The organism is Rhodococcus sp. T7 (assembly GCF_009872365.1).
Taxonomy (GTDB): Bacteria; Actinomycetota; Actinomycetes; order Mycobacteriales; family Mycobacteriaceae; genus Rhodococcus_F.
The window spans coordinates 57,672-111,491 of the sequence record NZ_WXYH01000077.1 but is presented as its reverse complement, the minus strand read 5'-3'; the positions used below and the strand labels follow the sequence as shown (position 1 = coordinate 111,491).

The 53,820-nt window shown below is 67.5% G+C and carries 42 protein-coding genes (1 of these 42 cut by a window edge); 21 read left to right on the top strand and 21 right to left on the bottom strand.

The genetic code is table 11. The features are described 5' to 3' along the window. Positions 1 to 251: 251 nt before the first annotated feature. From MLGJGCBP_RS10470 to MLGJGCBP_RS10455, 4 genes are read left to right on the top strand one after another with little or no spacing between them, the layout of a single operon-like run. Positions 252 to 1,733: an aldehyde dehydrogenase gene (locus tag MLGJGCBP_RS10470; protein WP_160095332.1), complete on the top strand. Its 1,482-nt coding sequence runs from the start codon at positions 252 to 254 to the stop codon at positions 1,731 to 1,733. Positions 1,734 to 1,759: 26 nt separating this feature from the next. After that, entirely contained in the window at positions 1,760 to 3,154 is a 1,395-nt protein-coding gene (locus MLGJGCBP_RS10465; protein WP_160095330.1) for an MmgE/PrpD family protein, read from the top strand. A 44-nt stretch (positions 3,155 to 3,198) separates the two neighbouring features. Next, complete coding sequence (locus MLGJGCBP_RS10460) at positions 3,199 to 3,732, top strand: cupin domain-containing protein (RefSeq protein WP_160095328.1); 534 nt, start codon at positions 3,199 to 3,201, stop codon at positions 3,730 to 3,732. 37 nt (positions 3,733 to 3,769) lie between these two features. Next, on the top strand, positions 3,770 to 4,840 hold the full coding sequence (locus MLGJGCBP_RS10455; RefSeq protein ID WP_160095326.1) for a zinc-dependent alcohol dehydrogenase family protein: 1,071 nt from the start codon (positions 3,770 to 3,772) through the stop codon (positions 4,838 to 4,840). A gap of 113 nt (positions 4,841 to 4,953) precedes the next feature. On the opposite strand, the gene MLGJGCBP_RS10450 is transcribed toward MLGJGCBP_RS10455, so the two are convergent. Beyond that, positions 4,954 to 6,300 carry an HNH endonuclease signature motif containing protein gene (locus tag MLGJGCBP_RS10450; protein ID WP_160095324.1) on the bottom strand — a complete coding sequence of 449 codons (1,347 nt, stop codon included), beginning with the start codon at positions 6,298 to 6,300 and terminating at the stop codon, positions 4,954 to 4,956. A 311-nt stretch (positions 6,301 to 6,611) separates the two neighbouring features. On the opposite strand from MLGJGCBP_RS10450, the gene MLGJGCBP_RS10445 reads away from it, so the two are divergent. From MLGJGCBP_RS10445 to MLGJGCBP_RS10425, 5 genes are all read left to right on the top strand, one after another. Beyond that, positions 6,612 to 7,703 (top strand): lactonase family protein, encoded by a 1,092-nt coding sequence (locus tag MLGJGCBP_RS10445; RefSeq protein WP_160095322.1) that lies wholly within the window; start codon positions 6,612 to 6,614, stop codon positions 7,701 to 7,703. Between the two features lie 84 nt (positions 7,704 to 7,787). Continuing rightward, the gene (locus MLGJGCBP_RS10440) at positions 7,788 to 8,702 is read left to right on the top strand and encodes a mycofactocin-coupled SDR family oxidoreductase (protein ID WP_160095320.1); all 915 of its coding nucleotides are present in this window, start codon (positions 7,788 to 7,790) and stop codon (positions 8,700 to 8,702) included. 165 nt (positions 8,703 to 8,867) lie between these two features. Continuing rightward, positions 8,868 to 10,463 carry a sigma-54-dependent Fis family transcriptional regulator gene (locus MLGJGCBP_RS10435; RefSeq protein WP_160095318.1) on the top strand — a complete coding sequence of 532 codons (1,596 nt, stop codon included), beginning with the start codon at positions 8,868 to 8,870 and terminating at the stop codon, positions 10,461 to 10,463. Between the two features lie 225 nt (positions 10,464 to 10,688). Then, entirely contained in the window at positions 10,689 to 11,813 is a 1,125-nt protein-coding gene (locus MLGJGCBP_RS10430) for an NDMA-dependent alcohol dehydrogenase (protein ID WP_160095352.1), read from the top strand. A 62-nt stretch (positions 11,814 to 11,875) separates the two neighbouring features. After that, entirely contained in the window at positions 11,876 to 13,306 is a 1,431-nt protein-coding gene (locus tag MLGJGCBP_RS10425; protein WP_160095316.1) for an aldehyde dehydrogenase, read from the top strand. A 43-nt stretch (positions 13,307 to 13,349) separates the two neighbouring features. On the opposite strand, the gene MLGJGCBP_RS10420 is transcribed toward MLGJGCBP_RS10425, so the two are convergent. Together MLGJGCBP_RS10420 and MLGJGCBP_RS10415 are read right to left on the bottom strand one after the other, a co-directional pair. Then, positions 13,350 to 14,426, bottom strand: coding sequence for a LuxR C-terminal-related transcriptional regulator (locus MLGJGCBP_RS10420; protein WP_160095314.1), 1,077 nt, complete (start codon positions 14,424 to 14,426; stop codon positions 13,350 to 13,352). 79 nt (positions 14,427 to 14,505) lie between these two features. Beyond that, positions 14,506 to 14,877 carry a nuclear transport factor 2 family protein gene (locus MLGJGCBP_RS10415; protein WP_160095312.1) on the bottom strand — a complete coding sequence of 124 codons (372 nt, stop codon included), beginning with the start codon at positions 14,875 to 14,877 and terminating at the stop codon, positions 14,506 to 14,508. A gap of 273 nt (positions 14,878 to 15,150) precedes the next feature. Here MLGJGCBP_RS10415 and MLGJGCBP_RS10410 point away from each other — a divergent pair, with 273 nt between their 5' ends. The 5 genes from MLGJGCBP_RS10410 (at position 15,151) to MLGJGCBP_RS10390 (ending at position 22,120) form a co-directional block, all read left to right on the top strand. After that, on the top strand, positions 15,151 to 16,170 hold the full coding sequence (locus MLGJGCBP_RS10410; protein WP_160095310.1) for an ABC transporter permease: 1,020 nt from the start codon (positions 15,151 to 15,153) through the stop codon (positions 16,168 to 16,170). Between the two features lie 62 nt (positions 16,171 to 16,232). Further along, positions 16,233 to 17,306, top strand: a complete 1,074-nt coding sequence (locus MLGJGCBP_RS10405) for a sugar ABC transporter substrate-binding protein (RefSeq protein WP_160095308.1) — start codon at positions 16,233 to 16,235, stop codon at positions 17,304 to 17,306. A gap of 13 nt (positions 17,307 to 17,319) precedes the next feature. Continuing rightward, complete coding sequence (locus tag MLGJGCBP_RS10400) at positions 17,320 to 19,512, top strand: ABC transporter permease (RefSeq protein WP_160095306.1); 2,193 nt, start codon at positions 17,320 to 17,322, stop codon at positions 19,510 to 19,512. After that, entirely contained in the window at positions 19,509 to 20,594 is a 1,086-nt protein-coding gene (locus tag MLGJGCBP_RS10395; RefSeq protein WP_160095304.1) for a hypothetical protein, read from the top strand. The genes MLGJGCBP_RS10400 and MLGJGCBP_RS10395 overlap by 4 nt, the downstream gene beginning before the upstream one ends. 11 nt (positions 20,595 to 20,605) lie before the next feature. After that, positions 20,606 to 22,120: a sugar ABC transporter ATP-binding protein gene (locus MLGJGCBP_RS10390; RefSeq protein ID WP_160095302.1), complete on the top strand. Its 1,515-nt coding sequence runs from the start codon at positions 20,606 to 20,608 to the stop codon at positions 22,118 to 22,120. 34 nt (positions 22,121 to 22,154) lie between these two features. Here the strand turns inward: MLGJGCBP_RS10390 and MLGJGCBP_RS10385 are convergent, their stop codons facing one another. The 7 genes from MLGJGCBP_RS10385 to MLGJGCBP_RS10355 are packed head-to-tail and all read right to left on the bottom strand — an operon-like array spanning position 22,155 to position 30,301. Further along, positions 22,155 to 23,501, bottom strand: a complete 1,347-nt coding sequence (locus MLGJGCBP_RS10385; RefSeq protein WP_160095300.1) for a phenylacetate--CoA ligase family protein — start codon at positions 23,499 to 23,501, stop codon at positions 22,155 to 22,157. Positions 23,502 to 23,517: 16 nt separating this feature from the next. Continuing rightward, positions 23,518 to 24,672 (bottom strand): CaiB/BaiF CoA transferase family protein, encoded by a 1,155-nt coding sequence (locus MLGJGCBP_RS10380; protein ID WP_160095298.1) that lies wholly within the window; start codon positions 24,670 to 24,672, stop codon positions 23,518 to 23,520. Continuing rightward, the gene (locus MLGJGCBP_RS10375) at positions 24,669 to 25,463 is read right to left on the bottom strand and encodes an enoyl-CoA hydratase/isomerase family protein (RefSeq protein WP_236581020.1); all 795 of its coding nucleotides are present in this window, start codon (positions 25,461 to 25,463) and stop codon (positions 24,669 to 24,671) included. Before MLGJGCBP_RS10375 ends, MLGJGCBP_RS10380 begins: the two co-directional genes overlap by 4 nt. Positions 25,464 to 25,512: 49 nt before the next feature. After that, complete coding sequence (locus tag MLGJGCBP_RS10370; protein ID WP_160095296.1) at positions 25,513 to 26,634, bottom strand: CaiB/BaiF CoA transferase family protein; 1,122 nt, start codon at positions 26,632 to 26,634, stop codon at positions 25,513 to 25,515. Between the two features lie 24 nt (positions 26,635 to 26,658). After that, a complete protein-coding gene (locus MLGJGCBP_RS10365; RefSeq protein ID WP_087559347.1) occupies positions 26,659 to 27,825 on the bottom strand; it encodes an acyl-CoA dehydrogenase family protein in 1,167 nt (388 codons plus the stop codon). A gap of 10 nt (positions 27,826 to 27,835) precedes the next feature. Further along, positions 27,836 to 29,785, bottom strand: a complete 1,950-nt coding sequence (locus MLGJGCBP_RS10360) for an AMP-binding protein (protein WP_160095294.1) — start codon at positions 29,783 to 29,785, stop codon at positions 27,836 to 27,838. Between the two features lie 51 nt (positions 29,786 to 29,836). Next, on the bottom strand, positions 29,837 to 30,301 hold the full coding sequence (locus MLGJGCBP_RS10355; protein WP_160095292.1) for a MaoC family dehydratase: 465 nt from the start codon (positions 30,299 to 30,301) through the stop codon (positions 29,837 to 29,839). A 215-nt stretch (positions 30,302 to 30,516) separates the two neighbouring features. On the opposite strand from MLGJGCBP_RS10355, the gene MLGJGCBP_RS10350 reads away from it, so the two are divergent. Both MLGJGCBP_RS10350 and MLGJGCBP_RS10345 read left to right on the top strand, forming a co-directional pair. After that, positions 30,517 to 31,848 carry an MFS transporter gene (locus tag MLGJGCBP_RS10350; protein ID WP_236581019.1) on the top strand — a complete coding sequence of 444 codons (1,332 nt, stop codon included), beginning with the start codon at positions 30,517 to 30,519 and terminating at the stop codon, positions 31,846 to 31,848. Between the two features lie 165 nt (positions 31,849 to 32,013). Further along, positions 32,014 to 32,292 carry a WhiB family transcriptional regulator gene (locus MLGJGCBP_RS10345; RefSeq protein WP_160095290.1) on the top strand — a complete coding sequence of 93 codons (279 nt, stop codon included), beginning with the start codon at positions 32,014 to 32,016 and terminating at the stop codon, positions 32,290 to 32,292. Positions 32,293 to 32,379: 87 nt separating this feature from the next. On the opposite strand, the gene MLGJGCBP_RS10340 is transcribed toward MLGJGCBP_RS10345, so the two are convergent. From MLGJGCBP_RS10340 to MLGJGCBP_RS10305, 8 genes are all read right to left on the bottom strand, one after another. Continuing rightward, positions 32,380 to 33,807, bottom strand: a complete 1,428-nt coding sequence (locus tag MLGJGCBP_RS10340) for an MmgE/PrpD family protein (protein ID WP_160095288.1) — start codon at positions 33,805 to 33,807, stop codon at positions 32,380 to 32,382. 34 nt (positions 33,808 to 33,841) lie between these two features. Further along, positions 33,842 to 35,305 (bottom strand): aldehyde dehydrogenase family protein, encoded by a 1,464-nt coding sequence (locus MLGJGCBP_RS10335; protein ID WP_160095286.1) that lies wholly within the window; start codon positions 35,303 to 35,305, stop codon positions 33,842 to 33,844. 106 nt (positions 35,306 to 35,411) lie between these two features. Further along, positions 35,412 to 36,176 carry an SDR family NAD(P)-dependent oxidoreductase gene (locus MLGJGCBP_RS10330; protein WP_160095285.1) on the bottom strand — a complete coding sequence of 255 codons (765 nt, stop codon included), beginning with the start codon at positions 36,174 to 36,176 and terminating at the stop codon, positions 35,412 to 35,414. A 37-nt stretch (positions 36,177 to 36,213) separates the two neighbouring features. Continuing rightward, positions 36,214 to 36,474 carry a hypothetical protein gene (locus MLGJGCBP_RS10325; RefSeq protein ID WP_160095283.1) on the bottom strand — a complete coding sequence of 87 codons (261 nt, stop codon included), beginning with the start codon at positions 36,472 to 36,474 and terminating at the stop codon, positions 36,214 to 36,216. Between the two features lie 13 nt (positions 36,475 to 36,487). Further along, positions 36,488 to 38,407 (bottom strand): hydantoinase B/oxoprolinase family protein, encoded by a 1,920-nt coding sequence (locus tag MLGJGCBP_RS10320; protein ID WP_160095281.1) that lies wholly within the window; start codon positions 38,405 to 38,407, stop codon positions 36,488 to 36,490. A gap of 10 nt (positions 38,408 to 38,417) precedes the next feature. Continuing rightward, positions 38,418 to 40,484: a hydantoinase/oxoprolinase family protein gene (locus MLGJGCBP_RS10315; RefSeq protein WP_160095279.1), complete on the bottom strand. Its 2,067-nt coding sequence runs from the start codon at positions 40,482 to 40,484 to the stop codon at positions 38,418 to 38,420. Between the two features lie 140 nt (positions 40,485 to 40,624). After that, positions 40,625 to 41,734: a response regulator transcription factor gene (locus MLGJGCBP_RS10310; RefSeq protein WP_160095278.1), complete on the bottom strand. Its 1,110-nt coding sequence runs from the start codon at positions 41,732 to 41,734 to the stop codon at positions 40,625 to 40,627. Between the two features lie 19 nt (positions 41,735 to 41,753). Beyond that, positions 41,754 to 43,121, bottom strand: coding sequence for an MFS transporter (locus MLGJGCBP_RS10305; protein ID WP_160095346.1), 1,368 nt, complete (start codon positions 43,119 to 43,121; stop codon positions 41,754 to 41,756). Between the two features lie 180 nt (positions 43,122 to 43,301). On the opposite strand from MLGJGCBP_RS10305, the gene MLGJGCBP_RS10300 reads away from it, so the two are divergent. Next, on the top strand, positions 43,302 to 44,069 hold the full coding sequence (locus MLGJGCBP_RS10300) for a hypothetical protein (protein WP_160095276.1): 768 nt from the start codon (positions 43,302 to 43,304) through the stop codon (positions 44,067 to 44,069). A gap of 59 nt (positions 44,070 to 44,128) precedes the next feature. Here the strand turns inward: MLGJGCBP_RS10300 and MLGJGCBP_RS10295 are convergent, their stop codons facing one another. The 3 genes from MLGJGCBP_RS10295 to hppD all read right to left on the bottom strand — a co-directional run bounded on the left by MLGJGCBP_RS10295 (position 44,129) and on the right by hppD (position 49,340). Next, complete coding sequence (locus MLGJGCBP_RS10295; RefSeq protein WP_160095274.1) at positions 44,129 to 46,504, bottom strand: FdhF/YdeP family oxidoreductase; 2,376 nt, start codon at positions 46,502 to 46,504, stop codon at positions 44,129 to 44,131. A gap of 14 nt (positions 46,505 to 46,518) precedes the next feature. Beyond that, positions 46,519 to 48,066 carry an FAD-dependent oxidoreductase gene (locus MLGJGCBP_RS10290; RefSeq protein ID WP_160095272.1) on the bottom strand — a complete coding sequence of 516 codons (1,548 nt, stop codon included), beginning with the start codon at positions 48,064 to 48,066 and terminating at the stop codon, positions 46,519 to 46,521. A gap of 68 nt (positions 48,067 to 48,134) precedes the next feature. Continuing rightward, positions 48,135 to 49,340 (bottom strand): 4-hydroxyphenylpyruvate dioxygenase, encoded by a 1,206-nt coding sequence (gene hppD / locus MLGJGCBP_RS10285; protein ID WP_160095270.1) that lies wholly within the window; start codon positions 49,338 to 49,340, stop codon positions 48,135 to 48,137. A gap of 181 nt (positions 49,341 to 49,521) precedes the next feature. On the opposite strand from hppD, the gene MLGJGCBP_RS10280 reads away from it, so the two are divergent. From MLGJGCBP_RS10280 to MLGJGCBP_RS10265, 4 genes are all read left to right on the top strand, one after another. After that, positions 49,522 to 50,049 (top strand): Lrp/AsnC family transcriptional regulator, encoded by a 528-nt coding sequence (locus MLGJGCBP_RS10280; RefSeq protein ID WP_160095268.1) that lies wholly within the window; start codon positions 49,522 to 49,524, stop codon positions 50,047 to 50,049. A gap of 205 nt (positions 50,050 to 50,254) precedes the next feature. After that, the gene (locus MLGJGCBP_RS10275) at positions 50,255 to 51,481 is read left to right on the top strand and encodes a Glu/Leu/Phe/Val dehydrogenase dimerization domain-containing protein (RefSeq protein ID WP_160095266.1); all 1,227 of its coding nucleotides are present in this window, start codon (positions 50,255 to 50,257) and stop codon (positions 51,479 to 51,481) included. Between the two features lie 16 nt (positions 51,482 to 51,497). Further along, positions 51,498 to 52,919 carry an amino acid permease gene (locus MLGJGCBP_RS10270; RefSeq protein WP_160095264.1) on the top strand — a complete coding sequence of 474 codons (1,422 nt, stop codon included), beginning with the start codon at positions 51,498 to 51,500 and terminating at the stop codon, positions 52,917 to 52,919. Between the two features lie 137 nt (positions 52,920 to 53,056). After that, a protein-coding gene (locus MLGJGCBP_RS10265) for an NADH:flavin oxidoreductase (RefSeq protein ID WP_160095262.1) crosses the window boundary here: on the top strand, positions 53,057 to 53,820 show its 5' portion. It continues 406 nt past the right edge of the window; the window shows 764 of its 1,170 coding nt (coding positions 1–764); the start codon lies at positions 53,057 to 53,059; the stop codon falls past the right edge of the window.

Sequence of the window (53,820 nt, the reverse complement as noted above, 5' to 3'; positions counted from 1 at the left end):
TCGTCTCAGCAAAATATTATATATCGTTTACAGTGGGGTCAAGCCCCGCCGGATCGGGGTACCCCATCGAGGCGACTCCCAGTCGGGTGGATCACGGCAAGGCACTTCCATGGAGCTATGGAACATTATATACTTTGCATGGTGCAGCTCACATATCGAGCAGAAGGCTCCGCCCACCAAGCCGGACACTTCGGTCCCGCCTGCGATCCGGACCACTTCCACCCCTTATCGACAGAAGAAGGAGCAGCACCGTGAGTGTGCAGACAGAAATTTGGCAGGGACAGTACGACAAGCTGTTCATCGGCGGACGGTGGGTGCAGCCGGCATCGGAGCGCACCTTCGACGTGATCTCGCCGGCAACCGAGGAGCTCGTCGCGCGCGTCCCGGAGGGCGTCGAAGAAGACATCGACGCGGCGGTCAACGCGGCTCGCGAGGCGTTCGACAAGGGGCCCTGGCCCCGGATGGCACTCGAAGAGCGGATCGCGGTCCTCCGGAAGCTCAGCGCGGAACTCGCCGCGCGCGAGGCCGACGCCGCCAGACTCGTCAGCGCCGAGATGGGATGCCCGATCACCCTGTCCACGAAGATGCAGTCCATCGGACCGCGCCTGCTCCTGGACTCCTTCCTGGACCTCGCCCCCGTCTACCCGTGGGCCGACACACGGTCGTCCGCGACCGGCAGCGCGCTGGTGACCCGGGAGCCGGTCGGGGTCGTCGCCGGCATCGTGCCGTGGAACGCCCCGCTGCTCATCACCATGATCAAGCTCGCCCCGGCGCTGCTGGCGGGCTGCACCATGGTCATCAAGCCCTCCCCCGAGACCCCGCTCGACGCGTACCTGCTCGCCGCCATGCTCGACGAGATCGGCCTCCCCGCCGGCGTCGTGAACATCGTCCCCGCGCAGCGCGAGGCCAGCGAATACCTCGTGCGGCACCGCGGCATCGACAAGGTCTCCTTCACCGGATCGACGGCCGCGGGCCGGCGGATCGCGTCACTCTGCGGCCAGGATCTGCGCCGCGTGACCCTGGAACTGGGCGGCAAGTCCGCGGCGGTCCTGCTCGACGACGCCGACCTCGACGCCGCGGTCGCCGCCATCCGCGCGGTCTCGCTCCGCAACAGCGGCCAGGTGTGCAGCAACAAGACCCGAATCGTGGTGGCGCGCTCGAGGCGTGACGAACTCCACGACCGGCTGGTGGACCTGATCAAGTCGATGCCCGTCGGCGACCCGTTCGACCCCGCCACCGAGATCGGGCCGATGGTCAGCGCCAACCAGCGGTCCCGGGTCGAGGGCTACATCGACGACGCGAAGGGATCCGGCGCCTCTCTGCTGGTGGGCGGCGGACGTCCCGACGGTCTCGACCGCGGCTGGTACGTCGAGCCCACGATCTTCACCGACGTCGACCCTGCCGCGAAGATCGCGCAGGAAGAGATCTTCGGCCCCGTTCTCACGGTGCACACGTTCGACACCGAGGCCGAGGCGATCGACATCGCCAACAACTCGGAGTACGGCCTCAACGGATCGGTGTTCGCCGCCGACCCCGAGCACGCGCTGGCAGTGGCACGCCACATCCGCACCGGCACAATCGAAGTCAACGGAAACCCGGCGGGCTTCAGCGCCCCGATGGGCGGTTTCAAGAACAGCGGCATCGGCCGCGAGGCGGGCCTCGAGGGCTTCGACGCCTACGTCGAGCTCAAGTCCTACGGAATCCCGGGCGGCCTGCTCGGTTCGCTCTCCTGACCCCGACCTACCGAAAGGCAACACACATGGGCACCATCCCCCCCGTCGAAGAAGCTGCCGCCCGGCTCGTCACGGATCTGACCTTCGACTCCATCCCCGCCGACGCGCTCGCCGGTGCGCGCCGCCTGATGCAGGACCAGCTCGCCCTTCAGGTCGGAAGCGCCTCGCTGCCCTGGAGCAAGGCACTGCTCGAGCTGACCCGCGCGGCGCACGTTCCGGGCAAGGCACACGTCGCCGCGATAGGCGACGAGATGAGCGCCGCGGACGCGGCATTCGTCAACGCCTCCTTCGGCCACGGCTTCGAATACGACGACGCCCACCGGGCCAGCTCCTCACACCCGGGCAGCTGCGTCGTATCGGCCGCACTGGCGGTCGGTGAGGAACTCGGCGCCACCATGCGCGAGGTGATCACCGGCATCGTCGCCGGCTACGAGGTCTACACCCGCATCGGCAACCTGGCCGCGCCCCAACTGCTCGAGCGCGGCTTCCACCCGCACGGGTTGCTGTCGAACTTCGGTGCGGCCGCCGTCGTCGCGAAGATGCGCGGCTTCGACGTCGAGACGACCGTGCATGCGCTCGCCATCGCCCTCAGTCACGCCTCGGGCACCACCGAGTACACGTCGTCCGGTGGCTCGATCAAACGCATCCACTCCGGCATCGGCACCCGTAACGGGATCCGCGCCGCCGAAATGGCCGCCGCGGGAATCACCGGTCCGACGACGTTCCTCACCGGCGGGAAGGGCTTCTACCGCACGTTCGTCGGACGCCCCGTCGCCGACGACGCCGCGGCCACGTTCGGCCTCGACAAGACGTTCGAGATCACTCGCGTGTGGGTCAAGCCCTACTGCTGCTGCGGCATCAACCACGCCTACATCGACGGTGCCCGCCAACTCGCGGCCCGCGCCGCGGACGTCGACTCGGTGCTGCTGGGCATCCAGACCGGCGGCGACGTGGTGATCGGCAACAAGAACGCCAACGCCTACGCACCGAAGATCATCGAGCACCTGCAGTACAGCCTGCCGTTCCAGTTCTCGCTGTCGCTGCTCGGCAAGGGCAACGGCTTCCGCACCCACAACGAGTACATGGCCGGCCGCCTCGACCTCGGCGCCGGCAGCGACGTCGCAACCCTCGCACAGAAGGTGAAGATCGAGGTCAAACCCGAACTGGACACCACCTACCCCGGCCGATGGGTCGGCGACATCACCGTCAACTACACGGACGGCACCAGCGAGAGCCTGTTCGTCGACAACCCCACCGGCACCGCCGAGAACCCGATGTCGCAGGAGGACCTGGACGCGAAGTTCCGGGACCTGACGGTGACCGCGATGGGCACCGAGTCCAGCGAAGCCCTGCTGCAGGCCATCCAGGGCGGCGATCTCGACCAGCCCGCGTCCGACTTCGCGGCCCTGCTGCACGTCTGACCCTCGGACGACACCCACACCAGCCCCACCACAAGGAGTGAACGATGAGCGGAGAACACCTCAACGCCCAGGCCCGCGTCGTGCTGACCGGCCTCGACGCCGACGGTAAGTCGACCTTCATCTCGGACGGCAACACCACCACCCGCACCGCCCAGCCGGGCTTCACCGTCATGGACGTCTGGCAGTTCGACAGTCTGCCCGTCGACGTGCTGGCCCCGTCGACCCTGGGCGCCGACCCCGTCATCGACCCGCCGAAGAACGGCCTCGTTGTCCGCCTCGCCAGCTTCCCGCCGGACTCGGAGTTCGACGCCGAGGGCTACAAGGAGTCGCTCGACGCATTCCACGGCGCCGACTCGCACGACGGCGACGCCAGTACCGACGGCGGAGTGTGGCATCTGACCGACACGATCGACGTCGTCACCGTCCTCACCGGTGAACTGTGGGCCGTCACCGAGACCGGTGAAACCCTGCTGAAGCCGGGCGACACGGTCGTCAATCGCGGCATCAAGCATATCTGGAGCAACCGGACCAGCGAACCGGTCCTGATCATCGCCACCATGATGGCGGGCACCCGATGAGCGCCGTACCGGCCATCGACCGGATGGAGACCTCCTGATGCGCGGTGTAGTTTTTCGCGGCAACCGCGAACTCGAAGTCCTCGACTTCCCCGATCCCACACCGGGACCGGGCGAGGTGGTCGTCGAAATCAAGGCGTCGGGCCTGTGCGGCAGCGACCTGAAGTTCTACCGTGACCCACCGGAGGCGGCGCTCAAAGCGCTCGGGTTCAAGGACTTCGCGTCACGGGGCCTCGGTGAGAATCCGGCGATCATCGCCGGTCACGAACCGTGCGGCGTCGTCGCCGAGATCGGACCGAACGTGGACCCGCGCGCGTTCACCGTCGGTGACCGCGTCATGGTGTTCCACTACAAGGGCTGCGGATTCTGCGACCTCTGCCGCACCGGCTGGACCCAGATGTGCACCCACGGCGCCACGATCTACGGTGCCACCGCGCACGGCGGTCACGCCACCTACATGGTGGTCCCGGCGGAGACCCTGGTGCCGATGCCCGAAGAGATCAGCTTCTCGGCTGGCGCCGCAATCGCTTGCGGCACAGGAACTGCCTTCGGCGCGCTCAGGCGAGCGGACGTCACCGGGCGGGATACGGTCGCTGTGTTCGGACTCGGCCCCATCGGCCAATCCGCGATCCAGTTCGCCTCCGCTCTCGGCGCCGAGGTGATCGCCGTCGACATCGCTGCGGACCGCCTCGCGCGGGCCGGGGAACTCGGTGCGCACCACGTCGTGAACTCCAGCAGCACCGATGCGGTGGAAGCGATCCGGGAGATCACCGGCGGTCGCGGTGCGACCGTGTCGATCGAGAGTTCCGGCGCCCCCTCCGCACGCGTCGCGGGCACCCGGTGCCTCGGCCCGTGGGGCCGCATCGCCCTGGTCGGCCTCGGCGGGAACATCGAACTCGATGTGTCGCCCGACATCGTGATCAAGCAGATCTCGATCATCGGTTCCTACACGTTCTCGAACGTCGGGATGGGCGAATGCGCGCGCTTCGTCGCGCAGCACGGCATCGACGTCGACGCTCTGTTCACCGACCGCTGGAAGATCGAGGACGCGGAAACCGCGTACAAGGAGTTCGACCAGCAGGTGCGCGGTAAGGCCGTCATCGAATTCTAACGGCGGCTGTTTGGCATGGCGGGTGCCCCGCATCCGAGGGGGGAGCTCGGATGCGGGGCGTCTGTGGGTGATGGAGTTGCGTTGCGGCGCTGTGCCGGTCAGGCCGCGGCCGGTCAGGCCGCGGCTGGTCCGGCCCGCCGGTTGTGGGAGGGCAGTGGTTGCCGGAAGGGGTCGACGCTCGGTGGGGGAATGAACCACGGGTGCCGGTCGGCGCCGATCTGCACCTCCCACCCGTCGTGATGGATGAGCCGGTGGTGGAAACCGCACAGCAGGACGAGGTTGTCCATGTCGGTGAGGCCGCCGTCGACCCAATGGACCGCGTGGTGCGCCTCGCACCACGAGGCCGGCGCTCCGCACCCGGGGAATGCGCACCCACCGTCGCGCACGGCCAACGCCCGACGCTGCTTTCTGGTGGCCGTCCTGCTGGTCAACCCGACATCCAGGGGTGCGCCGTGATCGTCCAGAATCACCGTGCTCACCTGCGCATCACACGCCAGATGCCGGGCAGCGGTGATCGTCAGCGGTCCCATCCAGGCCGCCCACGCCACTCCCGTTTCCGCCAGCACCGCCGCCCAGTCCTCCGCAGATGCGGGCCCGTCACCACTAGGGGATGAAGTGTGCGCGCTGGTGCCGCCGCTGCGGTCGGTGCCGCGGGCGTAGGCGAGGTCTCGCGCCCGCACTTGCACGCTGATGTGGGGGCGTTCGCCGGCTTCGGTGCCGTTCAATCCTGCTGCGAGATAGCGGCGCAGCAGTTCGGCGAACGCGTCGGCACGACGCCGCCCCGGGGTGCGTTCGTCTCTGGCACCGTCTGCCGCCGGCCGGGGTGCGGCCAGCTTCGACAATGCGGTCAGCAGCATCTCGCCGGTCACCGCATCCAGGTCACCTTTGACCGACACCCGTCCGTTCAGGGTTTTCGACGCGTGCAGTTCGTTGCGGTCGAGGTCTTCGCTCGCGGGGTGCTCGTCGCTTTCGAAGATTCGCTCCACCTTCGCGATGCCCTCGCGGATCAGGTCGGTGCGGGCCTGTGGTCCGTCCGCTGCGGTCAGAAACGCGTCCAGTACCGGACCCAGCGCGCTCAGTGGCATTCCTTTCGGCGGTCGTTCGCAGAACCGCAGAATCAGCCCCGCGTGATCCGCGGAGATCCTGCAGCCGTAAAACTTTCCGGCGACCTCGGGTTGCGCCCGCAGCCCTCGCGCCAGGTTCACGATCCGTCCCGCCGCCCCTGGTTCGAGCATCGTGTGCGCCGCCAGCCACGCCTTCGCATTGGGATGGCCCAGCACGTCGACCCGGCAGCGCGAATCCACGTCCATCAGTCTCACCCGAATCGCCTCGAGGCGGGTGATCTCCGCCGACACCGCCAACGCCGTCTCGAGCAACTGCGCCTCGGTCAACCGCAGCGTGTCGAAATCGGCCGGATCACCGTCCGGCAACGCCCCCTGAGTTCTCTCCCCGTCCCCCATGCATCAAGACTAGATCGAACACCAGTTCGAGTCAAGAGTTTTCCAGTAATTCTCCTGTGCCGAAACGCATTCGGCACGGCGCAACCCAACCGCTAACTGGATGTACAGCAGAGTGTCCAGATAATTGGACACTTCTGCCCCCTCTTCCCGGTCTACGTTCAGCATGGCGAAGCGACAGTCCCCGCGCGATCAGGTGCCACTCACCGATACGAGGAACCACGGAGGTTGCATTGACGACTCGGAACCCACAGGCGACCGGACGAATACCGTCGGCCCGGGAGATGCTGCGAGTGCGAATACGTACGACCGTAATGGCGACCGGACTTGCCGCGGCCCTGTCCATCGGCGCTGTCACCACTTCGACAGCAGGCGCGGCTCCGGCGGAGTCGAGCTATCTTCTGGTCGGCGGCACGGGTTCGTCGAACATCGGAGTGTTGCGCGAATCGAACGGCCGGCTGACGCCCGTCGGGCAGCCGGTGCCCACCGATACGGGCACTCTGTCGGTCGCGGTCACGCCGAACGGCCGATTCGCGTATGTCGCGCACACCGTTTCGGGATCACTGCAGGGATTCCGCGTCGGCGACGACGGCGCCCTCGCGCGTCTGGAGAACGCACGGCTGTCCCCGGGGCAGCCGATCGTGGGTGCGGTCGTGAGCCCGGACGGGAAGTGGCTGTTCGCGACCGTCGGCTCGATCACCAACGAGGTGCAGACGTATGCCATCGCGTCGTCCGGAGCATTGTCGCTGGTCGATTCGGTGACCATTCCGGGTGCGACGAGCGGTCTGTCCATTCCGGTGGTCTCGCCCGATGGTCGATTCCTGTTCGCGCCGAGCTTCATCGGCGCGACGATGGATTCCTACGCCATCGGATCCGACGGGAGGCTGACGCCGGCGGGACCGCAGGTGCCGACGGGCGACCGTCCGGCGCTGCCGTCCGTGACGCCGAACGGCAAGTACCTGTACATCACCAACGAGGGAACCAACGACGTCTCCGGTTACCGCATCGCCCCCGACGGTGCCCTGACACCGATCGGACGCTTTCCGACCAAGGCGATTCCGCACGGCATGGCGATCACCCCGGACGGCAGATTCCTCTACCTGCCCCAGACCGGCGGCCCCGGTGTGAACGGATTCGAGATTCGAGATGACGGTGCGCTGGTTCCCCTCCCGGGTGCCGACGCACCCGCCGCACCGGGACACTTCCCCGGCCGCGTCGTGCTGAGCCCGGACGCACAGCGGCTCTACGCCATCGACACGCTCACGACGACCGGAACCGCGAAGGTGTTCACGTACCGGGTGCAGCCGAACGGCGCACTCGAGGCCACGGGAGAACCGCCCGTCGACACGGGCGTGACGTTCTCCGACGGCGCCACCGGAGTCTTCGCCTCTTTCGATACTGCGTGAACACCCCTACCTAGCTGTTTTGCGCCGCGGCGGACGCCACGGCGCGTGATCACCCGGCGAACCGCCGGCAGGAAGGACATCGACATGGGACTACTGGACGGCAAGGTCGTCTTCATCACGGGCGCCGCACGCGGGCAGGGTCGAGCGCACGCGGTGACCGCGGCCAAGGAAGGGGCTGATGTCATCATCACCGACATCTGCTCGCCCGTCGACGGAATACGCTACGAACTGGCGAGCAAGGACGATCTCGCCAAGACTCAGGCGCTCGTCGAGCAGACCGGCCGGCGTGCGGTCAGCGCCATTGCCGACGTCCGCGACCAGAGCGCACTCGACGCGGCCGTCGCACTCGGACTCGACACGTTCGGCCGACTCGACGCAGTCATCGCGAATGCCGGACTGTGGGACCTCGGACCCAAGGCCTGGGACATCACCGAGCAGATGTGGACGACGGTCACCGACGTCGTCCTCGGCGGGACGTTCCGGACCATCAAGGCCACCGCGCCGCACCTCGTCGAGCAACGCAACGGTGCGATCGTATGTATTGCCTCGGTGGGCGGCCTCGAGGCTACCGCCGGCTACACCCACTACATCACCGCGAAGCACGGCGTTCTGGGCCTGATGAAGAACACCGCCCTGGAGATCGCGGATTACAACGTGCGATGCAACGCCGTCTGCCCCGGTGCGGTGGACGCGAAGATCTGGGACAACCCGATGGGCCACCAGTTGTTCGTCGCGCCGGGCGAGGAGGCCGACCGCAGTGTGGCGATCGCCGCGACCTACGGCTACGCACCGCTGGCCGGCAGGCCCGCACTTCCGCCAAACGCCACGAGCAACGCCGCGTGCTGGCTGCTCTCCGACTACGCCGAGCACATCACCGGTGTCGCGTTGCCCGTCGACGCGGGCCACCTCCTCCTGCCCGGTGTGAACTTCGCGCCGCAGACCGAGGGGCCGGAAGCCGACCGCTACCGTTCGCCGGCCCAGTCACCCGACGACCTGTGACGTTCTGACGACATCGGGCCCCGACCGCACTCGGTCGGGGCCCGGTGTCTGTGCGTCTCCCCTCGCACGCCCCTTGCCTCCGAGCTGACATATATTATATTGTGTTCTCGCTCACATGTGATGCGAGTTCGTCGTCATCGCAGCTGGTCAAAAGGTGGTGTCGGAGTGCCCGGTAGGTCAGCGCATTCCACGGTCGACGCTCGGCCGGAGATCGCGTCGTCATGGATGCGTTCGCAACTGTGTGGCGTCGACGGCGATACGACGCCGAAGCTGGACAGGATCGACGTCGCATCGGACGGGTGCCTCGGACGCGCCGCGACGCCCGTTCTTGATCGCGTCTGCCTCGAGTTCGACGATGCGCCGCTGGTGTTCGTCCTCGCCGACCACGACGCCCGGATCCTGGATATCCGGCACACCCATCCCACTGTTCGAAATGCCCTCGACTGGACGGGCATCGAGCGCGGCATCCGGCTGGCCGAGGACGAGGTGGGAACCAACGCGGTCGGGACCGTCCTGGAATCCCGGCAACCACTACTCGTTCACGGCCCCGAGCACTTCATGTCCGCGTTCCACGAATTCAGTTGCTTCGGCCACCCGATCATCCATCCGATCACGCGACGACTCGAAGGTGTCCTCAACGTCGGAGGCGGGGCCGGCGAGGACCACCGGTACTTCGCCCCGATCGCCCGACGGGTGGTCCGGGACATCGAGGAGCGCATGGCGCTCGACACTCCTGTTGCGCAACGGAAACTGCTGGCCGAGTTCCATTCCGCGGCCCGGCGGAAGGACCGCTCGGTGATGGTGGTCGGCGAGGGCATGGTTCTTGCCACGCCTGCTGCGCTGGCCCTCCTCGATCCCGCTGACCATGCCACGGTCCGCGCCGCCGCCGACGCAGCCCACAAGTCGACCGCCACCCACCGCCTGACGCTCGAATCCGGACGCGACGTCGACGTCACCTGCACTCCCGTCGACGGCGGCAACGGTGTGCTGGTCGAATTCGCCACGGCGAGAGCGGATCGGAAACCCCCAGCCCCCATGGTCGAGGACTGGCCGCTTCTGGTCGTCGGAGAGACCGGCACCGGTCGGACCACCGAGGCGGTGCGTGCGGCCCGGGCGGGATCGACGATCGTCGACGCCGCGGATGTCGTGCAGAGCGGCGAGCAGGCGTGGGCAGTCGCGCTCGGCCGGGAACTCCAAGGGGACGGTGCGGTGGTGGTCATCGAAAATGTGCATCTGCTCACCGATTCGATGGCCACCCTGGTTGCCCGGCTCGTCCGGGGTACTCGACGGAAGACCGTCCTGACGTCGACGAGTTCGACTGACGTTTCGGGGATTCACCCGTCTCTGCTCGCCGTCTGCGCCGCACGGCGTGACCTGGTTCCGCTTCGTCGGCGCCGCCACGAGATTCCGCGGTTGGCGCGTCAGATGCTGACGGAGGAGGCCGCGACGTCCGGCGTGCGACTCACCACCGCGACGCTGCAAGTCCTTGCGGCGCACGAGTGGCCGGGCAACCTCGCCGAGCTTCGGCGGGTGATCCGCAGCGTGGCCCTGGCGCGTTCCGCCGGCGACGTCATCCCGACCGACCTTCCCGCGCCGTACCGGGCAGTCGGTGCCCCGCTGTCACCCATTCGCCATGCCGAACGGGAAGTCATCGTCGCGGCGATCGAGGCTGCGGGCGGAAACAAGCTCAAGGCCGCGCAGTCACTCGGGGTGAGCCGGTCCACCCTGTACAACCGGCTCCGGGTCCTCAAGATCGCGTGACCCTCCAACCAGTACATCGAGCGAAGTAATTCAATCGTCTTTTGGTCGTAGCGGAATACGACCGGCGGCAGATTCCCGGACAACGCGTCGGCAACCACACTGGAGCCCAGTATGGCAACCGTCGCATCCATCGACCGCATGATCCGCACCGGGATCGTGCCGATCCAGGAGTCAGCAGATGACACTCATCAGAACCAGCACGTCCGTCTTACCGGGGGTGCGCGCATGAAGACGCGAGGGGCCGTTCTGCTCGACGTCCCGGGACGGTACGAGATCGTCGAACTCGATCTCGACGAGCTGCGGCAGAACGAGGTTCGTGTCCAGATGGTCGCTGCCGGCCTCTGCCATTCGGACGATCACTTCGCCACCGGTGACCAGATGCCCGGGATACTTCCCATCGCCGGCGGTCACGAGGGCGCGGGCATCGTGGAGGCCGTGGGCCCCAACACTCCCGGTTACGAGGTCGGCGACCACGTCGTCTTCTCCTTCCTGCCGGTGTGCGGTCGATGCAAGTGGTGTGCCCGCGGGCTGCAGAATCTCTGCGATCTGGGGGCACTCCTGACGACGGGCTGCCGTTTCGACGATCCCGGTACGTACCGGCTCTCCCTCGACGGCAAGCCCGTCGGACAGCTGGCCGGGCTCGGAACGTTCTGCGAACGCATCATCGTCTCGACCGCGTCTGCGGTGAAGATCGACAAGGCACTCCCCCTCGAGGTCGCGTGCCTCACCGGGTGCGGTGTCGGAACGGGCTGGGGTGCCGCGGTCAACTCCGCCGATGTGCGCGTCGGCGACGTCGTCATCATCATCGGGATCGGCGGGATCGGCATCAACGCCGTCCAGGGTGCTGCCCATGCCGGCGCCAGTGCCGTCATCGCGGTCGATCCCGTTGCATTCAAACGGGATTCCGCACTGAAGTTCGGTGCCACGCACGCGGTCGCGACGATCGACGAGGCGAACGCAATCGCATCCCCGCTGACCAACGGCCAGGGCGCCGACTCGGCAATCGTCACCGTGGGCGTGATCACCGGAAAGATCGTCGGTGAAGCACTCGCTGCCGTCCGCAAGGGCGGGACGTGCGTCCCGGTCGGGATCGGCGATACCTTCACCAAGGACGGGGACATCAATCTGCACGACCTCACGCTGAGCCAGAAGCGCCTGCAGGGTTCGCTCTTCGGTGCGAGTCGGCCGACGTCCGACATTCCCGCGCAACTCGAACTCTATCGCCAGGGGAATCTGCTGCTCGACGAACTCGTGACGAACCGGTACACGCTCGAGGACATCAATCAGGGATACGAAGACATGAAAGCGGGCAAGAACATCCGGGGAATCGTGGTCTTCGATCACGGATGACCGGCCGCGAACACGCGCCGATGCGTTTCGAACTCGACATTTCGCCGATTCCAGGAGTCCTCATGACATTCGATCACGATCACCACTTCATCAACGGGCGGCGGGAACGCGCCCACTCGGCGGACCGTATCCCCGTGATCAATCCGGCCACCGAGGAGCAGTTCGCGTCCATCGCCGACGGCGACGCGTCCGACATCGACGCCGCGGTGACTGCTGCGGCGGATGCCGGTGAGAAATGGGCGGCGCGCACACCCGCCGAGCGCGCCGGCTACCTGCGCAGCATCGCCGCCGCCTTCGAAGCGCGCAGCGATGAGATGTCGGCGCTGGTCACGCGTCAGAACGGAACGCCGATCAGCATCTCCCGCGCCATGCAGAGCCAGGTTCCGGTCGCGTACCGGTACTTCGCGTCGTTGGCCGACGGCCTCGACACCGAGCAACTCGTCGAGACCGCCAGTGGTGACGCAGTGCTGCGTCGCGACCCTGTCGGCGTGGTGGGCGCCATCACCCCGTGGAACGGGCCCCAGCCGTTGATCGCCTGGAAACTGGGTCCTGCGTTGGCCGCCGGGTGCACCGCCGTGATCAAGCCCGCACCGGAGACCTCCCTCGACGCCCTGGTCTTCGCGGAGATCCTCGAGGCCGCAGGCATCCCCGAGGGTGTGGTCAACATCGTCACCGGCGGCCGGGAGACCGGCGCTGCCCTCGTCGCGCACCCCGGGGTGCAGAAGGTGGCATTCACCGGATCGACGGTCGCGGGCAAGGCGATCGCGGCCGAATGCGGCAGGCAACTCAAGCACGTCACACTCGAACTCGGCGGAAAGTCGGCGGGAATCCTGCTCGACGACGTCGACCTGGACTCCTTCACGCCCCTGGTGATGTCCGCGTGCGCGCCGAATACCGGCCAGACGTGCCGTGCGCTGACCCGGGTGCTGGCGCCTTCGTCGCGGTACGACGAGATCGTCGAGATGCTCAGCACGACACTGAGCGCCATCCCGCAGGGTGATCCGACGGACCCGGCCAACTTTTTCGGGCCGCTCGTGAGCGCGACCCAGCGCGACCGGGTCGAGTCGTATCTCGAACTCGGCCGCTCGGAGGGCGCCGAGGTCGTTATCGGCGGCGGGCGGTCCGCGAGATTCGACCGCGGCTTCTACGTGGAACCAACGATCTTCCAAAATGTGAATAACGGCATGCGCATTGCGCGCGAGGAGATCTTCGGCCCAGTGCTCGTCGTGATTCCCTACAACACCATCGACGAGGCGATCGCCATCGCAAACGACTCCGATTACGGACTGGGCGGCGGGGTGTTCTCGCCCGATCTCGACCGGGCGACAGAGGTCGCCCGGCGGATCGTGACCGGCAGTGTCGGGGTGAACACGTCGACTCTCCCGATCGAAACGCCGTTCGGGGGTCTGAAGAACAGCGGCATCGGGCGCGAACTCGGCCCCCAGAGCCTGGACGCCTACCTGGAGTACAAAACCATATTCCGCAACAGGTGACGAGAAGACCGCAGAGCGAACCCGGCGCTCGCTCTGCGGCACGTCACCGACGAAGCCAGTAGGCTACTGCTTCAGCACGATTCGATGCATCGAGCTTGCGCAGGATATGCGTGATGTGCGTCTTGACGGTTCCTTCGGAGATCGACAGCTTCCGTGCGATCGATCGATTGGCATCGCCTGCCGCCATCAGCTCGATGACGTCCACCTCACGGGTCGACAACACGGGATGGCGTGCGTCGTTCTTCGCGATCTCCGGCGTGGCAGCAATTTTCACGTCGCTCATCAACCGGGCCATCCCTTGACTGAGCGAGTTGAGCCCCTCCATGACCGAGACTCGCGCCAGCGTGTGACTCAACCCCTCGGCATAGAGGTTGAGCACCGCGCGGTCGGTGACATCGACGTCGCGGACCGGATAGCGATCGGCGTGGACGAGTCCGACAACCTTGCCGTGCGACCGCAACGGCGCCACGATGTACGAGGTACACCCGGACATCGACACCAATTGGCGATTCACCCGTGGATTGCTCTGGACGTCGAACACCAGGCCCGATCGGGCCCGGTCGACCACGTCCGACTCGATGATCGAGCCGTCGAGTTTCGGTGGATTGCCGCGGCCGGCCGCGACCATGTCCTGGGCCAGCCGGGGATCCCGCTCGATGACCATCGAATGCAGGTCCCACGTCGCATCACCGATGGTGGAGACGAGCCCGCGCTCGAACCCCATGGTGCACGCCTCCGCCGCGGCCTGCGACAGCAACTCGTTCGCGGTCGGCAGCGCCTGGAGGCGGCCGAGTGCGCGGCGTATCCGTCGCATCGTCTCGACGCCCTCGGCGACGCGGACGTCCTCGACCAGCGACTCCAGCTCGCGGACTCGGCCGAGGAGACCGGTCAGCTCCGCCAGACGAGGCGGCGTGGGGCACGCCCCGAGCCGATTCATCTCCGAGACCGCGCTGTCCCACACCTGCGTCAGAAGCCGCTTCGCGGACGATACGCGCGAGCACTCGGCGACGGGAATGCTGCAGTCCAGGACGTCACCGGCAGCGATTCCCAGCTCGCGAACCTGCGCGGTGACGTCGGCGTCCAGCATCACATCACTCTGCCGTCGATCAAGAGAACTCATACTCATCTCCACCACTCCCAGAAAGCGGACCTACATCATATACAAATATGATGTAGGCCACACCCCCTGCTTCCCGATGTCAGGGCTGGATGCCCATCTCCGGACCGATGTACTCCCGGACGCTCACCGCCTTCCCGTCGCGCGCCTCGACGATCTGCACGAGATGCAACTTGACCTGCTCGCCGCCCATCTCCAGTTCGACGGACGCCTCGTTGAAGAAGCCCTTTTCCGTGAAAGTGATTCCCTCGGGGCGGAAGTCCGGAACGGGGCCGTCCCCGGCGCGCTCGTACACGGCGGCGACGGCCTCGGACACCGAGACCCACTTGTCGTCGGCGCTGTGCCACACGGGACAGTCCTCGACGCAGATCTCGAGGAACAGGTCGATGTTCGCCAGGGCTTTGACCCAATTCTCCGAGAGTTCGATCGTTGCCTGGTCTGGGGTGCTGCTCATGTGGTCGGACCTTTCCTGTCGGATTCGCTGCAGGTGATCTGCGTCACCCATGCTGCCCGCACGTGAACCGATCGAGTGTCCAGATATCTGGACACCACCCGAATGCCGGGGATCGTCCATAAGTCGTAGTGGGAATCCGACCGCGGGCAGATGCAGGCGCACTGCACCATTCGCCACACTGACTCGACCCCTATGACACAGGTCACTCACTCGATCTGTTCACCTCCGCCTCGCTGCGGTCGACACCCATATCCGAATCCACACAGGAGTCCCATGACTACGGCAACAGTGGCGGCCGACCCGGGCCGGGTAACGCTCCGCGGCCGCCTGGGCCGCTTCGACCAGGCGTTCCTGGTCCTCGGCATCACGGTGCTACTGGCACTGGTCGGCGGCGCGACGACAACGAACTTCCTGACCACCGGAAACCTCACCAGCATCCTGAGCCTGTCCGCAGCATTCGGCATCCTCGCCGTCGGCGAGGCGATCGTGATCCTGGGCAAGGGTTTGGATCTGTCCGTTGCCGGTATCGGCCTCGGCTGCGCGCAGGCCACATTGGCGCTGATGAGCACCGGCATGCCCGAGTGGCGGGCGATCGGCCTGATGGTCGCCCTGGCCGTGGTCATCGGCCTCGTCAACGGCGTGATCATCGCGTTCCTCAACGTGCCCGCACTGTTCGTGACACTCGCTACCGGCATGCTGGTGATCGGCGGCATCGACATCCTCGTCCTCACCCAGAACGTCTACAGCGTTCCCGGCTCGTCGTTTCTCGCAGCGATCGGCAACGGTTCGGTGCTCGGGGTCCCGCGCCCCGTGATCATCGCGGGGTCGGCCTTCCTGGCCGCCTGGCTGTTCATTTCGTACACGTCCCCGGGACGCCTGATCCGCGCGATGGGAGACAACTTCGACACCGCCCGGGCCTCGGGTGCCCCGGTCCGGCCGCTGCAGATCCTCACCTACGTGATCTCGGCACTGCTGGCCGCGCTGGCCGGCTACGTCACGATGTCCATCCAGGGAAGCGTGCAGACGACAATCACGTCCTTCGACCCGATCCTGTTCACCGCGCTCACGGTGGTGGTGATCGGCGGAGTGTCGCTGTCCGGCGGCCGGGGAACCGTCCTCGGCGTCCTCGCCGGAGCGATGTTCGTCGGAATTCTCAACAACCTGTTGGTACTTCACGGTCTGAGCACCGCCGTCCAGGACCTCGTCCGGGGAGCGGTACTCATCTCGGCTATCGCGTTCGACGCATGGCTGCACCCGCGGAACGAGGAGACCGAGAAATCCGGCGAACTATGACACCCGTTCGGAAAGACCCGACTCACACACGATTTTCCGGCCATCAGAAGGAATCGAGAACCATGAAGACGATGAAGAAGATCGCCGCGTGCATCATGGCGGTGGCGGCCACCGTCACCGTCGCGGGGTGCACGGTCAACAGCGGCGCTGCCGCAACCCAGTCCGAGGGAGGCGAAAAGGCGTTCGGTACCAACGTCGAACTGCTCCCGGCTCGACAGACGGCACTCGACGCGATGCAGGGCAAGAAGATCGCTTTCGTACCGATCCTCTACAAGGGCTACCAGTTGACCGAGAACTGGGGCACGACGATGCAGCGCACGTTCGACAACCTGGGAGCGGAGTTCACGGTCTACGACTCGAACTTCAGCAGCGACCGCATGCTCAGCACCATCAACGATCTGATCGCCCGCAAGGCGGCCGACGTGCTGATCCTCCAGAATCAGGATCAGGGGCTACTCGACAGCGTCATCGACCAGGCGGCGAAGGCGGGCATCTACACGGTGGTGCTCAACATGATGTCCAACCGGCTCGGTGACGCGTTCGTCGGAGTCGATGTCTACGGTGCCGCGCAGTCGATCGCGGGTCGTGCCGTCGAGGACTGCGAAAAGCGCAACGCCCCCAAAACTATCTCGATCATCGACGGTCCCGGCAACGACCCGGCGTCGATCCTCTGGAATCAGGGCATCAAGGACGTGGTGGAACCGCTGGGCTACAAGGTTCTCGTCAACCACTCGCAGTTCCAGAATGCGCAGGCGCAGGCGGCCGCGGAGTCGGTGATCCAGCAGCAGCAGGGCGAGGTGTGCGGCTTCATGGTGACGTTCGACCTCAATTCGATCACTGTCGGGCAGACGGTCAAGGCAGCGGAGGCGCGAGGACAGGTGCAGCCGGGATCGATCGGCGTCTACACCCTCGACGCGGACAGCAACTGGTGCGATGCGCTGAGGCAGGGACTGGTCACCGCGTCGGCGGCCTACGACGTCCAGGGCATCGGTGCCGGAGGCGCCGCGGCAGCCCAGAACTTGATCTTCGGCGGCGCACAACCCGGCGCCGGCAACTCGGTCGCGTACGTGTCGAGCACCGTGGTCGACCGAAGCAACGTCGACCAGACCACCATCGCCTGCTACACGAGCCGGTAGGGACCGATATCCGATGACGACATCGACGACATTGCGCCGCAGCGGCTTCGGCCCGTTCCGCCGCGGAATCGACGCCTTCCCCCTGACCGGGGGCAGGCCGTCCGAACGAATCCCGCGGTTCCGCACGATCTCGGATCTGTTCGAGAAGCGGTGGATGGAGGGCGCCGTCCCGCTCGTGCTGGCACTCGCACTGTGCGCGTACGTCCTGGCGACGACGAACGTCGGCGCGGCCAACGCGCCGCTCATTCTCGACGAGGTGTCCGAGTACGGCTTGCTCGCGCTCGGCCTGACCGTCGTCCTCGTCGGCGGCGGCATCGACCTGTCCGTCGGGTCGATGGTGGGCGTCTGCGCGCTCGGGGCGATGGTCGCCGACCGGGTGTGGATGTGGCCGACCGCGGTCGTCGTCCCGGCGGCCGTCGTGCTCGGGGCGCTACTCGGATCGGTCAACGGGTACCTCATCGCCTATCGGCGGATGCGCCCGTTCATCACCACCCTCGTCACACTCATCGCGTTCGGTGGAGCGGCAGCAGCCCTGCAGAACGCATACAGCACGAAGATCGGCATCGGCAAGCCCTCCCTCGTGTGGGACTTCTTCAGCAACGGCACGATCCTCGGGATACCCACGGAGTGGTTCATCTTCGCGGTGGCTCTGATCGTCGTGCACCTGGCACTGACGCGCTCTCGGTGGGGCTGGTGGGTGACGGCCACCGGATCCGACCGGCGCTCGGCACGCCGAAACGGCATTCCGGTCACCGCCGTGACGTTCTGGACGTATGCCCTGTCCGGCGCGTTGGCCGGCACCGCTGCGATCCTGACGTCGGCGCGCCTCAGTCGGACCGACCCCAACATCGGAAGGGGTTGGGAGATCATCGTGCTGACCGCGGTCGTCCTCGGTGGGGTGAGCCTGAAGGGCGGGCGCGGTTCGGTACTCCGCGCCACGGTCGGCGTGATCGTGGTTGCCATCATCCAGCAGGCCACCGTCGCCGAAGGAGCCCAGGGCTCCTATTACACGGTCATTCTCGCGGCCGTGCTGCTGGTGTTCACGATCCTCGATCTGCAGTGGGGAAAGTACCGGCAGCGGGCGGTCGAGAAGCTGAAGATCGACCCGGCCCGCCTGTCCCTCGGCCCGTTGGTCGACGTCACCGAACCGGGCACCGTCTGGTCCCTGAACCGGCGTCTCACCGATGCGCCGCCGGTCGGCCTCGGCAGGATCCGGGGAGCGGAGGACTGCGCCGTCGACTCGGACGGCAACGTGTACTGTGGCGACCAGCGCGGCTGGGTGTGGCGGTTCCGCGGTCAGGACGACACCGAGGGGGAGATCTTCTCCCGCACCGGCGGATTCCCGTGCGGACACGTGTGGGATGCGGAAGGACGCCTGGTCGTCGCGGTGGGCGGCATGGGCATCTACCGCATCGGGACCGACGGCGCACCGGAACTCGTCGCCAACAAGGTGGGGCGCAGTCGCCTGTCACTGATCGACGATTCAGGCCTGCGCGCCGTCGACGATCTCGACATCGCTCCCGACGGCTCGATCTACGCATCCGACTTCTCCACACGGACCAACACCGCGGACTTCCTGCTCGAACTCGTCGAGTTCCGGCCCAACGGCCGGGTCATCCGCGTCACTCCCGACGGCAGGACCGAGGTGGTCGTGTCCAACTACGTCTTCCCCAACGGCATCTGCACCTCTCACGACGGCGAATCGATCCTCATCGCGAGTACCGGCCTGTGCCGCGTCGATCGGCTCTGGATCTCCGGACCGAAGACGGGGCAACTCGAACCGGTGCTCGAGAACCTGCCCGGCTACCCGGACAACATCAACCGGTCTTCTGATGGGCACTATTGGATGCCTTTGTGCGCCATGCGTACCCAGATGTCCGATCTTCTCGGCAAATATCCTGCGGTCCGTCGCCGCATGACCCGCGAGGTGTCCGTGGACAACTGGGTGGTGCCGCAGCTCAACGTCTCGTGCGTGATCAAGTTCAGTGACCACGGTGAGATCCTGTCGGTGCTCTGGGACGAGACGATGGAGAATTATCCGATGGTCACCGCAGCGAAGGAACGCGACGGTGCGCTCTACCTGTGCGGCGTCAGCAACAACCGTATCGGCCGGCTGGAACTCGACCCGAGTGAAGTCGGCACCGTCGACCCCTCGGCGGTGCCGGGGACCGCTCGCGCGCGCACTCCCGAGGAGGTGACCCGATGAGTTCGACCCTGCGCACCATCGGAGAATGGATCAACCCGAACCGGGGCAGGCACCGCACAGTGCCACCGATGGACACCGGATTGCGACCCAACCTCCGGCTGGACGAGGCACGAGAGCTCCTGCCTCCCGGGCGGTACGAGCCCGACGACGTGGTGATCACCCGTTCCGGCGCTGCGGTTTTCAGCAGCGGCAGCCTCGTGTTCGACTTCCGCGACGGTGAGGCCGTCCTCCGCGCCGAGTTCTCCGGGAGGGTGGCGGCCCTCGCGGACGTCGGCGACGACGTCGTCGCCGCGGTCGAGGGTCGCGGGCTCTGTGCGATCTCACCGTCCGGTGCGGTCTCGGAGATCTGCACGGACCCGTCGGTCACGTCGTGTGTGACCGCGCTGACGGCGACCCCCGACGGCGCTCTGCTCGTCGCCGTCGGCTCGACCGCCGGACCGTCGGCGGAGTGGGCACGTTCTCTCGTCACGGGCGATCGGTCCGGACGGATCGTGCGGGTGGACGGCGCCCGGGCACGGGTGGTCGCCGAAGGTCTGGCATGGCCGTCGGGGATCGGCATGGCCTCCGACCGCGACGTGCTCGTCTCGATCAGCCTCGAGCACCGAGTCGAACTGCGCGAACTCGCGGCGCTCGGGCACCGGGGGCGCACCGTGACGGCGAACCTACCGATCTACCCCGGTCGAATGAGCGCCGACGACGACGGCTACTGGTTCGCCGCACCGTATGTGCGCAACCGGGTCACCGAGATGCTGCTCGACGAACCCGAGGTGCTCGCCGAGATGGTCGGAACGATCAGCCGCGACGAATGGTTCGTCCCCCGCCTGCACAGCGGGGACCCCTTCACCGAGACGATGCAGATGGGACAGCTGCGGGTGCTCGGGATAGTGAAGAGCTGGGCGCCTGCCCGCTCCTGCGGACTCGTGTTCCGTATGGACCGCATGGGGCGGGTGGTCGAGAGTGCCCACGCCCGCGTCGACAGCAACCGTCACGGCGTCACCGGAGTCGCCGTTCGGGACGGACAGGTGATCGCCGCGGCACGCGGGTACGGAAATCTGCTGAAACTACAGGCGCACAACAGATGAGGACGGCAACGATGTCAGAGGTAGCAGACGGCTCATCCGCCGCACCGGTGATCCGGTTGACGAACGTCGGCAAGAGCTACAACGGAACCCACGCGCTCGCCGGGGTCGACTTCGATGTCCGCTCGGGCGAGGTCCACGCCGTGCTGGGTGAGAACGGTGCCGGGAAGTCGACGATGGTGAAGATCATCTCGGGCGCGGTCGCGCACGACACCGGCACCCTGGAGATCTCCGGGCGGGAGCGAACGTTCGCGACACCGCGCGAATCGGTGGAAGCCGGTGTGGCGATGGTGTATCAGGAAGGGTCGCTCGTCGAGTCGATGACGGTCGCCCAGAATCTGTTCATGGGCGACGAGAAGGTGTTCAACAATCTCGGTCACCTCAATGTCGTTGCCCGGGAACTACTCGAATCGCACAACTTCCACATCCGCCCCGACGTGGCGGCCGGTTCACTCGGTGTCGGCCAGAAGCAGATGGTGGAGATTGCCCGCGCGGTCCACCGGAATGCGAGCCTGGTGATCCTCGACGAACCGACCGCATCGGTGACACCCGAGGAACGGCTGCAGTTGTTCATGTCGATGCAGAGTCTCGCACGGCGCGGGATCGGCGTCATCTTCATCACCCACATGCTCGACGAGGCGTTCGAGCAGGCGGATCGCATCACCGTGCTGCGCGACGGCGTGGTCCAGGGGACCCTGACGAAACCGGAGTTCACCCACGACCGGGTGGTCAAGATGATGGTGGGCCGCACCGTCGAGATGGGGCGCGTGCCACCGGGCCGCACGCCGGAACCGACGCCGACACTGCAGGTCGAGGACCTGACGCTGCTGCCCGCGGTGCGCAACATGGCGTTCTCCGCCTATGCGGGTGAGATCGTCGGCCTGTACGGGCTGGTCGGTGCGGGGCGCAGCGAGGTCGCGATGATCATCAGCGGCATCACGAAGCGTCGTCGCCTCCGCGGTGGCACGGTGCAGCTCAACGGAAAACCGGTTCGCTTCCGGACACCGCGACACGCCCGCCGGGCCGGCATCGTCTACATCACGGAGGACCGCAAGGCCTCCGGCTTCTTCAGTCATCTGACCATCGCGGACAACATCTACCTCGGCCACCTGTGCAGTGCCCTCCGACTGCCGTTCCTGTTCCGTCCCCGGGTCCGGAAGACGATGGCGCAGCGGTTCGTCGATCAGTTCGAGGTCCGCACACTCGCGCCGGACAAGGCCACCCTCGAGGAGTTGAGCGGCGGAAATCAGCAGAAGGTCGTGCTCGCCAAGGGATTGACCCGCAAGCCGCTGGTCGCGATCATCGACGAGCCGACCCGCGGTGTGGATCTGGGCACGATCCCCGAGATCCACGCGATGATTCGCGCTCTCGCCGACGACGGAGTCGCGGTGGTGGTCATCTCGTCCTACCTGCCCGAGATCCAGGCACTGTCCGATCGGGTCCTGGTGGCACGCGCGGGCAGCATCGCAGCCGAGTTCTCACCGGACGAAGCCGACGAGGAGAGCCTCATGTTCGCGGCGGTGCACTGACGGGCGGCGCCGCGGCCCCCCGTCAGAACACCCGTCAGGGCAGCCGTTCGATGAGGTTCACCTTGACGTGGTCCGGTCGCGCGAGGGTGAGTTCGGGCACGAGTTCGACCACCGCCTTGACGCCCAGCGCCGACCGGACCCGCTGCTCGATCGACGACCGCAGTTCGTCCTGTTGCTCGGCGCGTTGTCCGTCGGCGTATTCCACGACGAGCACGAGCGGCTTCTGGGTGGAATGCCCCTCGAAGTCGGCGCGGATGCGCATCTCGCCGGTGGTGGCCGGCGCCAGCTCCGACACCAATTGTTTGACGGCGGAGGGGAAGAGGTTGATGCCGCGCACGATCAGCATGTCGTCGGTCCGGCCGACGCACCGCACCTTGTACCCGGTGCGGCCGCATGCGCAGTCGGTGCCGGTGACCACCACGTGGTCGCGGGTGCGGAACCTCAGCAACGGCGACGCCTGGCGGCGCAGGGCCGTGTACACCAACTCGCCCTGCGCGCCCGCCACCGGCGCGACGATGTCACCCGTCGACGGGTCGATCAGTTCGGCGACCATCAGGTCCGGGGAGAGGAAGTGCATGCCGTCGCCCTCCTCGCACTCGCCCCAGTAGATGCACGCGATGTCGGTGCCGCCGAGCATCTCCCGCGACGTCGCTCCCCACAACGACTCGAGCTTGCCGCGGACCGCGGGCAGACCGCCGCCGGGCTCGCCGCCCACGCTGATCGCCCGCACACCCAGATCGCGGGCGGCCACGCCGAGGATCGCCGGAGCCTGCTCGGCCAGATACGCCAGGAAGTTCGGCGTCCCGATCAACGCGTCGGGCCCCTGATCGGCCTGTACCCGCAGGAGTCGCTCCGCGCCCGCCTCCGCGCCGATCGGGATGTCCACGATGCCCATGTACTGCGCCATCTGCACGACGGGGATTCCGCCGACGAAGCCCTTGCTCATCCCGAATCCGTGCAGCAGCCGGTCACCGGGCCGGAAACCGTTGGCGTACAGGGCTCGCGCCCCGAGCTCGGACCAGACGTCGATGTCGCTCCGGGTCAATCCGACGTAGGACGGGCTGCCGGTGGTGCCCGACGAGGCCTGGATCTGCACGATGTCGGCGCGATCGGCGGCGACGTGGCTGCCGAGCGGCGGCGTCGCCGCGAGACTGTCCCGCAATTCCTGCTTCTCGGTGAACGGCAGCCCGGCGAGGTCCGCGACCGTCCGCACTCGGGTGACGTCGACGGAATGCTCGGCGAACTTCTTCCGGTAGAAGCCGCTGCGGGCCGCGAGATACTCGAGTTGCTCACGCAGACGAGTGTTCTGCAGCTCCGCAGCGTCGCCGGGCGCGAGCGACTCGGCCTCGCTCCAATGCCGTGCCGAATGGGGAACAGCCATAGCACTCACCGTCCTTCTACTCGAATTCGGCGCGAATGGCGTCGGTGTGCGCGCCCAGTGCGGGCACCGAACCGCTGCGCACGGGCCACCCGTCCGCCACCGCGGGCGGCAGCAGCGCGGGCACCGGGCCGGACGGGGTACCCACGTCGCGCCACCGTCCGCGCTCGACCAGTTGCGGGTGCTCGGCCAGGTCGCGCACGCTGTTGAGCCGCGCGTTGCCGATGCCCGCGGAGTCCGCCGTCTTCTGGATCTCCGCCAGCGTGTGCTCCGCGCACCACGCGGCCACGACGGCGTCCAGTTCGTCACGCGCCGCCACGCGAGTGTCGTTGTGCGCGAACCGCGGTTCGTCGGCGAGTTCGGGCCGGCCGATCATCTCGGCCAGGCGCCGCCACTCGCGGTCGTTGGTCGTCCCGAGCACCGCAGTCTGGCCGTCGGAGGTGGGATACGCGCCGTAGGGCGCGATCATCGGCGAGCCCATACCGACGGGCACCGGCTCGGTACCGGCGTGGATCACCTGGTTCAGGGCGAACCCCATCATCTCGGCGACGGTGTCGAGCATGGCGATCGGGATGACCGCTCCCCGCCCGGTCCGCTCCCGGTCGTAGAGTGCGGCCAGGACCGCGGAGTACGCGTACAGCGCCGTGCCGACGTCGGCCACCGGGATACCCGGTTTGGCCGGCTGTCCCGGCGCGCCGGTGATGCTGCAGGAGCCACCCTCCGACTGGATGAGCAGGTCGTAGGCCCGCTTGTGGTCGAGGGGACCACCCTTCCCGTATCCGGAGATGTCGACGACGATCAGCCGCGGGTAGTTCCGCGACAGTTCACCGGTGCCGATCCCCAGCCGATCGAGGGCGCCGGGCGCGAGGTTGCTGACGACGACGTCGGCGGTGGCGAGGATGTTCCGGAAGATGCCCATGTCGGCTGCCGACTTGAGGTCCAGCGCCGCCGACTCCTTGCCGTGGTTCAGCCACGTAAAGTGCGCCGACATCCCGCCGACGACGGAGTCGTAGGCGCGCGTCGAGTCGCCGTAGCCCGGGGCCTCCACCTTGATCACCCGGGCCCCGAGGTCCGCGAGGTGGCGCGTGCACAGCGGTGCCGAGATCGCCTGCTCCAGCCCGACCACGGTGATGCCGGCGAGCGGGCCCTGCGTTCGTTGTTCGGTTGCGGTCACGAGAACTTCGGCTCCCTCTTCTCGCGGAACGAGGACACACCCTCGGCCACGTCGGGACCACCGAAGCCGAAGAACTCCAGCCCCAGCGAGGCGTCGAAGATCGGCATGGCCTGGCGGTACCACCCGTTGAGCGCCATCTTGGTGCCCTGGATCCCGGCCCGCGAGCCGGCGGCCAGCTTCCGCGCGATCTCCATCGCCCGGTCCTGCACGTCGTCGTCGTCGACGCACAGCGACACCATGCCGATCCGCTCGGCCTCCTCGCCGGTGAGCACCTCGTTGGTCAGCAGGTGGTACTTGGCCTTCGCCATGCTCGTCAGCAGCGGCCAGCAGATTGCCGCGTGGTCGCCGGCGGCGACACCCAACCGGACGTGACCGTCGACGATCTTCGCGCGGCGGCCCGCGACGGAGATGTCGGCCAGCAGCGCGGCCACCAGACCGGCGCCGGCGGCAGGTCCGTTGATCGCGGAGATGATCGGCTGCGGGACCTCGATGATGTTGCGCACCAGGTCGCGGGCCTCACGCATCACCCGCGATCGTGACGCGTAGTCGCCGATCATGTCTTCGACGAGGTCGAAGCTGCCGCCCGCCGAGAACGCCCGATCACCTGCTCCGCGAATGACCACGGCGCGCACCGACTGGTCGAGTCCGATCACCGGCCAGATGTCGGCCAGTTCGCGGTGCGCGTCCGGGCCCACCGCGTTGAGGTTCGGCCCGTCGAGCACGATGCGGAGAATGCCGTCTTCGGGGCGGTCGACCTTCAGTGAGGTGAAGGCCTCGTAGCTGGTCACCATTACTTCCTTCCTGGAATTTCTCGGTTCGAGCGGGGCAACGGCGGCCTTGTCAGTCGCCGACGCCCCACCGAGACGCGACGTCCGCGGGCGCGACGGTGCCGACCCGCGGCGTCGCGGGTTCGCGCGCCGGGGTGCCGCTGAAACGCGGCGCGGGCATCGGATGCAGGACGCCGCCGACGGTCCGGTACACGCCCCGCTGGGTGTTGTGTGGATCCACCGCAGCCTCGTCGAACGTGAGCACCGGGGTGACGCAGGCATCGGTACCGGCGAACACCTTCTCCCATTCGTCGCGGGTGCGGCGCTCGACGGCGTCGCCGATGAGCTTGCGCAGGTGCGGCCACGATTCGCGATCGTTCTGGTCGGGCCAGTCGGCGGTGTCGGGGCCGAGACGCGACGTGAATTCCCGATAGAAGTCGGGTTCGAGCGCTCCGACGGCGATGTACCCGCCGTCGGCGCACCGGTAGGTGTCGTAGAACGGTGCCCCGGAGTCGAGGAAGTTCGTCCCCGGATCGTCCGAGTAGAGGCCGGCCGCGCGCAAACCCTGCAGCTTGGCGGTCAGGGCCGCGACACCGTCGACCATGGCGGCGTCGATCACCTGGCCTCGCCCCGTGCGGGCGGCGGAGACGAGGGCGCACGCGATGCCGTACGCCCCCATGGCACCGCCTGCCGCGTAATCGCCGAGCAGGTTGATCGGCGGGCGGGGCGCACTGTCCGACCGTGCCATGGCATGCAACGCGCCGGACTGCGCCACGTAGTTGATGTCGTGTCCGGCGTCCCGTGACCGGGGACCGGTCTGTCCGTAGCCGGTCAGCCGCACGTAGACGAGACGCTCGTTGCGGGCCATCACGTCGTCCGGTCCGAGACCGAGCCGCTCGGTCACTCCGGGGCGGTAGCCCTCGATGAAGATGTCCGCGAAAGCGGCCAGGCGCAGCACACTCTCACGCCCGGCCGGGTCCTTGAGGTCGACGGCCACCGCGTCGACGCCGCGGTTGACGACGTCGACTTCCTCGGTCAGACCGTCCGTCTGGCTGAGCGCGCGCGCCGACCGGTTGGGCGGCCGCACCACCCGCACCACGTCGGCTCCCATGTCGGCGAGCAGCATCGAGACGTACGGCACCGGGCCCATTCCCGCGAGCACCAGTGCCCGGACTCCAGCCAGCGGACCGGTCATCGTCACACTCCTTCGTCGGTGGGCTCAGTACGACCGCGGCAGGCCGAGCACCTGCTGCGAGACGTAGTTGCGCACCATCTCCTGCGAGAACGGCGCGTTGCGCAGCAGTCGCACCTCACGCCACAGCCGCTCGATGTGGTACTCCTTCGCGTACGCGTACCCACCCAGCGTCGAGAACACGCGGTCGCATGCTTCGAATCCGGCCTCGGCGCCGAGGTATTTCGCCGCGGCGGCCTCGTGACCGCACTCCTGCTTGTCGTCGAACAGTTTCGCGGCGTGCATCGCCATGCGCTCGGCCGCCTCGAGACGGATCCACGAGTCGGCGAGCGGATGGGCGACGGCCTGGTTCTGGCCGATCGGACGATCGAAGACCACGCGGTTCTTCGCGTACTCGGTGCCGATCTCGAGGGCCGCGCGGCCGAGGCCGATGCCCTCCATCGCGACCACGATGCGTTCCGGGTTGAGCCCGTCGATGATGTAGTAGAAGCCCTTGTCGACCTCGCCGACCACGTCCTCGTCGGACACGAACAGGTTGTCGATGAACAACTCGTTGGTGTCGATGGCCGCGCGGCCCAGCTTGTCGATCTCGCGGATGGTGACGTGCTTACGGTCGAGTTCGGCGAAGAAGATCGTCATTCCGTGCAGCGGCTTGTCGTCGCGCCGCGGCGACGTGCGGGCCAGCAGCAGGATGCGGTGCGCATTCTGGGCGTTGGTGATGAACACCTTCTGGCCGTTGATGACCCAGCCGCCGTCGACCTTGGTCGCCTTGGTCTTGATGCGCGACGTATCCACGCCCGCAGTCGGTTCGGTGATGCCGAACGCCGTGAGCATCTCACCCGACGCCAGCTTCGGGAGGTACTTCTTCTTCATCTCCTCCGAGCCGTACCGGACGATCGGCGCCGGCGGGAAGACGTAGAAGTGGATCGCCGAGCCACCGCTCATACCGCCGCCGGAGGACGCGATCTCGCCCATCATCACCGCGGCCTCCTGGAGGCCCAGGCCGATTCCGCCGTACTCCTCCGGGATCATCGCGCCGAGCCAGCCGCCGTCCGCGAACGCCTTGATGAAATCCCAGGGGTATTCGTGCTTGCGGTCCTTGTCCAGCCAGTAGTCGTTGTCGAACTTCCGCGCCAGCTCGCGAGTCGCCTTGCGGACGATCTCGATGTTGCTCTCGGTATCGAAGTCTGCCATCTCAACTCTCCTAGTCTTCGCCCGCGTACACGGGGATGTCCTCGAGCGGCGTCGCCGGATCCAGCGACGACATGTCGCCGATCGGGGCACCGATGAACCGCGACCGAATGGCGCGGCGCATGATCTTTCCGTTCTTCGTCTTCGGCAGCGTCGACACCGCATACACCTCGGGTGCAAAGGATTTGCCCGCGTTGGCCAGCGCCGTCGCCTGCAGGTCGTCGTTGTCGACGCCGTCGGCGCGCAGCACCGCGAACGCCACCGCCCGCTGACCGCGCATCTCGTCCGGCACGCCGATCACCGCGACCTCCGTGATCCGGTTGTCCCGCAACAGAGCGGCCTCGATCTCGGCCGGCCCCACGCGGCGTCCGGACAACTTGATGGTGTCGTCCGAGCGGCCGTGGATCCGCCACATGCCGGCAGTGTCGATGCTCGCCAGGTCGCCGTGTACCCAGATGCCGTCCCAGCGGCTCCAGTAGGTGTCCAGGTAGCGGTCCCGGTCCTGCCAGAACGCGTGCGTCATCCCGGGGAACGTGTTGAGCACCGCCAGTTCGCCGATCTGACCGACCACCGGTTTGCCGTCGTCGTCGAGCACCGCGGCGTCGACACCGGGCAGCGGTCCGGTGAAGGCCGCGGGCGCGGCGGGCAGGAACGGGTAGCCGACGAGGATGCCGCCGCCGACCTCGGTGCCGCCGCTGTAGTTGACGATCGCGCGCTCTCGCCGGCCGACCTCCTCGAACAGCCAGAACCACGTCGGCTCGTCCCAGGCTTCACCGGTCGAGACGAACGTCTTCAGGGTCGGCGTCTCCGGGGCGGTGCCGTCGCCCGCCGCCTTCAGTGCGCGTGCCGCCGTCGGCGCGATGCCCTGCACGGTGACGCCGTTGCGGTTCACGATCTCCCACATACGATTCGGTGCAGGATGGGTGGGAAGACCCTCGATCATCACGATGGTCGCGCCGAGCTGCAGCGGGCCGGTCATGAGCATCGGGCCGACGAGCCACCCGAGGTCGGTGATCCAGGAGACCACGTCGTCGGCGTGCACGTCGAAGCCGTAGGCGAAGTCGACCGCCGTCTTGGCCGCGAAACCGCCGTGCGAGTGCACGATTCCCTTCGGCCTGCCCGTGGTGCCGGACGTGTAGACGATCGTCAGCGGGTCGTTCGACTCGGTGTCCGCCACGTCGACAGGGTCCGGATCGGCGGGTAGTTCGTCGTAGTAGACGTCGCGGCCGGCCTGCATCGGCACGTCGGTGCCCAGGTGCCGGATCACCACGACGGAGCGGACCGACGGCGCCTGGGCCAGCGCGGCGTCCGCGGTCGCCTTCATCTCGACGACCTTGCCGCGACGCGTCGTGCCGTCGGCGGTCACGAGGAGCACGGCGTCCGAATCCTGCAGTCGCGTGGCCAGGGCGTCGGGCGCGTAACCACTGAACGTGGGTACCGCGACAGCGCCGATCATGGCGACGGCGAGGAAGGCCACGGCCGCCTCGGGCACGACCGGCATGAACAGCACCACGCGATCGCCGCGGTGCACGCCCAGCCCCGCGAGGTGCGCCGCGAACCGGCTCACCTCAGCCGCGAGTTCCGCGAAGGTCAGCGTGCGCCGCTGTCCCCCGTCGCCCTCGTAGACCACCGCGGTCTTGCCCGCGAGATCGCCGCGGGCATGCCGGAGGGCCGCCAGTTCGGCGACGTTGATCCGGCCGCCCGGGAACCATTTCGGGAACTCCCGGCCCTCGGACTCGTCGAGCACCCGGTCGAACGGCGCCGAGAACGCGACGTCCAGGTCGGCCAGCGCCTCGCGCCAGAACCACTCGGGGTCGGCGACGGCGCGACGGCCCAGTTCGGCGACAGCGGTGGCATCGTCGCCGAAGCCCCAGCTCTTCATCGCCGCGAGCAGCCTCGCGCGCTCGCGCACCGCGGGGCCGGGAACCCAGGCCATCTCCTCGGGCTGGCTACTGATGCCCATTTCCGTGTTCTCCTCGTCTGGGGCTGTCGGTCGTCGGGTCGGTGTGAGCGGTCAGGCCTGCTCGCCGGCCGACTTCTTGAGCATCAGGCCGACGCGCGTTGCATCGCACACGATCTCGTCGCGCTGGTTGAGTCCGTAGTGACGGAACGTGACGATTCCGGAGTCGTTGCGGCTCTTGGACTCCCGGGCCGACACGATCTCGGTGCGCACGTGGATGGTGTCACCGTGGAACACCGGCTTCGGGAACTTGATCGAGTCGAAGCCCAGATTGCCGAGGGTGGTGCCGTACGTGGTGTCGTGCATGGAGATGCCGGAGACGAGGCCCAGGAGGAACAGGCTGTTGACCAGGCGCTGCCCGTGGATGGAGTCCTTGCTGTATTCCGCGTCCAGGTGGAGCGGTGCCATGTTCAGGGTCATCGTGCTGAACAGGACGTTGTCGGTCTCGGTCACGGTCCGTCGAACCTCGTGATCGATGACCATTCCCGGTACGAATTCCTCGAAGTACAGACCCGGCATGTGACGTCCTTTCTCTCGAGCGACGACGAGTCCGATGCTCGGTCGCTGCAGTACGTGAGCCTCACTCTAGAATAAATATATTATGCATGCAAGGGATCGCATTTGATGTCTGATGCATTCCGGCACCTCTGGACGTAGTGAAAAGATAGTATATGATGCATGCCACACTGTGTTGATGGTGTGATCTCGCGGACAAGACCGAAGGACGCCCTTACGTGAACAAGACAGACGAACAGCGCATCGACCTCGCGTCCACGCCGGTCTCCCGGTCGGGACCGGTAACAGAACCTCGCAAGCTCACTGCCTGGGGCCTCACCGGAATGCTCGTGGTGCTGTACCTCATGAACGCGTCCGACAAGGCGGTGTTCGGGCTCATCGCCCAACCGCTCAGCGAGGACCTCGGGCTCAGCGCCTCCCAGATCGGCTTCACCGGCAGTATGTTCTTCCTCGCCTTCAGCTTCGGCGGCTTCTTCGCCGGGCCGATCAACAAAGTTCTCGCGCTCCGCTGGTCCATCGCGATCATCGCCGTGCTGTGGGGCGTCGTCATGCTCCCGCTCGTCGTGTGGTCGACGTTCGCGGTGCTGCTCGCGAGCCGGATGCTTCTCGGCCTCGCAGAGGGGCCGACGTCCGCATTGCTGCACACCGCCGCGTACTCGTGGCACGCGCCCGCGAAGCGGGGCCTGCCGAGCGCGCTCATCATCAGCGGAAGCATGCTGGCCAAGATGGCCGTCGTCCCGATCCTCGCGCTCGTGGTTGCCGAGTACGGATGGCGGGCGGCCATCATGGTGCTCGCGTTCGCAACCACGCTCTGGTGCATCCCGTGGCTCCTGACCTGGCGGCCCGGCCCCTACACCGTGGGTGGCAAGCACACGTCCGCTGTCGACGACGCCGACAGCGAGCCGGCAGTCAGCTGGAAGCGCCTGCTCACCTCGAAGACTTTCGTGTCCGCCGTCCTCGTCGCGATGAGCGCATACGCGCTGATGACCGTCGTGCTCACCTGGCTGCCCTCGTACTTCGAGCAGGGCCTCGGGTACTCGCGCCTCGAATCGGGCACGCTGTTCGCGGCGCCGAGCTTCGTCGGGCTCGCGACACTCGTCGGCGGTTCCTGGCTGAGCGACCGCGGGATCAGCCGCGGCCTGTCCATCCGCCTGGTCCGCGTCGTCGTGCCCTGCGTCGGCGTCATCGTCGCCGGGGTGTTGCTGCTGAGCCTGCCCGCCCTCGGATCTCCGATTTTCGCGGTCTGCGCGGTGTCCGTGGCGTACGGACTGGTGGTCGCGGTGTTCCCGCTGCTCAATGCCGCGGTGATCGCGACGTGCCCGCCGCGCCAGACAGCCGGCGTCATCGGCGCCTTCTTCGCGATCCAGGCAATCGGCGGAATCGTCGGACCGTGGTCCATGGGGATCGTCGTCGACGCCTCGGCGACCAAGATCGACGGGTACCAGGCGGCGTTCCAATGCCTGGGCATCGTGGGCGCCGTCGTCGCGATCGCCGCACTCGTCCTCGCCGACCCGGCGCGCGACCGCGAACGCCTCCGCGTCTCCCGGTGATGCACCGGTAGCGCCTGGCCGCTCCGGCTTGTGCCCGGTACTTCTGTCGACCGTCAGAAGTACCGGGCACACACGTCTGTCGACGAAGCATCCGAGCTTGGTTGCCCCTTCCCGACTTAAGATATATTATGTTTGAACCCTCGTCGAGCGATCGGAGCGTGTTCCGTGAGTGCACCGCACGCCGCACCGGAAGTCACCCCGGAAGAATGGCGATTGCGCGCGCGCTGCCGCGGTATGGACATCGCCGTCTTCTACCTCGACGAGGACGAAAGAAGATCCCAGCCTCAGCGCGAACGCATCGCGAAGGACATCTGCCGGCGCTGCCCGGTGATCAGCGAATGCCGCCAGTACGCCATCCAGTTCGGCGAACAACACGGCGTGTGGGGTGGATTGACACCGAGAGAACTCGGCGCCGCCCGCAAGTGGAGTCGCTGGCAAAGATAGCCGCACCGGGTCTGCACACCACCGAGCGTCCACACACCACCGCCCTCGCCGTCGAAACGGCGAGGGCGGCATTGTGGTTCGTCCCGATCAGGCAGTGGGGTCGGGCGCCAGCCGGTTCAGCAGTGTCGAGATGTCGTCGACGTTCTCGAGGTCGTACACGGCCTCGACGACGGCGGCCGCGTCTGCGTCGCTCACGACACCCTCGACGTTGTGCCGGAATTTCGCGATCAGTTCCTCGTCGGTCATGTACGTGACCGGGTCGGGGGACGGACTGCCCTTGGGATAGCCGCGTTCACCGGAGAACGTGGTGCCCCGGGCGTGGACCTCGACGCGCGAGCGACGCGCGGCCGGGTTGCTCGCCAGCGCCGCCGTGTAGTCGGGGTGCTCCTGGAAGGTCGTCTTCGTGGTGAGCGCAAGGACGGACGGATCGAGGACCGCTTCCGGTGTCTGCCAGTCCTTTCCAGGAGGAATACGGTGGGCGGCGAGGGCCAGGCCGTGGGTCATGCTGAACTGGGCGTCGCGCGGATTGCGGATGGTCTCGTTGACCCACACGGGCTGCATCACGAAGCTCTCACCCCAGGCGTCGATGGCGTCGATCTCGCCGGGCGCGAGGTCGTTGGCCTCGACGATCTCGGTGAGGGCGTCGAACAGCGCGTGCATCACCCGGCAGTGAGGGTAGGGCTTGAACGACTGGAACGGGGTGAAGGTCCACTCCGTCCCCAAGCCTGCCGTGATCGGCGCCGGCTCCCACCGCGAGGTCCCGATGAACCGGGGGAAGCCGTACTCGCGGTCGTCGAGCATCTGGCGGTCGCCGGTGTGCCCGAGTTCGGCCAGGTTCGCGGCCGTCACCGCGGAGAGGGCCATACCCCCCGCGAGCTGGTATTTGATGGTGGTCGACGGTGCGTGCATCATCCACGCGCGCTGGGTGTTGGTGGGCATCGTCGAGCCTATGATGCCGAGCGCATCGGCCAGCGTGTCGCCGGAGAACCCCTTGACGACGCCGATCGCGGCAGCGGCACCGAACAGCGTGCTGCTGTAGCCGATGACCTTGGGGATCGTGACCACACCGTCTTTGATGTCGCGCAGGTAGTCGGTGGCTTTGCCGATGCGGTACGACATCTCGTGCGCCACCGCTATCGCCGTGAGCAGCCGCTCACCCGAGGAGTGCAGGGCCTCGGCGGTCGCCAGCGCACCGGGGACGACGTACGGCGTCACGTGACCGGGCGGCAGCACCGCGTCTTGGTCGAGCGCGTTGATCAGTTCGGCGTTGGCGAACGCCGCACCCGGCACCGACGTTTTCGTGCCCGTCCCGAGGATCGACGCCGAGCCACCCGAACCGCCCAGGATCCGGCCGTACTCGACCCCTCGTTGCGCACCCGCGTCGCCGAGCGATGCCACCGCGCAGCCGAGGGTGTCCAGCAGAATGCGCTTGGACTCGGAAACCACGTCCTCGGGGAGTGACCGCCCGTCGGCGCCGGCGGCGAAATCCGCGAGGTGTTCGACAATTGTTGGCATCAGGTTCGTCCTCTTTTTTGTTTCTGTGATGGGGTTACAGGGGCCACTGGAGGTGTTTGACTTCGAAGAACTCGCGGAGGCCTTCCTCGCCGCCCTCGCGGCCGATGCCGCTGTGCCCGGGCCCGCCCCAGGGGGCGTCGGCCCGCATCCCGCCGCCGCCGTTGATGGTGACGGTCCCCGACCGCAGCCGACGGGCGAACGCCAACGCCTCCGCGGTCGGTCCCCACACGTTGGCGTTGAGGGCGTACCGGACACCATTGGCCATCCGCACCGCCTCGTCCAGATCGGTGTACGGCATCACCACCGCGACCGGGGCGAACAGTTCCTCCTGCGCGATCTCCGCCTCGTTCGTCACCCCGGTCACCAGGGTCGGCTCCAGGAAGAACCCGTCATCGAGACCGGCCGGTCTGCCGCCCCCGACCGGCACTCGGGCACCGTGCTCCACGGCCCGCGCCAGGAACCCCTCCACGTTCACCCGATGCTCGTCGGTGATCAACGGCCCCAGCACCGTGCCCGGCTGGTGCGGGTCACCGACCGTCAGGCCCTGCAGGAACTCCGCCGACCGCTCGACGTACTCGTCGAAAGCGGCTCGAGGTACCAGGGTGCGGGTCGTCGCCCCACACGCCTGACCGCTGTTGCGGGTGAATCGCAACGCCGACGCGGGCACCGCCGCCGCGAGGTCGGTGCCCGGCAGCACGATGTTCGGGGACTTGCCGCCGAGTTCGAGAACGACCTTCTTCAGCGTCGGTGCGGCAAGGGTGAGGATCTTGGTTCCGACGGCGGCGGAACCGGTGAACGTCACCAGGTCGACCTCCGGGGCGGCGACCACCTGCGCGGTCACGTCCGGCGGCCCGAACACCAGGTTGACCGCGCCCGGCGGGAATCCCGCCTCCTCGATCAGCCGCACGATCGCGGCGGTCAGCAGCACGGCCTTCGGTGAGGTGACCAGCACGGTCGAGCACCCCGACGCCAGCGCGGGTCCGAGTTTGTACGCGCACATCATCACCGGGACGTTGTAGGCGACGATCGCGGCGACCACCCCGGCCGGATCCCGCACCAGCATGCTGCTCGAGGTGATCGGGTCGTGATGCAGCGGCAGCGGCTGCTCGTACCCGTCCCGGGGCCCGCGGGCGGCGGCGTCGGCGAACCACCGGAAGAACCGCACCGGCAGATCCACGTGCAACGTCGCGGCGCTGCTGACCGGGGTGCCGATCTCGGTGGCGGCGAGGTCGACGATCCGGTCCCGGTCCCGCTCGAGCAGATCCGCCAGCCGGTGCAACAGAACGCCGCGTTCACCCGGCGTCAGGCGACTCCACGCGCCGCCGTCGAACGCCTCCCTGGCCGCGGACACCGCCGCCGCGACCTGCCCGCTGCTCGTCGCCGGGGTCAGCGCAAGCTGCCTGCCGGTCGTCGGGTTGACCGAGGCGAACGGCTCCCCCTCACCGACGAGCCACCGCCCGCCGATATGGCATTCGGCCTCGACTATCGCTGCGGTCATGACAATGAACCTCTGTCTCTCGATCTCGCACGGCGCCTGCACGGCTCGACGCCGGACAAGGACACACCATACTCAATATATTATGTTCTTACTGGTCTTTGCGCGGCTATCCCGCCATGTATCCGCCGTCGACGACGAACGACCCGCCGGTTGCATAGCCGGCGCGATCGGAGAGGAGCCAGCACGCCATCTCGGCGATGTCGTCGGGTTGAGCGAGGGCGCCGAAGGGAATTCGGGCCATGATGGTGGCTCCGCTGCGGCGCTTGGCGTCCTTCATCAGATCGGTGTCGGTGTAGCCCGGGCACACCGCGTTGATCCGGATCGTCGGCGCGTATTCGATTGCGGCAGTTTTGGTCAGCCCGACGACGCCGTGTTTGGCCGCCGCGTACCCGGCTGTGGTCTTGAATCCGGTGAGACCCGCGAGCGACGCCGTGTTCACGATGGCACCGCCGCCCTGCGCCACCATCTGCTTCAACTGCGCGCGCATACAGAGCCACACGCCCTTGAGGTTCACCGCGACCGCGCGGTCGAATGCGTCCTCGTCCCACTCGGCAACGGATCTGCCTCCCTGGCCGATCTGCCCGCCGCTCACCCCGGCGTTGTTGAACGCGCCGTCCAGGCGGCCGTAATGGTCCACGGCCGCGGCGACCATCGCGTCCACCGAGGCTCCGACCGTGAGGTCGGCGGGAAGCGCGATGGCCTCGCCGCCGGCCGCGCGCACGAGTTCTGCTGTCGCCCCGACGCCTTCCTCGGACACGTCGGTCGCCGCGACCTGGGCGCCTTCCTTCGCCGCCAGCAGGGACGTCGCGCGCCCGATCCCTCCCGCAGCACCGGTGACGAGTACTACTTTCCCGTCGAGTAATCCTGACATTTTCGTCCTTCTTCCGAGCAGATGATGGGGCGGTGATCTATCCGACGCGGGATGCCGGCCAGTCGCGTGCCGGCGAACGCCACGCGGGCCAGTTGTCCTCCGGCTCCGGACGTGTCACCGACACGTGGTGAAAGCACTCCTGACACTTGACGACCATGCGGGGGCCGAGATGGTTCGCGACGGGATAGCGGGCGAGACTCGTTGCGCCACAGGACGGGCATTCACCGTCGACGGCGGTGCGTTCGACGTAGACACGGTCGGTCTCGGGGCGGGGGAACAGTAGCCGGTCGACAGCCATGGGGTTTCCTTTCTCAGAGATTCCAGTTGCGGGGGTTGGCCACCGGCACGCTCCAGCGGCCCTGTTCGCGTTCGGCGGCCAGTTGTGCGCGTCGTGCGGTGGTGGCGTCGTCGTCGATGTCACCGTTCGCGATCACGACACCGTGGGCGTCGGCCGCGAACTCGGGGCTCACGAGTCCGCTACGGACGTCCTGCAGCACCTTCTCCGGGACGCGTTCCAGGGGATCGCCCCAACCGCCGCCACCGCCGATGACGAAGCGGAGCGCGTCGCCTGCCTTGAGGATCAGCCCGGAGAACTTGCCGGTCTGATAACGCGCACCGCGCCCGAACTCGCCGTTGTTCGGGTCCGGTCTGCCCTGTTCGTCGAACATGCCGAACAGCGGTTCGGCCCCGCGCAGGTCGAGGGGGTCGCCGTGCTCGGCGAGGTCGAAATTTTCGATGTACCAGCCGAAGGCTGGCGAGCCTGCGCCACCTCCGTTCGAACCCGGGGCACCGAGGCGGACCCGGTCGGCGGTGATGGTGACCATCGTGTCGGACTCGGCGAAGATCGAGTACACCGAGCCGAGGCCACCACGGAACTCGCCTGCCCCGGCGGTGTCGATCACCATCTCGTGCTGGACGATGACGAGCGGGCTCTCGATCTCGACGTGCTCCTGCACCGACGTCCGGCAGTTGCCGATCGGAATCACGCAGAAGGAGACTCCGTCGTCCTTCCAGGTGCCGCCCCAACCGCCGCCCGCGAGCGCGAACGCACCCCACGGCGTGCCTTCGTGGCCGGGCCGGGTGTCGATGCCGCCGAGGCTGACGACGACGGCAGTGCCTGTGTCACAGGCGAATGCCTCGTCCATCGCCTGGCTCAGCGCCTGGGTCACGACGTTGATGCCCCGCGCGCCGATGTCGGCGTGGTTGGAGCAACTCGACGGCGGCAGCACCTGCACCACGCTGCCCGACGGCAGCAGGGTCTCGATCGGCCGCAGCGTGCCGCTGTTGACCGGGGTAGACGGGTCGACCATCAGCTTGACCGCCTCGATGCAGCGGGAAGCCTCGCACCAGGCGGTGCCGCAGTTGCCCAGCGGCTGCCGACCCGACCCGGAGAAATCGATCTCCATGGAATCGCCGCGCACCTTCACGGTCACGTTGACCGGAATCGGCTCGTCGGTGACGCCGTCCTCGTCGAGGAAGTCCTCGGCGGTGTAGTCGCCGTCCGGGATGCTCGCGATGCCACGCCGCATGCTGGCCTCGGTGGCTTCGATGGCGTAACGACCGGCCGCGCGCACCTTCTCCAGTCCGCCGCGGGCGATCAGCGCCTGGAGTTGGCGCTCACCGACCACCAGGCAGCCGTGCAGGGCCCGCAGGTCCCCGAGCACGAGTTGCGGCACCCGGTTGTTCTCCAGGATGAAGTTGAACAGTGGCCGCACAGGAACGTCGTTGGCGTACAGCAGTGTCGGCGGCAGCTTCAGTTGCTCCTCGAAATGCGTCTGGGTGCCGTTGGAGAAGCCACCCGGGATCGCCCCGCCGAGGTCGACGAGGTGAGATGTCGAGTGCAGCAGGAATTCCACCCGGCCGTCGACGAATACGGGCCGGAGCAGATTGACGTCCGACTGGTGGATGGTGCCGCGCCACGGGTCGTTGACGAAGATGACGTCGCCGGGCTGCATGCTGTCGACGTCCCAGTCGTCCATCACGAAATTCGCGATGTGCGGGGCGGTGAACGCGTGTTGCATGCAGCCCTCCCACAGCGCGACGGTTTCCCAGCCGTCGTCGGTGCGCATGTGAATGGCGCTGGTGCAGTCCAGGATGTCGCGGCAGACCGGGGAGAAGGCGCTGCGCATCAGCGAGTCGAGCATCTCCCGGGCGACCTCGGTGAGGCCGTACCGGAGGATGTCGAGTTCGACGTCGACCGCGGGGCCTGCGTCGGGGGTGGTGATCGTCATGGTCTGCTCCTCAGCTCTGCGGCTCGATGATGAGATTCAGGTCGCCGTCCACGTAGGCCGTCCGGCCCGGAAGGACGAGGGTGGTCGCGAATTTCTCGGCGACGAGGGCGGGGCCCTGCACCCGCTGGAAGGGTTCGAGGCGCTCCCGGACGTAAATGGCGACCTCGACCTGCTCGGTCGTGCCCGGCAGCGTGATCTCCGCCGTGCGGAGGAACGCCTCCCCGTCGTCGGGGGTGAGATCGGACTTGTGCTGCTCGCGCGGGATGATGGCCGTCACCTCCACCGTCGAGATCACCACGGGAATCTCCGTCGCCGCGAAACCGTAGGATTCCCGGTAGAACTCGTGGAACTGCGGCACCAGACCGGCCACACTGTCGGCGGTGAGAGTTCTCGCGTGGATGGGCATCCGGTTGTCCCACGTCTGCCCGCGGTACATCGCGAAAACCGCTCGCTCGAACCGGATTCGATCCACGTCGGCACCCTGGCCGGCGAGTTCGCCGCGGATCCGATCCTGCAAGGCGACGAACGCGGCCTCGATCGCCTCGGCACTCTCCGGTGCGAGCGGGGTCATGATCGACTGCGCCCGGGTGACCATCAGGTCGCTGCGCAGCAGTCCCAGAGCCGAGAACTGGCCCGGGTTGCGCGGCACGATCACCTTGTCCAGGCCGAGGATCTGCCCGACGCGGTCGGCGAGCATCGGGCCCGCCGAACCGGAGGGCTGCAGGGCGAACTCGCGGACGTCGAGACCCCGGTAGACCGAGATCGTGCGGACCTTCGCGGCGATGTCCTCACAGGCCACCTCGTAGGCGGCCGACGCGAGTTCGAGGGCCGTCATGCCCCACTGCTCGCCGGTCTTCCGCAGCGCCTCGAGCGACGCGTCGACGTCGAGCCGGATGGAGCCGTTGGCGAACAGGTCCGGCTGCAGGACCCCGAGCGCCGCACACGCGTCGGTGAGGGTGGGCTCGACACCGCCGCGCTGGTAACACACCGGTCCGGGATTCGATCCGGCCGATGCCGGACCGACCGCCACGTTGCCGAGCGTGTTGGGCCGGATCAGGCTACCGGCGCCCGAGCCGACACTCTCGACGTCGACGAGCGGCATCGTCAGTGTGAGTCCGGTTTCCAGTGTCCACAGATCGGTGAGCGGCGTCTTGCCGTGCACGATCGCCGCCACGTCCGTGCTCGTGCCGCCGACATCGATGGTCAGCAGGTTCGGCGAGCCGCTCTCGTTGGCGAGCTTGACGCTGCCACTCACGCCGCCGACCGGACCGGAGACCAGCTGGAACACCGGGGCGCGGCCCGCGTCGGCGAACGTCGCGACACCGCCGTTCATCATCATGATCCACAGCGTCCCGGCGTAATTGCGCTCGGACAGCTCATTCATCAGACGGTCGAGGTAGCCGACCACCGCCGGGCCCACGTAGGCGTCGAGGGCCACCGTGGTGGTGCGCTCGTGCTCCTTGGTCACCGGGTAGAGCGCCGAGGTCTGAATGTAGGCGTCCGGCAACTCTTCTGCGACGATCTCGGCTGCTCGCCGCTCGTGGGCGGGGTTCGTGTATGAGTTCATCAGGCACACGGCCACCGACTTCGCACCCTGGCCCGCGAGAGCACGTGCGGCCTCGCGAACGGCGTTCTCGTCCAACGGCAACAACTCGGAACCGTCGTACCGCAGTCGCTCCGGGATCCCGAATCGGGATTCGCGCTGCACGATCGGGCGTTCCTGGTGCGGTCGCAGCCAGGTGGGGTCGTAGAACCGGTCACCGAACTCGCGGTGCATGCGACCGATGTCGAGCAGATCCCGGTGACCGCGGGTCGCGATCAGGCCGGTGCGCTCGCCGGTCCGGCTGAGCAGGGCGTTGATACCCACCGTGTGCCCGTGCACGATCTCGGCGACGTCCGGGATCTCGACGCCGATCGTCTCGATGCTCAGCAGCACCCCCTCCTCCTGCTGGAGGGTCGACAGCACCTTGCCGTCGCGGGTCTCACCCGTCTTGCGGTTGAGCGCAATGATATCGGTGAAGGTGCCCCCGACATCGATGCCGACTATCCAGTCGGCTGCCCGCTCACTCTGCGTCATATCCCGGCCTCCGTGCTGTGTGCTTCAGTGACGTGCGCAGTGCGTCTGCGCCACTCGTTTGTGTCGTGAGTCACTCTTCCGCACGGAGGGTGCGGGAACATCTGACGGAGGTCGTAGTTTCGTACGACTTTCGGCTGGTGTCAGCCTTGCGGTGCAGTGCGCGTGACGTCGGCGTTGCGCAGCCAGATCGACACGGCCTCGGCCCGATTGGATGCGCCCAGTTTGCGCAGGATCCGGGTGATGTGGGTTTTGACGGTCCCCTCGGAGATGACCAGCCTGCGGGCGATCCTGCCGTTGGAGTCCCCGTCCGCCATGAGTCGGACGATCTGCACCTCACGGCGGGTGAGGACGGAATCGTCGTCGCGGCCGAGCGCGACGGACTTCGCCACCCCCGGTCCGGTGGCCTTGTTCCAGCGCCCGAGCCCGTCCAGTTGTGTACGCACGGCCGTAAGCCCCTCGAGCACAGTGACTCTCGACAGGTTCTGACTCATTCCCTCCGCGAACGTCGACAACAGCGCCTGATCGACGGCCGTGAGATTGCGTTGCTGGTGATAGCAGTCGCCGTGAACCAGGCCGACGACGTCGCCGTCGACCACCAGCGGCGCGATGCCGTACGACGAAGATCTGGTGATCTCGGCGAGTGGGCGGTTGACGCGCGGGTTGTCCTGCACCTCGTGGACGAGCGTCGCGCGGGCGCCGGTCACCGTGTCGTTCTCGACGAGCGTGCGGTCGAGCACCGGCGGATTCTCCCTGCCCACCGCCACGATCTCCTCCGCCCAGCGCGGGTCCCGGACGACATGCATCGAGTGCAGCCGCCACGCCCCGTCCACCGTCGACAGCAGCGCCCGGTCGAAGCCGAGGCTGCACACCGCCTCGGGCGCTCGGGCCAGCAGCGCGTCGACGGTCTGCGCGTCGCCGACCCCCGCCAGCGCCGACTGCACCCTGGCAAGCACTTCCGCGGGGTCGGTCGGCCCCCGCCGTGCCACCGCCGCCTCCGCCTCGCGTATGCGGCCGAGCATCTCCGTCAGGGATGTGAGGACCTCCGACGACGAGCAGCGATCGCCGATCGCGCGCAGCATCTCCGCGGTCACGAGGTCCCACAGCCGACCCAGCACCTGCCGGTCGGAGCATGCGCCCGCCGGCCGCGGACCGCTGAGATCACGGTCCAGCAGCAAGCCCACGTCATGGGTGATCTCGGCGACCGCATCCTGCACCGCGGCACCGTCCTGCCGGCTCGACGAGTTGCGCATTTCCTACTTCCTCGGTGGCCTACGCTCGCTGTGCATCCTGGCGAGCCGCGTCCAGGGCCTCCGCCGGTCCGTTCGCGTCACGTGTCAGCCGGCGGGACTGATCGAACAGGCCGCCGCCGATCACCAGCGCCGCGCACCCGATGATCAGCAGCGATACACCCCACGTCGAGTGCGTGGGCGACACGGTGACCATGGTCAGCGCGAGGATCGGGGCGAGGCCGCCCGCGGCGGCGCCGCTGACCTCCCGGCCCGTGCCGATACCCGACGCGCGCAACTCGGTGGGGAACTGGCGGGCCATGTACGGGCTCGCCGCGACCATGATCATCGGCGCCAGGACACCCGTGGTCACGACCATGACACCCCAGATGAGCGGGGAGCGGCCCGTGTCGAACAGCCAGAACGCCGGGAAGGCCATCAGGGCGACTCCGATCGCACCGCCGATCATGACCCTGCGGATGTCCACGCGGTCGGACAGCCGCCCGATGAGCGGGCACGCGGCAATCGCCGCGATGCTCGCGAACGTCACCCCGAGGGCGCCGACGTTCTTCGCCACGCCCTGAAATTCTGCGAGGTAGGACAGCGAGAACGTCTTGAAGGTGTACGAGATGGCGGAGTACCCGCCGTACACGGCCGCAACCACGAGAAGGCCACGCCAGTTGCCGCGCAACAGATCTCGCAGGACGTCGAGGCCCTTGCGTTGCCGCGCCTCGGTTGCCATGCGTTCGAATTCCTCCGACTCGGGCATGGTGCGGCGAATCCAGTAGCCCACGATCACGATCGCGAAGCTCGCAATGAACGGCACCCGCCATCCCCAGGTGTACAGGGCTTCGTCGTCGAGGCTCGTGATCGCCGCGACCGAGAGCGACGCCGCGAGCAGGCCGATCTGTGCGCCCATCACCGGGTACGCGGCATACTTGCCCTTGGTCTTCTCGTCGGCATGCTCGTACACCGCGGTGATCGCGCTGCCCAGTTCGGCGCTCGCACCGAAGCCCTGCAGGATACGCAGGATGATCAGCAACGCCGGCGCCGCCACACCGATCGCCGCATACGAGGGCACGAGTCCGATGAGCCCCGACGCGATACCCATGATCAGCAGGCTGATCGACAACACCGCCTTGCGACCGATGCGGTCACCCAGAATTCCGAACAGGACGCCGCCCAACGGCCGGGCCAGGAATCCGACCGCGAACGTGGAGAACGCCGCGAGCGTGCTGGCCGACGAGTTCGCCGACGGGAAGAACACTTTGCCGAACACCAGTGCCGCCATCGATGCGTACAGGTAGAAGTCGAACCACTCCAGTGTGGTTCCGACGACGACGGCCGCTCCGACCTTCCTCGCACTCCTGGGGGATCCCTGCCGAACGGGTAACTCGCGTTTCTGCGCCACAGTCAAGCCCTCTCCATCGCCACCCTGTCGCGCAAAACTATTATGTATTATCTTTAAAATCAAGTGGCGGGGGTCACGAACAGGTCCGAGTGAGACTCGGGACACCCGGCCATGGGATCGTTCGTCCGGGATCCTGCCGACACGCTCCGGCGGCGTGTCCGACGCTTTACGCTGAATGGCATGGCCGCTCTTCGCGCGGAGTGGATCAGAATCTGGCGCAACCCGGCAGACACGCTCGCGACCGTTGTGTTCAATGCCGTCCTGATGATCGGGGCCTGGTTCCTGCTGCCGCGGAGCTGGTTGTTCGAGTGGACCGGGCCATCGGGTTTCGCGCTGGCCCTGGCCGGCTGGATGTACGCCGACGTCACCGCCACCAACGTGCTGGCGCCGGACCGTGAGCGGGTCCTCGCCGCACTCGACGACCGGGACGCGCTGGGTGCGATGCTCGGCGCCAAGGCGGTGGCGCTGTGGATGCTGATCGCCCCGATCTGCGCGACCATCGCGATCGCGGTGGGTTTCGCCGACCAGGACTGGCTGTTCACCGCGGTCGTGGTGGTCGCGGTGGCGCTGTGCCCGTTCGGTGCGCTCGCCGCGTCCAGCCTGGTCGGGGTGTATTTTCCGTATCACCAGCGGCCGCTGCGGTGGCGGTGGGAACAACGTGCCCGGTGGCGCACCGTCGTCGTCCGGTGGCTGATCCTGCTGGTGGTGCCGTACGGGGTGTTCCCCGCGTTCTCGGGGGCGATCGCCGTCGTCCCGGTCGTGCTGTGGCACCTGGTGCGTCCGGACGACGTGCACACGCGGATGGGCACCGCGGACTTCGCGTTGTGCGTCGTCGTCGCCGTCGTCATCTCCGCGCTGATGTGGGTGGTGGCACGGCGAATCGCCCTGTCACGCATACAGCGCCATGCACCGTTGGCGGCCTATCTGCGTGACCGGGACAGGGGCTGAGCCGGACCTCCTGCGCACGTGAGTGGGAAAGCGTGCCGGGGCACACTTTGCCACTCACGTCAGGAGAGGTGCTCCGGCTGGGGGTGCGACTTGTGGACCTGGTCCGATCCGACCTCGTCCTGGCTCGCCCCGGGTGGGCATTCGGCGCTGTACTTGCCTGCATGTTCCAGGGAGACGACGACGGACTTCGACGTGGGACAGTTGCTGCCGGTCGCCGTGGAATCGAGCGGCACCAGCGGATTGGTCTCCGGGTAGTAGGCGGCGGCCGACCCCCGGGGCGTGTCGTATTCGACGATCCGGAAGTCGTGGGCGCAGCGGACGCGGTCGTCGCCGTCCCAGTGGGTGAAGAGGTCGACCATGTCGCCGTCGTCGAAGCCGAGGGCCGCGATGTCGTCGCGGTGCAGGAAGATCACGCGGCGCCCGCCCTCGATGCCGCGGTACCGATCGCTGAGCCCGTAGATCGTGGTGTTGAACTGGTCGTGGCTGCGGATCGTCTGCAGGATCACGTGCCGCGGGGGCACCTGCAGCACGTCGATCGGGGACACCGCGAATTCGGCGCGCCCCGAGTGCGTGGGGAACGTTCGGGAGTCGCGCGGCGGGTGCGGCAGGACGAACCCGCCCGGTTTGCGGACGTTCACCTCGTACCCTTCGCATCCGGGCACCACCCGCGAGATGTGCAGGCGGATGTTCGCGTAGTCGTCCCGCATCTTCTTCCACTCGATGCCGTAGCGGTCGCCGATCGTCGCCTCGGCGATGCGCGTGACGATACCCACCTCCGAATCAAGATGGGGGCTGGCAGGTTTCAGCGGACCCCGGGAGGCATGGACCGAGCACACCGAGTCCTCGACGGAGATGAACTGCGGCCCACCGGCCTGGACGTCCTGCTCGGTGCGTCCGCGCGTCGGCAGGATCAGGGCCGTGTCACCGCACACGAGATGCGAGCGGTTGATCTTCGTCGAGACGTGGACGGTCATCCGGGTCTTGCGCAGTGCGGCGGCGGTGACGTCGGTATCCGGGGCCGCCTGGACGAAGTTGCCGCCCAGCCCGAGAAAGAAGTGCGCCTTGCCGTCGCGCATAGCCCGGATGGAATCGACGGTGTCGTATCCGTTCTCTCGGGGCGGGTCGAAGTCGAACTCCTTCGCGAGCGCGTCCAGGAAATGCCGCGGCGGACGCTCCCAGATCCCCATCGTGCGGTCTCCCTGCACGTTCGAGTGCCCGCGCACCGGCAGCAGCCCGGCGCCGGGTTTCCCGATGTTGCCCTGCGCGAATGCGATATTGGCGACTTCCTTGATGATCGCCACCGAGTTGTGGTGCTGGGTGAGCCCCATCGCCCAGCAGAACACGGTGGCATCGGAATCCCGCAGCAGCCGGGCCGCGTCGGTGATCTGTTCCCGCGACAGTCCGGTCGTCCGGGTGACGACGTCCCAGTCGAGGTCGGTGACGTGCTGCTTCCACAACTCGAACCCGATCGTGTGCCGGTCGATGAATTCGTGGTCGAGCGCGTCCCACTCGACGAGCAGTGAGCCGAACGCCTGGAGCAGGGCGAGGTCGCCGTTGAGTGCGATGGGCAGATGCATGTCGGACAGGTCGGTGCCGGGGCCCACCATGCCGCGGGGCGTCTGCGGATTCTTGAAGTTGACCAGACCCGCCTCGCGCAGCGGGTTGATCGACAGGATCTTCGCGCCGTTCTGCTTGGCCTTCTCCAGCGCCGACAGCATCCGCGGATGGTTGGTACCCGGGTTCTGACCCTGCAGGACAATCAGTTTCGCCTGATACACGTCGTCCATCGTGACGCTGGCCTTGCCGATGCCGATCGACTCCTGCAGCGCGATACTCGTCGATTCGTGGCACATGTTGGAACAGTCGGGCAGATTGTTCGTCCCGAACGCCCGGACGAACAGCTGGTACGCGAACGCGGCCTCGTTGGACGCCCGGCCGGAGGTGTAGAAGATCGCCTCGTCCGGACTGTCCAGCGCGTTCAACTGGTCGCCGATCAGCGCGAAGGCCTCGTCCCATTCGATGGGCTCGTAGTGGGTTCCGCCGGGCCGCTTCACCATCGGATGGGTGATCCGGCCCTGCTGCCCCAGCCAGTGCTCGCTGTGGCAGTCGAGTTCGGCGATACTGTGGCGGGCGAAGAATTCGGGGGTCGCCCGGTCCCGCGTCGCCTCCTCCGCCACCGCCTTGGCGCCGTTCTCACAGAACTCCGCGGCGTGGCGGTGCCCCGGGTCGGGGTCGGGCCACGCGCAACTCATGCAGTCGAAGCCCTCGGCCTGGTTCAGCCGCAGCAACGTCTCGGCCGTGCGGACCAGGCCCATGTGGTCGAGCGAACGTTTCATCGACACCGCGACAGCGGTCGGCCCGGCCGCATGGTCCTTCGGGTGCCCGACCTCCAGGTCGGCCTCGTCGTAGTCGAGTTCCTCGTCCTTGTGTCGCATCGTTCAGCCTCTCGTCACGATCTCCCCACCAGGCAGCCGAGGTAGTCGATGACGTCGTCGGTCGCGGTGGCCGGGGCGGTGAGCGCCACGTAACCGTCGGGGCGCACCACCACCAGCGTGCCACCGTGTGCCCCGTATGCGCTGCGCGCCAAACCGCGGTCGTCGACGACGTCCACGCCGGGGCCGCGGGAATCGCCCACCACCACGTATTTCACGTCGTCGGGTGCGTCTTCGGCCAGGGTCTGCAGGGCGTGCCGGGGCCCGCCGTCGAACCCGAGCACCGTGAAATGAGTGCCGCGGAAGACGTCGAACAGTCGCAGCGGGGTGCCGTCCGGGCTCAGGCATGGCGCGTCGGGCGCGCGGTCACCGGCGCGGACGCCCGTCGTCACGTCCCCGTCCCGGGACAGCGAACTCCACGGGTAGCCGAAACCGAGTTGCTGACCGTCCTCGGTGACCGCGACGCCCAGGCCCTGCGAGTCCTCCTGCCCGAGGCTCGCAGCCACCTTCTGCAGGCCCTCGCTGCTCACCCCGAGCGTCCAGCGGGCGAGCGGCAACCGCTCCTCCTGATACGTGTCGAGGAGCGACGGATCCGCGGACCCGGCAAGGACGAGCGCGAGTTTCCACCCGAGGTTGTAGGCGTCCTGGATTCCGGTGTTCATCCCGAGCCCGCCGGCGGGCGGATGAACGTGCGCGGCGTCCCCGGCGAGGAACACCCGGCCGTCGCGGAAACGGTCCACCATGCGCACGTTCACATGCCAGGTGGACAGCCACGTCGGCGCGGACAGTCGCACGCCAGGATCGCAGGCGACATCGTTCAGAACGCGCTGGAAGTACTCCAGCGACGGCGCGGGCAGGTTCCCCTCCTCGTCGAAGTCCGCGAACGGCACTCCCTGGAACTGCCAGGAGTTGATGCCGCGGAACGGGCACAACGCGACGAATCCCTTCTCGGGGTGCGTCCACTGGTACCAGCGATCGGGGACCAGACCGTCGACGGCCACATCGCCGAGGAGCATGCCCTCGATGCCGCCCGTCCCCTCGAACGACACTCCGAGCGCCTTGCGCACCGCGCTGCGCCCGCCGTCGCAGCCGACGAGGTAGCGCGCGATGACGGTCCCGCCGCCGGCGAGCCGGACGGTCACCTTGTCGGTGGTCTGCTCGAATCCGGCCACCTCGACGCCGCGCTCCACGTCGATCCCGAACTCCGAGAGCCGCTCTCGCAGAATCCGCTCGGTCTGCCACTGCGGGATCATCAGCCCGCTGTCGTACGGGCGATCGGGCGTGGGGCCCAGGTCCGCGTGCGGGTCGCCGTCGCTCAGCACCTGCCCGCGGACCGCGACCCGGCTGGGGAGGTGCCGGAACCCGGCCGCCTCGACGTCGTCGACGATGCCGAGATCGTCCATCACCTCCTGGCTGCGCGCGGTCAATCCCTTTCCGCGCGAACCCGCGAACGGCTCGGGCGACTTGTCGAGGATCCGCACCTCGACGCCACGCCGCGCCAGTTCCAGAGCGAGCGTGAGACCGGTCGGCCCGGCCCCGGCCACCACTGCCTCGGTAGGGCTCATGGCGTCATCGTATTCGCGGCGGCACCGATCCCGCGGGAAAGTCGCCGCACCCGCTCATCGGCTCTCGCTCAGAAGTTTCCGCGGGCTTCTTGTTCGCGTTCGATGGCTTCGAAGAGGGCTTTGAAGTTGCCGATGCCGAAGCCGAGGGAGCCGTGGCGTTCGATGAGTTCGAAGAACACGGTGGGCCGGTCGACGAGGGGTTTGGTGAAGATCTGCAGCAGGTACCCGTCCTCGTCGCGGTCGACGAGGATGCCGCGTTTCTGCAATTCTTCGATCGGGGCGCGGACGTTGCCGATCCGGGCCCGCAGTTCGGGGTCCTCGTAGTAGGAGTCGGGGGTGGCCAGGAACTCGACACCCTCGGCGGTGAGCCGGTCCACGGCGGTCAGGATGTCGTTGGTGGCCAGGGCCAGGTGCTGGGCGCCGGGGCCGCCGTAGAAGTCGAGGTATTCGTCGATCTGGGAGCGTTTCTTCGCGACCGCGGGCTCGTTGAGGGGGAACTTGACGCGGTGGTTGCCGTTGGAGACGACCTTCGACATCAGTGCGGAGTAGTCGGTGGCGATGTCCTCGCCGACGAATTCGGCCATGTTGGTGAACCCCATGACCCGGTTGTAGAAGTCGACCCAGTGGTCCATCCGGCCGAGTTCGACGTTGCCGACGACGTGGTCGAGGGCCTGGAACAGGCGTTTCGGGGCGCCGTCACGTTTGGTGTGGGTGGAGGTCCGCGCCTGGTAGCCGGGCAGGTAGGGGCCGGTGTAGCGGCTGCGGTCGACGAGGGTGTGGCGGGTGTCGCCGTAGGTGGCGATCGCGGCGAGGCGGACGGTGCCGTGCTCGTCGGTCACCTCGTGCGGTTCGTCCAGGATGGTGGCGCCCTGGGCGCGGGCGTGGGCGATGCACTTGTCGACGTCGGGGACGGCGAGGGCGATGTCGACGACGCCGTCGCCGTGCGCGCGGTGGTGCTCGATCAGCGGGCTCCGCGGATCGACGGCGCCCTTGATGACGAAGCGGACGGCGCCGGATTCGAGGACGAAGCTGTGGTGGTCGCGGTTGCCGGTGGTCGGTCCGGAGTAGGCGACGAGGGTCATCCCGAATGCGGACTGGAAGTAGTGGGCGGTCTGGGTGGCGTTGCCGACCACCCAGACGACGGCGTCCCAGCCGCTGACCGGGAACGGGTCGCGGGTGCCGTCGTATTCGACGAGCCCGACCAGCTGTTCGAGCTGGCCGAGGTCGAGACCTGCCAGGCGTTCCTTGTCGGTGAGAGTCTGCTCGATCGTCATCGGTGTCTTCCTGGTTCGGGGGACGGGGACTGGGCCTGTTGCCTGGGTCACTACGAAAACCCACACCGCTCACGTAGGCAACCGAGCCAGCAGAACCTAGCCGCACTGCCACCTTCGGCTGCCTCCTAGCCACATTTCTTATACAGTCGGACTAGTTGAATCCGCTCGGAGAGGTCTGGCCATGAAGGACGCTGTGCAGTTGGACGAACTCGACTTCGCCCTCCTCGACGCCATGCACGACGACCCGAAGGCCGGCGTGCTGGAACTGTCCCGCCGGATCAAGGTGGCACGGGCCACCGTCCAGGCGCGGGTACGCAAACTGGAGGAGTCGGGCGTGATCGCCGGGTACGAGCCGCGCCTCGACATCGCCGCCGCGGGATTCGACGTACAGGCGTTCGTCACACTGGAGACCGCGCAGGGCGCACTCGACTCCGTGACCTCGGAACTCGAATCGATCCCCGGCGTGCTCGAGGCCTTCGCGACCACCGGTTCCGGCGACATCCTGTGCCGCGTCGCCGCCGGTTCCCATCTGGGGCTGCAGCAGACTCTGATCGATCTGAACAAGTCGAGCGTCGTCGCCCGGTCCACCAGCGTGATGGTGCTGTCGGTGATCGTTCCCTACCGGTCGATGCCCCTGCTGCGGACCCTGGACCGACCGCGTTCGGCGAAGGCCCCGGCCTACCGATCGGCGCCCACGGAACCGGATTAGCACCACGATCACCGGCTCTACTGCACAAACTGAATAGAAAATTCTGGAACTTCTTTCTCGGTGGTGTTCACCGCGGCTACCTGCCGGCCGCCCGGTTGCGGCGCACGAGTGGCGGCCACCACAGTGATCGCCGTAACAGCGCGGGTACCGGTCGGATTCCGACCGGATCGCCCCGGTCCCGGCAGTCGAGAAACCGAGAGAAGCCATGAAGAATCTGCTCACCCGATTCGAAGAGAAGGCCCCCGAGATCGTCTTCGAGTGGCACGACACGGAGACCTCCGCCCGCGGGTGGACGGTGATCAACTCGCTGCGCGGCGGCGCGGCCGGCGGCGGCACCCGGATGCGTCGCGGTCTCGATCGGCGCGAGGTGGAATCGCTCGCGAAGACCATGGAGGTCAAGTTCACCGTCTCGGGTCCGGCCATCGGCGGCGCCAAGTCGGGCATCGACTTCGACCCGACCGACCCGCGCAAGGACGAGGTGCTGCGCCGCTGGTTCAAGGCCGTGACCCCGCTGCTCAAGTCGTACTACGGCACCGGCGGCGACCTGAACGTCGACGAGATGGCCGAGGTCGTGCCGATCACCGAGAGCTACGGGCTGTGGCATCCGCAGGAAGGCGTCGTCAACGGGCACTTCGCGGCCAGCGACCGGGAGCGGGTGCAGCGGGTCGGGCAGCTGCGACTGGGTGTCGCCAAGGTTGTCGAGGATGCGCGGTTCACGCCCGATCCGCAGGCCAAGTACACGGTGTCCGACCTGATCACCGGCTGGGGTGTCGCCGAATCGGTGCGGCACTACTACCGCGTCTACGGCGGCGAACTGGCAGGCAAGCGGGTCATCATGCAGGGCTGGGGCAACGTCGGCGCCGCGGCCGCGTACTACCTGGCGCAGTCGGGTGCCAGGATCGTCGGGATCCTCGACCGGAACGGCGGGCTGTCGAACACCGACGGCTACGACTTCGAGCAGATCCTTGCGCTGTTCCTGGCGAAGGAGGGCAACGAACTCCGCGCCCCCGGCATGGTGCCGTTCGAGGAGATCGACGGGACGATCTGGGGTTCCGGCGCCGAGATCTTCCTGCCCTGCGCCGCGTCGCGTCTGGTGACCCGCGAGCAGGTCGACCGGTTGATCGCGGGCGGCCTCGAGGTGGTCGCGAGCGGCGCCAACGTCCCGTTCGCGGACGACGAGATCTTCTACGGCCCCACCTACGAGTACGCCGACAAGAGCGTCGCCGTCGTCCCCGACTTCATCGCCAACTGCGGCATGGCCCGGGCGTTCGCGCTGCTGATGGAGGGCGACATCGAGGTGTCGGACGAGGCGATCTTCGGTGACGTCTCCGCCACCGTGGCGACGGCGCTCGAGCGCTGCTTCGCCCGTTCGTCGCAGCCGACCGGAATCGCCGGTACCGCGTTCGAGATCGCACTCGATCAGCTCGTCTGACGGCACGGGAGATCCCATGAACACAGTTCACGACCCACCGGCGTCCACCACGCGCCTGCAGCAGGCGATGAAGCCGCGTCAGCTGGTGATGATGAGCCTGGGCGGTGCGATCGGTGCCGGACTGTTCGTCGGTTCCGGCGCGGGCATCGCCGTCGCCGGGCCCGCCGTCCTCGTCTCGTTCCTCATCGCCGGGTTCCTCGTCGTCCTCGTGATGCGGATGATGGGCGAGATGGTGGCCGCCGACCCCGACAGCGGTGCGTTCTCCGTCCACGCCGAGAAGGCGATGGGCCCGATCGCCGGCCGGACCATCGGCTGGCTCTACTGGGTGCAGGTCGTCATCGTGGTCGCCGCGGAAGCGACCGCGGCGGCGGCGATCACCGCCGCATCCATACCGGCGGTGCCGCAATGGGTGGCGGCCCTGGCGTATATGAGTGTGCTGACCGCGGTGAACCTGGCGGGTGTCTCCCGCTTCGGTGAGTTCGAATTCTGGTTCGCCGCATTGAAGATCGTGGCGATCGTCGCGTTCCTGGCGGTCGGCTGCGCAATGATCCTCGGCTGGATCCCGAGTTTCGGCACCCCGGGTCTGTCGAACCTCACCGGCCACGGCGGGTTCGCCCCCACCGGTGTCACCGGCATCGCCGCGGGCCTGCTGATCGTCGTCTTCGCGTTCGGCGGCACCGAGGTGATGGCCATCGCGGCCGCCGAGACGTCGGAGCCACGGCGCAACGTGAGCCGCGCGGTGCAGTCCATTGTGTGGCGGATCCTGGTGTTCTACATCGGTTCCGTCCTGATCATGGTGACGGTGCTGCCGTGGACCGCGGGCGAACTCGCGACGGGTCCGTTCGTCGCGGTCCTGAACGCCGCACACGTGCCGGGCGCCGGCGCCGTCATGACCGTCGTCGTGGTCATCGCGCTGCTGTCGTCGCTGAACGCGATGCTGTTCAGTGGTTCCCGGATGATCTACTCGCTGTCCGAGCGGGGCGCCGCCGCGAAGGTGTTCGGCCGGGTGTCGGGCAACGGCGTTCCCCGCGTGGCGGTGCTGGCGTCGGTGGCGTTCGGTTTCGTCACCGTCGTCCTCAACTACCTCGCCCCCGATCGTGTTCTTCCGCTGCTGCTCAATGCGGTGGGTTCGACGATCCTGGTGTTGTGGACGTTCGTCACCGTCTCGCAGATCGTGTTGCGGCGGCGCGCCGAGAAGTCGGGCCGGACGGATCTGCCGCTGAAGATGTGGGGTTTCCCGTACCTGTCGTACGTCGCCCTCGCGCTGCTGGCCGCGGTCGCGGTGCTCGCCCTGTTCGACGACGCGGCGCGCAACCAGCTGTTCGCGACACTGGCGTTCACGTGCGCGATCACGCTGGCCTGCTGGGTGCTCGGACGTAGGCAACGCGGCGCGACTACCGGTGCCGAGCCGGAGAAGACACCCGAGACCGTCGGCTGAGAAGTCGCTCCGCGGTCTCACGGACGTCGAGGGGTCGTCCGTGGGTCCGCGGTGGCGTCTCCCGCTGAGCGGACACCTTCCGGTCGTCGAACCGCCCCGTGACCTACCGTCGAGCGCACACGACGAAGGGCCGGGGAATGACCGCACATCCAGACGTTTTCGCTCCGGCCGCGTTGGGCCCCATCACGTTACGGAACCGGATCATCAAGTCCGCCACGTTCGAGGGCCGCACACCCGACGCCCTGGTCACCGACGAACTGATCGAGTTCCACCGCCGACCCGCGGCCGGCGGCGTCGGGATGTCGACGGTGGCCTACTGCGCAGTCGCCCCCGAGGGCCGCACCGAACGCGGGCAGTTGTGGATGCGCCCGGACGCGGTACCCGGGCTGCGCAGACTGACCGACGCCATCCACGCCGAGGGTGCCGCCGCGTCCGCCCAACTCGGCCACGCCGGACCCGTCGCCAACGAGAAGTCCACCGGATTACCCGCGCTCGCGCCCTCGCGGTCCTTCAATCCGCTGAGCATGCGGATGATCCGCAGCGCCACGGCCGCCGACATCGGCAGGATCACCGCCGCCCACGGCACCGCGGCACGGCTGGCGGTCGAGTCCGGCTTCGACGCGGTCGAAATCCACTTCGGCCACAACTACTTCGCCAGTTCGTTTCTCAGCCCGAAACTGAACCGTCGCAAAGATTCCTACGGCGGATCACTCGAGAACCGGGCCCGGGTGGTGCGCGACGTCGCCCGCACCGTGCGCGACGCCGTCGGCGGCCGGGTCGCGATCCTCGCCAAACTCAACATGGACGACGGCGTCCCCGGCGGCTTCTGGCTCGACGAGGCCATCCAGGTGGCCCGGTTGCTCGAGCTCGACGGCAGTGTCGACGCCCTCGAACTCACCAT

Coding starts and splice junctions, on each gene's coding strand:
- MLGJGCBP_RS10415 (WP_160095312.1), bottom strand. CDS start 14,877: ATGAGCAGCACCCCAGACCAGGCAACGATCGAACTCTCGGAGAATTGG.
- MLGJGCBP_RS10430 (WP_160095352.1), top strand. CDS start 10,689: ATGAAGACGCGAGGGGCCGTTCTGCTCGACGTCCCGGGACGGTACGAG.
- MLGJGCBP_RS10400 (WP_160095306.1), top strand. CDS start 17,320: ATGACGACATCGACGACATTGCGCCGCAGCGGCTTCGGCCCGTTCCGC.
- MLGJGCBP_RS10465 (WP_160095330.1), top strand. CDS start 1,760: ATGGGCACCATCCCCCCCGTCGAAGAAGCTGCCGCCCGGCTCGTCACG.
- MLGJGCBP_RS10460 (WP_160095328.1), top strand. CDS start 3,199: ATGAGCGGAGAACACCTCAACGCCCAGGCCCGCGTCGTGCTGACCGGC.
- MLGJGCBP_RS10290 (WP_160095272.1), bottom strand. CDS start 48,066: ATGAGCCCTACCGAGGCAGTGGTGGCCGGGGCCGGGCCGACCGGTCTC.
- MLGJGCBP_RS10450 (WP_160095324.1), bottom strand. CDS start 6,300: ATGGGGGACGGGGAGAGAACTCAGGGGGCGTTGCCGGACGGTGATCCG.
- MLGJGCBP_RS10375 (WP_236581020.1), bottom strand. CDS start 25,463: ATGGTGACCAGCTACGAGGCCTTCACCTCACTGAAGGTCGACCGCCCC.
- MLGJGCBP_RS10335 (WP_160095286.1), bottom strand. CDS start 35,305: ATGACCGCAGCGATAGTCGAGGCCGAATGCCATATCGGCGGGCGGTGG.
- MLGJGCBP_RS10280 (WP_160095268.1), top strand. CDS start 49,522: ATGAAGGACGCTGTGCAGTTGGACGAACTCGACTTCGCCCTCCTCGAC.
- MLGJGCBP_RS10445 (WP_160095322.1), top strand. CDS start 6,612: ATGGCGACCGGACTTGCCGCGGCCCTGTCCATCGGCGCTGTCACCACT.
- MLGJGCBP_RS10410 (WP_160095310.1), top strand. CDS start 15,151: ATGACTACGGCAACAGTGGCGGCCGACCCGGGCCGGGTAACGCTCCGC.
- MLGJGCBP_RS10370 (WP_160095296.1), bottom strand. CDS start 26,634: ATGACCGGTCCGCTGGCTGGAGTCCGGGCACTGGTGCTCGCGGGAATG.
- MLGJGCBP_RS10365 (WP_087559347.1), bottom strand. CDS start 27,825: ATGGCAGACTTCGATACCGAGAGCAACATCGAGATCGTCCGCAAGGCG.
- MLGJGCBP_RS10275 (WP_160095266.1), top strand. CDS start 50,255: ATGAAGAATCTGCTCACCCGATTCGAAGAGAAGGCCCCCGAGATCGTC.
- MLGJGCBP_RS10300 (WP_160095276.1), top strand. CDS start 43,302: ATGGCCGCTCTTCGCGCGGAGTGGATCAGAATCTGGCGCAACCCGGCA.
- MLGJGCBP_RS10385 (WP_160095300.1), bottom strand. CDS start 23,501: ATGGCTGTTCCCCATTCGGCACGGCATTGGAGCGAGGCCGAGTCGCTC.
- MLGJGCBP_RS10390 (WP_160095302.1), top strand. CDS start 20,606: ATGTCAGAGGTAGCAGACGGCTCATCCGCCGCACCGGTGATCCGGTTG.
- MLGJGCBP_RS10420 (WP_160095314.1), bottom strand. CDS start 14,426: ATGAGTTCTCTTGATCGACGGCAGAGTGATGTGATGCTGGACGCCGAC.
- MLGJGCBP_RS10455 (WP_160095326.1), top strand. CDS start 3,770: ATGCGCGGTGTAGTTTTTCGCGGCAACCGCGAACTCGAAGTCCTCGAC.
- hppD (WP_160095270.1), bottom strand. CDS start 49,340: ATGACGATCGAGCAGACTCTCACCGACAAGGAACGCCTGGCAGGTCTC.
- MLGJGCBP_RS10340 (WP_160095288.1), bottom strand. CDS start 33,807: ATGCCAACAATTGTCGAACACCTCGCGGATTTCGCCGCCGGCGCCGAC.
- MLGJGCBP_RS10440 (WP_160095320.1), top strand. CDS start 7,788: ATGGGACTACTGGACGGCAAGGTCGTCTTCATCACGGGCGCCGCACGC.
- MLGJGCBP_RS10310 (WP_160095278.1), bottom strand. CDS start 41,734: ATGCGCAACTCGTCGAGCCGGCAGGACGGTGCCGCGGTGCAGGATGCG.
- MLGJGCBP_RS10395 (WP_160095304.1), top strand. CDS start 19,509: ATGAGTTCGACCCTGCGCACCATCGGAGAATGGATCAACCCGAACCGG.
- MLGJGCBP_RS10330 (WP_160095285.1), bottom strand. CDS start 36,176: ATGTCAGGATTACTCGACGGGAAAGTAGTACTCGTCACCGGTGCTGCG.
- MLGJGCBP_RS10295 (WP_160095274.1), bottom strand. CDS start 46,504: ATGCGACACAAGGACGAGGAACTCGACTACGACGAGGCCGACCTGGAG.
- MLGJGCBP_RS10355 (WP_160095292.1), bottom strand. CDS start 30,301: ATGCCGGGTCTGTACTTCGAGGAATTCGTACCGGGAATGGTCATCGAT.
- MLGJGCBP_RS10320 (WP_160095281.1), bottom strand. CDS start 38,407: ATGACGATCACCACCCCCGACGCAGGCCCCGCGGTCGACGTCGAACTC.
- MLGJGCBP_RS10425 (WP_160095316.1), top strand. CDS start 11,876: ATGACATTCGATCACGATCACCACTTCATCAACGGGCGGCGGGAACGC.
- MLGJGCBP_RS10360 (WP_160095294.1), bottom strand. CDS start 29,785: ATGGGCATCAGTAGCCAGCCCGAGGAGATGGCCTGGGTTCCCGGCCCC.
- MLGJGCBP_RS10315 (WP_160095279.1), bottom strand. CDS start 40,484: ATGACGCAGAGTGAGCGGGCAGCCGACTGGATAGTCGGCATCGATGTC.
- MLGJGCBP_RS10405 (WP_160095308.1), top strand. CDS start 16,233: ATGAAGACGATGAAGAAGATCGCCGCGTGCATCATGGCGGTGGCGGCC.
- MLGJGCBP_RS10270 (WP_160095264.1), top strand. CDS start 51,498: ATGAACACAGTTCACGACCCACCGGCGTCCACCACGCGCCTGCAGCAG.
- MLGJGCBP_RS10325 (WP_160095283.1), bottom strand. CDS start 36,474: ATGGCTGTCGACCGGCTACTGTTCCCCCGCCCCGAGACCGACCGTGTC.